The sequence below is a fragment of the Flavobacterium hydatis genome (genome assembly GCF_000737695.1).
GTDB lineage: Bacteria > Bacteroidota > Bacteroidia > Flavobacteriales > Flavobacteriaceae > Flavobacterium > Flavobacterium hydatis.
In genome coordinates this window covers 57672-115342 of sequence record NZ_JPRM01000036.1, presented here as the reverse complement: position 1 = coordinate 115342, position 57671 = coordinate 57672, and the positions used below count along the sequence as shown (strand labels likewise).

General features: G+C 33.0%; 11 protein-coding genes (2 of these 11 cut by a window edge). 1 reads left to right on the top strand and 10 read right to left on the bottom strand.

The features are described 5' to 3' along the window. From IW20_RS19305 to IW20_RS19265, 9 genes are all read right to left on the bottom strand, one after another. Nucleotides 1-1097, bottom strand: the 5' portion of a protein-coding gene (locus IW20_RS19305; protein ID WP_035626242.1) for an NAD(P)/FAD-dependent oxidoreductase. Its footprint begins 214 nt before the window's first position; only the first 1097 of its 1311 coding nucleotides appear in the window; its start codon is at nucleotides 1095-1097; its stop codon lies off the left edge, out of view. Between the two features lie 52 nt (nucleotides 1098-1149). Further along, entirely contained in the window at nucleotides 1150-2955 is a 1806-nt protein-coding gene (locus IW20_RS19300) for a cytochrome P450 (RefSeq protein ID WP_081912521.1), read from the bottom strand. Nucleotides 2956-2977: 22 nt separating this feature from the next. Beyond that, nucleotides 2978-3313: a hypothetical protein gene (locus IW20_RS19295; protein ID WP_123869419.1), complete on the bottom strand. Its 336-nt coding sequence runs from the start codon at nucleotides 3311-3313 to the stop codon at nucleotides 2978-2980. Nucleotides 3314-3343: 30 nt separating this feature from the next. Next, nucleotides 3344-11098, bottom strand: a complete 7755-nt coding sequence (locus tag IW20_RS25565; protein WP_081912520.1) for an SDR family NAD(P)-dependent oxidoreductase — start codon at nucleotides 11096-11098, stop codon at nucleotides 3344-3346. A 1-nt stretch (nucleotide 11099) separates the two neighbouring features. Continuing rightward, nucleotides 11100-22037: an SDR family NAD(P)-dependent oxidoreductase gene (locus IW20_RS19285; RefSeq protein WP_035626236.1), complete on the bottom strand. Its 10938-nt coding sequence runs from the start codon at nucleotides 22035-22037 to the stop codon at nucleotides 11100-11102. Between the two features lie 5 nt (nucleotides 22038-22042). After that, nucleotides 22043-38329 carry an SDR family NAD(P)-dependent oxidoreductase gene (locus IW20_RS26065; RefSeq protein WP_035626235.1) on the bottom strand — a complete coding sequence of 5429 codons (16287 nt, stop codon included), beginning with the start codon at nucleotides 38327-38329 and terminating at the stop codon, nucleotides 22043-22045. Between the two features lie 34 nt (nucleotides 38330-38363). After that, nucleotides 38364-52022, bottom strand: coding sequence for an SDR family NAD(P)-dependent oxidoreductase (locus tag IW20_RS26060; protein WP_035626232.1), 13659 nt, complete (start codon nucleotides 52020-52022; stop codon nucleotides 38364-38366). Between the two features lie 384 nt (nucleotides 52023-52406). Then, the gene (locus IW20_RS19270) at nucleotides 52407-54410 is read right to left on the bottom strand and encodes a tetratricopeptide repeat-containing sensor histidine kinase (protein WP_123869417.1); all 2004 of its coding nucleotides are present in this window, start codon (nucleotides 54408-54410) and stop codon (nucleotides 52407-52409) included. Nucleotides 54411-54518: 108 nt separating this feature from the next. Next, the gene (locus IW20_RS19265) at nucleotides 54519-54758 is read right to left on the bottom strand and encodes a hypothetical protein (protein ID WP_035626227.1); all 240 of its coding nucleotides are present in this window, start codon (nucleotides 54756-54758) and stop codon (nucleotides 54519-54521) included. A 153-nt stretch (nucleotides 54759-54911) separates the two neighbouring features. Here IW20_RS19265 and IW20_RS19260 point away from each other — a divergent pair, with 153 nt between their 5' ends. After that, nucleotides 54912-55544, top strand: coding sequence for a response regulator (locus tag IW20_RS19260; RefSeq protein ID WP_240478516.1), 633 nt, complete (start codon nucleotides 54912-54914; stop codon nucleotides 55542-55544). A gap of 1397 nt (nucleotides 55545-56941) precedes the next feature. Here the strand turns inward: IW20_RS19260 and IW20_RS19250 are convergent. Continuing rightward, nucleotides 56942-57671, bottom strand: the 3' portion of a protein-coding gene (locus tag IW20_RS19250; RefSeq protein ID WP_123869415.1) for a hypothetical protein. The gene runs 197 nt beyond the window's last position; the window shows 730 of its 927 coding nt (coding positions 198-927); the start codon falls outside the window, past its right edge; the stop codon is at nucleotides 56942-56944.

Here is a 57671-nt window from a genome sequence, read left to right as displayed (position 1 = left end):
GCTGAGGCATTCCAACATTCATCTAAAACTTTAACTATTCTTTTAAAATATATCTCAGACATATTTGCTGGATCATGTTTCTTTATTAGTTCTTCTAAAATTTCTACTTGCAAACATGCTGAGGTTATACCTTGTCCGTGTGCCGGATTCAGATTGCAAAACACATCGCCTATCGGAAGAAATCCTTTAGGGAAATCAGATAATTTTTCAAAATATCTTCTCAAGCAATAAGGAACTTTATAGGTTACAAAATCACTTTCTTTTTTGCATGCAGACAATACTTTATAAAATCTTTCGTCTGGTAATTGCTTAAGGAATTCCAGTAAATCTTCATCAGTCGGAGGGTCTGCTTTATGCCAGCCAGCTACACAAACCAGGTTTTGATTATTCTCTATAGGTTGTATCACTACTCCTATTTTTTCGGGAGATGTTGGCGAATACATTAGCATTTTTCCGTCCTGAAGTCCTCCTTCGAGTCTGCTGTATATGGCTGTTTTGTATGTAATATTAACTAAGGTTCTCTCCTCTTCTACTTTAGGGTAATTATGATTTTCTAACCATTTAGGCGTTAAGGAACCTCTTCCGGTTGCATCAATTACCAAGTCTGATTTTATTTCATATTCTTCGGTATTTTCTCCCTTAACTTTTACTCCTTTAATTGTCCCATTTTCTTCAATAAGATCAATATATTTGGTTTTATCTAGTATTTGAACATTAGGTATTTTTTCTACTCTTTTTCTAAGTGTATAATCAATTATTTTTCTGCTGGACAGTAATGTATTTATACCCGTAATCTTATTTTGTTTTACACCTCCATAAGAATACCAGTATGCACCATTTCCTAAATCTAACTCTACCGCTCCACCTTCTTTTAGCTCTCCTGTAATTCCTTTAAAATAATGTTCTAAGGTATTTAAGCCTCTAAGCAACAACACATGAAACTGTCCTGCATGAGATTGTCCTTGTCGTACTTGTGGTTTATCTTCTAGTTTGTCTTTTTCGATTATGATTACTTTTTCATACTTTTTACTGAGTACTTTTGAAACCAATAATCCAGAAATTCCACCTCCTAATATAATTGCCGTTTTGTTATTCATTTTATTATTTTTAAAAATTTTAAGGCTCTAGTTTATAATTCAAATGGTTTATTTATACTACCAAAACTGGCGCATTTATACGTTCTATTTTTATATTGAATTTACTTGGTCCCAGAGTTGTATTAAAGTGATCTTCTACCTTATTTTCTTTGTCTGATTTGCTTATTTCATAATTTTTTAAAATCATACACAAAATGGTTTTCATTTCTACCATTGCCAACGATTTTCCTGGACATATTCTTTTTCCAAGTCCAAAAGGAATAAGGTTACTTTGATTGGTATGGAATGTAATGCTCTTACTTTCTACCCAACGTTCCGGATCAAATGCTTCTCTTTTTAAAAATGGGCAACTTTCCTGATCTCTGTAGTGAGATAATAAAAACACGTCTGTATCTTTTTGTATTTCATACTCTCCAATAACACAGTCTTCATTTGTAGTTAAGGCTATAACAGGAATTACTGGTTTTAACCTCATCACCTCATAAATAACTGCATTTACATATTCTAGCTGATTAGAATCATCCATTATTTGTAAAAACTTTTCGTCTCCTAAAACAAGTGATATTTCTTCTCTCATTTTTTTCTGAACTTCTGGGTAATCTGTAATATAATGAAGCACCCATAATATAGTATTTGCAGTAGTATCTTCTCCTGCTACGAGCGTACCAAATATGCTCGGATAAATCTCTTCATCTGTTAAGTATAGTCCCTGATCATCTGTTGCTTGTAATAAAGCCTCGATATAGTTTGTAGGGTTTTCTTTTAATTCAGGATTTAATCTTATCCTTTCTTTTGCTTCATTTATATATTTCCAAATACCTTGTTTTATTTCTTTTAGATCATTATCTAACTTATGATCTTTAGGTAGTTTAAAAAATTTCCAATATTGAACAGGAACTACAATTCTAAATTGAATCATGTTCATTACTCTTTTGTAATTGTTCTGAATCTTATTTTCTTCATTTCCAACAGTTCCTATTTTCTGCCCAAATGCTAAATAAGATATGATATCAAATGAGTAATTAAAAATGTCTTTGTGTACATCTATCTCTGACGTTTTTTCTAATGTTCTCTCCCAGTGATTATAAAGATCTTCTGTAGTTTCTTTTATCGATGGATAAAAAGACCGGAGTACTTTATTTGATAATGCTTGGGTTACATATTTTCTGCTTCTTTTCCACTCATCTCCTTCTGTCGAGAAAAGGTTATGAACATCCATCTCTTCTAATACTGGTCTGATATTTTTGAATCGTCTGTATTTATAAGGTCGCTGATTTAAAATTTCCTTGATATAAGACACTTCCGAAATTACTACTCCGTCTTCTCCATTAACATTAATCTTATAAAAAGATCCATATTTCTTTGCCCATTCTTCGTATTGTAAATGCACTTTTGTCATTTTAGAAAGAAAGCTTAGCGAATTTCCAAAAACAGGTATTGCTTTTGGGCCTGGCAAATCTTTTAATGTTTTTATACGCACTTGTCTTTGTGCAGGAGCATTTTCCATTTCTCTTTTATGCTCTAAAAGTTCATTTTTATCGATAAAAATATCCCCGTTGACTATTTCATAATAGAACGTTTTTAGACCGCCTTTTGAATTACATTTATTTTCTCCTGATATACAATTGAACTTCCATTGATGTGCAGGACATACAATATTTAGCTCTTCATCAATTTCTCCGAAACTTAGCAGTTCTTTTTCGTGTGGACATAATCCTTGAAATATCTTAATCTCATCGTTATGATTAACTACTACAAGTTCTACGTTTTCTTTATTGACACCAATCATTTTATTATCCTTTATTTCACTAATATTTATTAGTCTAATCGGATAAAATTGTTTTTCAGTTTCCATCATATTCTGTAATTTTATAAATCAATTAATAGTTTACTTTCTTTCCTTTTTCGTTTAACATCTTTATTGCAGATTTCCATGAAGGGCTTTTATCTGTTTCATAAGAAACATAGGCGCCGTATACTGCTATTTTGCCTATATCCTTCATAACATTTCTATGTTCTCCGTTGTTTCTAAATTCTAACATATGTTCTTGGTCTCTCCATAATGTCATTGTATAAACAATTCTAAAGAGTTTTAAACTTCTATATTTTATGCACTTTACTTCTTTCATCTGTTTTTTTAATCGGCTTTCTACAGAGAATAATGACATTGATTTTAATAGTGATGTGCTTTTTATTTTTGTAATAGATACTATCATTGTTGCGTATTTTTTTTATGTTATTTTATGTTATCTGGTTAAGGATACTTGTTCTGTTTTTTCTTTATAAAATGTTATTTCTTTAACCCATTTAGAGCAATATGGTTCTCGTATTATAGAAAAGTGATCCCCCTCTACATTAATTACTTCTACCTGTTCAAAATATTGACTCCAGCCTAAATCGTATAATTCATTTGTAATTACTTTATCTTTTACTTTGGCCAGCGTAATAGGAACTTGATGCTGAATATCCATTTCGTAACTGCAACTCATAGATACATCAAAAACATCCCATAGTTTGTCGAACATATTCTGATTTACAGTCACTCCATTTGTTGTGATGAAATTGTATAGTAATTCTTTTCTGTCTGTATTTTTTTCTTGTAGAATACTGTGCACTTTACTCTTTAATGTTTCTATTTCTACTTTATCAAATATTTCCGGGAATAGATTCAGGAACAAAACCGTTTTATCCATCTCGTTGCTGGATAATGTATTAGGAAAACAATCTAGCATGAATATTTGTTTAACTTCTATATCTAATGCTTGTAATTGTTTTACCATTTCATAACTAATTAATCCGCCAAAACTATGAGTTACAAGATGTATCTCAGAATTTGGTGGGGTTATCTTAGTAATCTCTGCTACATTATGAGCAGCCATTTTCTCTATACTGTCTAATGGTTTTTTGTTATCAAAAATTCCTTGCATGGTAATTCCATAACAGTTTCCGTATGTAGAGAACTGTTCTGCCAATTCATAATATCCATAGGCAATTCCTGGTACGCCTGGTATGATAAAAATATTAGTCTTTTCGGGCGCTATCTTATGAAATTGTATCAAATAAGAAGATCCTTCGATGGTACTTTGTAATTTGCTAACATCGAGCTGACTTAAACTATGCTCATTACTTTTTGTATCGAAAAAATTGTTTTTATTATCCGAATCTTTTTCTGAAAATTCTTCCTTAACCTCTTGATGTTTATTATGAACTTCTGAATTATATTCTTCTAATAAATGCTCGGCTAAACTTTCTATGGTTGTGTTATTATAGAATACGGATGGCAATAATGAAATTTCATAATAGGCATTCAACTCCGAATTTAATTCTGTCAGTAAAATTGAATCTACTCCATACGCTGCTAAGTCTTTGTCTCTATCTATTTTAGCTTTATCTAACTTTAATAAATCAGCAATTAATAGGTGTAACTTATCCTGAAGCTTTTCTTTAATATTTTCTCCATTCTGTTCTACCACATTCTCGACCTTTTTCTTTTCGGTAAATCGGTTTGTTATGATGTTGTTGATTTTTTTTGAATCTCCATAAGCCACTAATAGGTTTTGTGAAGCTGTAGCTAAAATGGTTTCAAATAGCTCTAATCCTAATTCCGTTGGCATTGGTTTCATTCCCCATTGCGCATCCAGATATGCTATTTGCTCCTCTTGCAATCTCATCCCTCCGTCTTGCCAAAATCCCCATCCAATACTATAGGTTTTACCTTTTCTATTGCCTCGTAATCGTTCTTCTTCTCTATATAAAGCATAATTATTAAGATACGCATTGGCGGCAGTATAATCAGACTGCCCTATATTACCTAGTTCGCTAACAATAGAAGAGAAAAGCATCATAAAATCTAACGGCTCATTTTGGCATACTTCGTCTAAGTTTTTTAATCCTTCCGTTTTTGGAGTGAAAACATTTTTTATTTCTTCCTCTGTTTTTACCTGAATTAAACTATCTCTTGTAATTCCGGCTGCGTGAATGATTCCGTTTATATTACCATACTCTTTTTTAATTTTAGAAACTGTACTTTGTACTTTTTGCTTATTTGCTATATCACAAATCATGTATGCTGCATTAGGCAAACTCTCTATAAAATCTGTTTGACTTTTATTTAGTTTTTTACGCCCTAAAAGAATGACTTTAGCTTTTTTACTTGTAATATATGTTGCAAAAATGCGCCCTAAGCTTCCCATTCCGCCAGTAATCACATAGCGTCCATTTCTCTTAATAGTTGTTTTTTCTTTAGAATTTGAGAGTGTAACTAATTCTAGTTGTTTGCAATTTCTGTTTCCTTTGGCGTATTTAATTTCCTGATCTGTTGTTTCCAGTTCGTTTCCAACTATTTTATAAATGGCATCACTATTCGATTTGGTAAACTCCATATCTACTCCTATCATTTTTGTTATGATTTTTGAGTTTTCTAATGATGCTGTTTTTAATAAAGCACTCAAAAACTCTATTTCTAACTGCTTACTAACAGGGTATACAAGGATTACTTCAACATTTTCTTTACTCGCTATTACTTGCTTAATTATTGCTATTGTCTTTTCGAAATAAACTTCGGGAGACGCAGCTTCAATCATCTCTATATCGGCATTCAGAAATTCATTAAAATGTGGTACCTTTTCTGGTACTGCTTCGCAAATTATAATTTTACGTTTTACCTCAAGATTTCTTTTACTGCTTATCGGAGTTTCTTTCCAAACAGATTTATAAAGTTGTGTATCTTCAGTAAGCGTTGTTTGAGGTGCTATTTTTCTTTCTGGTAGAAATAATACATTCTGAAATGCGATTAATACTTCCCCATTCTCATTACAAATATCTACGTCATAATTAATGACTTCGTCTGATTTGTTATTCTTACTTTTTCGTACATACGACCATATATTTTCTTCTAATGGTTGGTATATATCTATTTGCTCTACGCTAAAAGGAAATAGCAAGCCTGTTACTTCTTTCTCCAGATTAATTCCTATACAAGTTTGTAAAGCGCTATCCATTATTCCCGGAGTGAGAACATATCCTTCTCCTTTTGGAAGTTCAATCTTAGAAATCGCCTCAGAAGAACTAAACCACAAATGTTGTACTCCTCGAAAAGAGGCTCCTAGTTCTAATCCTATTTCTTGGTATTTTTTATAAAAAGCATCTCTGGAAATATTCTTACTAAGAGATTTTTTAATCTTCTCTATATCATGTTTTATAGGTGCTGAGGTTTCGGCTGAGGTTAACTCTCCTTGCCCGTGAATTTGTTTTTCCTGACCTGAAACTCCTACTGTTTCTATATTACTGTAAATAACATACTGAAGGCTTTCTTCTTGTTTTATAATTTCAGTTTCAATTTGTACTGTCTTACCACGATGCCATATTGGCTGTAGCCATAACACATTTTTTAATTGTGTAATGTTTTTATTTATACTCTTTTCTCCAGCAGTTTTGGCTAGCTCTAAATAGGCTACTCCTGGCAATATTTTTTCATTCCTAAAAATATGATCTCTAAAAAAATGTTCTTCTCCTAAATACGTACTGCTGAATTTTTGATTTCCTCCATCAACATTTATCCTTTGATGTAGCAACGGATGTAGCTTTTGTATTCCTGAATTCGATTCGATTATCGTATTAGCTTTCAGCCAATATCTATCTTTTTCAAAAGCATACGTTGGCAAACTTATTCTTTGAGGTCTCTCTTGATTATTGCTATATAATTTATTCCAATCGACACTTACTCCCATTGCCCATAAATTTGCTAAAGACTGGTATTCATTATGTTCTGTTGCATATTTTATATAGGCTTCTCCTGCTCCATTTGATAAAAAAGTTTTGAATTGCTCTTTTTCTTTCGCAGAAGCTGTATTGGAGTTTACTAAGCCTTTATTATTCTTTAGCTTAATTAAAAAATCTGCTACAGAATCTGTTATAAATACGCTACGAAACTCCATGGGCTGACGTCCTACTTGCCATGTATAAGCTACATCAGAAATAGAAATTGCAGGTTTTTGTTCCAGATAATCAATCAGGTTTATTATTTGGCGTTCTAGTGCTTTCTCACTTTTTGCCGATATTGGTATAACAAACTCTTTACTAGAAATATTTTTTTGATGCTTGTTTTCATACTCCTCTACAACTAGGTGCGCATTTGTTCCGCTAAATCCAAAACTACTTACGGCCGCTCTCCTTGGTGTCGCTTCAGAATGTGCCCAATCTTGTATTTTATCTGTTATATAAAAAGGACTGTTTTCTAAGTTTATTAAACTATTTTTCTCTTCATAATTTAAGGTTGGAGGTATTATTTTATTCTGTAATGCCAATATTACTTTCTGTACTCCTGCTACTCCTGCTGCATAAACGGTATGCCCAATATTCGTTTTTACACTTCCTAATCCGCAATAATTAGTGTTGTTGGTTTGCTTTCTAAAAGCACGTGTTAATCCTTCAAATTCTATAGGATCACCAAGACCTGTTCCTGTACCATGTGCCTCTACATAAGTTATGCTATCCGGGTGAATATCATATTTTTGATATACTTCATTTTCTAATTCTTCCTGAGATTTCATACTTGGTGCCAAAATCCCATTAGTAGTTCCGTCCTGATTGGTTTCTACTCCTTTGATAATACCATGTATATAATCGCCATCTCTTTTTGCGTCTTCTAACCTTTTGAGTACCAAAACGCCTACTCCTTCTCCCGGTACAAATCCGTTAGCACGATGATCAAAGGCATAACATTGACCGTCTTTACTTAGCATACCTGCCTTGCTTGACAATTTGTAAAATCTAGGTGTTGTATTAATAAATACTCCACCGCTTAATGCTATATCAACTTCTTTATGATACAAACTTTTACACGCCATCTCGATTGCGACCAAAGATGATGAACATGCTGTATCTATAGCGATTGCTGGTCCTTTTAGGTTAAGAAAATATGATATTCTTGAAGCTAGGATTGCGCTGCTGTTTCCCCAATAAATTGCTGCATTCTCCAGATTAGTCGTTTGCACATAATCTCCTTGTCCTGCGCCAACATATATTCCGCATTTTGCCCCATTTAGCTTATCGGTTACAATAGCGGCATCTTCAAAAGCTTTCCAGCAATGTTCTAAAAACAAACGTTGTTGCGGATCCATTCCCTCGGCTTCTTTGCCTGATATTCTAAAAAATAAGGGATCAAATTTATCTATGTCTCTTAAAAAACTTCCCCACTTGCTATACGTTTTATTAGCTACTTCTTGATCTGCAGAGAAGTGTTCGTCGATATTCCATCTATCATTTGGCACTTCTTCTATAAGACTTTCTCCATCTTTTATTTTTGTCCAAAAATCATTTAAATCCTTTGCACTACCATATTGCCCACTCATACCAACTATAGCAATGTCTAATGCTTTAGTTTTTTGATTGGATTGTTTAATTTCTTTAGAACTTCTTGATGGAATTTCTATCTGTGCTGTTCTTGCCGAATTAGCTCTAACAATTACTTTCCCTATATTATCTCTATCCTCCAGTATTTTATAGGCTTTTTTATAATCTTCAAAAGGAACTTCTGTACTGATTACCGATTTTAAAACTCCCTTTTCTATATACTGTTTACATTCTGCCCATAAACCTTCGATATATTCTCGGTCTTCGCCGATAAGTTTTCTTAAATCAACAGCTATAAAGGTTTGATTGTTTGAAAATTTGCTCAGATCAATATGATTTGCCGATTTTAAAGCCGTCATTGACAACTCGATATATTGCCCTCTTTTTCCTAAACAGTTGATTCCTTTCTGAATGTTTTCGCCCGAAAGGGTATTTACAACAACTGTAACTCCTTGCCCATTTGTTATGCTATTTACTTCTTCTTCAAAATCTTGTTCTCTATAGTTAATCGCATGTTCAACGCCAATTTCTCTTAAATAATCTACTTTAAGGGTACTTCCTGCTGTAGCAATAACTTTTAATTCTAAATGCTTGGCTAGCTGTATCGCAATATGCCCAATACCACCTGTGGCAGTTTGAACTAAAATATAATCTCCTTTTTTAACATGCACTCTCCTAAATGCTTCCACCATTGTCATAGCTACTGTAGGAATTGCACAAGCTTCTTCAAAAGATTGATTTTCGGGTATAGGTAACAACTGTAATTCGTTAGCCACACAATGTGTACTATGCAAGCCGTAGCTACCATCTGTCATTACTATTACTCTGTCTCCAATACTAAAATTGGTTACTTTATTTCCTGTTGCTATAATAGTTCCCGAAGCCTCAAAACCTGGAGAAAAAGGATAAGGTGGCATTGTAGGATATAATCCTTTTACGCAAAGTAAATCTCCAAAATTGAGCGAGAAATGAGAAATCTCAACCAGAACCTCATCTTGTTGTATTGCGGGTAAATCAAAATTTACAATTTTAATATCATCAATCGTGGCAGGTTTTTCCAGCCATAATCGTTGTGCTTTACCTTTTTCTTTGCTTACTAAAAATGATGCTTCTTCTCTTTTTTCTATTTCTATTTTTTGACTCAGAACTTCATTTTCTGTCTTATTGTCTCTCTTATTTTCTGCTTTGATTTCGCTTTCTGATGCTGTTGGCTGTATTGTAAAAGCCGAACTATGTTCTTCTGCTAAGTATTTAGAAAATTCTTTTATGGTAGGATAATCAAATAATATCGTAGTTGGGATCGCATTTGTTAGCGTCTCATTTATTTCCTTTATTAATTCTAAACCTATAATTGAATCTACTCCATAATCAGACATTGGTGTGATCTCGTCAAACTCCGAAACCTCCATTTTTAGCACTAAGGCTAATTTATTTTTTATAAAATTTTCTACTTCCTTAATGTCTACAACTTGTGATGTTCCCACAGCTTGTTTAGAAACTATTTCTGTTTTATCAGATTTAGTTTCTCTTAAACTTGGCTCAGCTTTAGCATCTTCGGCAGCCAAAATAATTTCTCCATCACTTTGAGATATTATAATTTGCTGAAACAATTCTTCGTCTTCTGGGTAGCTCATTGTATTAACAAATCCTGTATCTGTTAATACTTTTTGCCATCCTTTTGTAGATAAACCCGGGCTTCCTTCTAGCCTAACTTCTGCATCTTCATATAACCACCAGCCATCGAGTAATCCAAATGTGAGGGTAGCATATATATCGTTTTGTGCTATTTCGTTTAAAACTAAGACACCGTTTCTCTTAAGTACTCCTTTTATATTTTGAAGACTTTTTCTAATGTTTTTTGTTGCATGTACTACATTGGCTCCAATTACCATATCAAAACTTCCCAGGGGTAGTTCCTGATTTTCTGGTGACTTTTCGATATTAAAAAGTTTCGTTTCTAAATAAGGTGCAATTGCCTTGAAATGCTTCTCTGCATGAAACAGAAAACTTTTAGACAAATCTGTATATACATAACTTATCTTGTTTTTGTAAGTACTTAATACCTGAAACAATAGGTTACTTGTTCCTCCTGTACCTGCGCCAACTTCCAGAATGGTAAACTTTTCTCCTTCGCCTAAGTTTTCGATATTATCTGCTACAATATTTTCTACTACCTGGCATAATATATCATTGAAATAATCTGCTTGTTCATTGCCTTTATAAACTTCAGAAACCAACTCCATACTTCCATCTGGGAACATTACATCTGTAGCATTTACTTTTCCCTGAAATATAGATTGCAGCCCATCTAAACATACTTGTAGTAATGTAGCATGACCTGCCATTTCTGGCATGTCTGTAAAGATATTTTGCAACGTTACTTGTCTGTCAAAATCTCTCAATTCCTCCTGAGCTATTGCAGTAAGGGTTAATACTCCTTCGTTTTCATGAAGATAATCGTAGCTTTTTAAACTACGAATACATTCTTCTAGCAAACGGGTATGTTTGTCAACTACTTTTAATTCTGTCTTTAACTGATCTATTTCATTAGCTATGCCACTTCTAAAACCCATACTTGTCAAAATACTGAGTAAAGAGTTATGACATATTCTTTGCATTTCTATGGCATTATTTTTTATGGTAGTCATTTTAATTTAAGATTTGTTTTGGAGAAGTTAATTTTATCCTTTTAAGTTCTATTGTTGCTTCTTTAGGAGGTTGAACTTTTCTCTTTTTTAATTGAAAAATGTTCATTCTCTTAATTACAGCATCATTCAAAAATTTCATTACGAAAAGTTGACCATTTTTTTGTGCAAAAACTTTTTCTAACGATTGCATTCCTTCCTCTTCATTAATACTTCCTATGCCCATTTGTTGCATTCGTTGTTCGTAGCCTTTAGAAGAAACAATACCTGTATTTCCCCAATATCCCCAATGAATTACGTATGTTGGGATTCCTGATTTTTGCTGTACTTGTTTTGCCAAACTATCTTTATAGGTGCATCCTGCTGAGTAATTAGATTGACCCGCTGCTCTAAAGAAACTTTGAGCTGAAGAATAAAAACAAATAAAGTCTAGTTCTTCCTGACTAAAGGCTTCTATCAAATATTGACTTCCGATTGATTTTGGGTAGAATGATTTTGTAAAATCTTCTTCATTCATATTGGCAATTATCTTATCATTAAGCACAATAGCCGAGTGAAAAATTCCATTAATTTCTTCGGATGTAAGTTTGATTTGTGTATACGCCGATTGCATACTTAACCTATTGTCTGCATCGCATTGAATATAGGTTGGAGATACTCCAAGCTGTGCTATTTCTTCAATTGCCTCAGTAATAGTATCGTCTTGCTCTCTTCTTCCTAACCAATATACTTTGGCTTGGTACTCTTTTACTAAATAAGAAGTGGTTACTTTTCCTAAACCACCAGCTCCTCCTAAAATCACATATACTCCACCTTTTTTAATTTTAGAATATTGTTTTTCTATTTTATCTTCTACTGGTATGAGGATATTTTGATATAAATCGAGATTTCTAATTGCTAAGGATTCTCCCATTTTAGAATAAGGCGTATCAAGAATACGTTTCATATCATTAGGATGCGAAACATCTACACTTTTAAAACCCCAATTCATTTCTTCTTTTACCAAAGAGCCAACTAGTCCTAGAATACCTGATCCTTTTTCTGTAACAATATCAGATGAGGTTACCTTTTGTGTTTGTTTAGTTACAAATACTATATCTAGTTTATCTGCGCTTCTTTTTTGTAATGCCTTTATGTTCTTAAAAACATTCAATTCTATTTTATCAATTTGTTCAAGCACTTCGCTTTTATCATCAGCATCCCATATTCCTTGCAGGAAATAAATAGATTTAATGTCTTGAGGAACATCCGTTGCATCTTTATACCAATTTATGCTTCCGCCATTGGCTTGTATTTCTTTTTCTAATGTTAGTGTATATTCATTTTTAGCTCCTATAAAAGCATTCTTTTTATGAGAAGCTGTTGCTGATTTTTCAAAAGATGTTTTCTCCCATATCGATTCATAATAAATCCCGATAGACTCTGTATCTTTATTTTCTTGCGTTATTTTTGGTTCTGGACTTAATGGTATCGACACAAAATCTCTCATGCCTATCAATACATTCCCATCCTCATCCAGTATTTGCATGGAATATCTGTGTATTCTGCTTTTTTCTTTATGTTTTTGTACATAACACCAAGAAGCTTTCGTCAAATCTGTAGCGTAGATATCTACCGCCTGAAGACTGTATGGCAATTGTAAACCTCCTTGTTTGTTATTAAAATCTACACCTATGGTTGCTTGTAATGCTGCATCTAATACACCTGGATTTAAGATAACTCCATCCCACGCTGGTAAATGAATACTAACTAATGATTCATCTTCATTGAAATACATTTTTTTGATTCCTTGAAAACTATCTCCATATTCTAAACCTACCGTTTTAAAAGCTTCATAACATGCTGCGCCTTCTTTTTCGCCTTGCATGCGTTCTTTTAAAACCGAAATATCATATCGTGAAACTTGTTTTAAATCCTCTCTACCTAATTTTATCTCCGCATGTGTTATACTTTTCCCTTCTTCTTTACTCGATATTTGTACTACAATCTCGTTTTTATCTTTTGTTACAAGGGTGCTAACTTTTTTAATTTTGTTATCAACTTTTAGCGGTTTCAACCAAATAATATCTTTGAGTTGTAATACTTCTTGATGTGTTACTTCTTCTAAAGCTTTTCTAGCCAATTCTATATAGGCAACTCCTGGAAATAGTTTTTCAGAATTGACCAAATGATCTTTTAAGAACGTTTCGTTTCCTGAGAAATCACTTTGAAATTTAATTCCGTCCAGATCAGATACATTTTTATGAAGCATAGGGTGTAACTCAGCCACTCCATTTAATGTTACTGCATTTTCATTTGCTTTATCTTTTTTAGAGAACCAACAATATTTTTTCACAAAAGGGTATGTAGGCAAGCTTATCTTTTGTGGTAATTGCTTTTTGTTATAATATGCAGACCACTCTATATTTCTTCCCGAAGACCATAATTCTAATAGTCTCACCTCTCTATTTTTCCATAAATTTTTAATTTCTGCATCTAATACATCTTCCTTTATTAATGCGTCTTGAGCTGTAATCCCATAATAATAATCTAATGAAACCTCATCTAAATAGGCTTTTAATTGAGCCGTAGCTTCCTCTATAGTCGTAGCATAAAAAGCGAGTCGGTGAGACATTGCTTCTCTTCCTACCTGTAATGTATATGCAACTTCTTCTGGCAAAAGTTGTTCTTGATTTTTTATAAAATACAATAGCTTCTCTACATATTCTTTGAGTTGCTTTTCTGATTTTGCAGACATAACCCATATTGGTATTGGCTGGTCATACTTTTGTTGCTTCACTTGCATGTTATATTCTTCAATAATCAAATGAGCATTACTACCTCCTGCACCAAAACTGCTAATACCTGCTATTCTTGATTTTCCGTTAGTTTCCCATGGTTCTAATGTTTTTTGTACTCTAAATGGAGTACTATTAAAATTAATATTTGGGTTTTGTTTCTCTGCATGAATAGATGGTACTAGTTGTTTATTCTTCAATTGCAACAGTACTTTTGTTATTCCGGATATTCCCGCTGCAGATTCACAGTGTCCTATATTAGATTTTACAGAGCCTATCTTGCATATATAATCTTCGTCTTCTACCTGAAATGCTTTTTTTAGACTCGCAACTTCTATCGGATCTCCCAAACTTGTTCCTGTACCATGAGCCTCGATATATGAGATTTCACCTGCGTTGAGGCTTGCTCTTTCCATAGCTCTTTTAATTACCGAAGTTTGAGCCTTAGGATTCGGTACTGTATATCCATTTGTTTTCCCTCCATGATTTAAAGAAGCTCCTCTGATAACACCATAAATATGATCTCCATCGCGTTCTGCATCAGATAATTTCTTTAGCAAGACAGCTCCAACTCCTTCAGATGGTACATATCCGTCTCCTCCTTCTCCAAAACTTTTGCAACGTCCTGTGCTTGATGCAAATCCTGCTTTACTTAATAGCAAATATTTATTAGGATGAATACTTACGTTTACTCCACCAGCAATTGCTGCCTTGCAATCACCATTCATAATACTCTGGCATGCAAGCTCTACTGCAGTTATTGAGGATGAACACATCGTATCTAGCGCCATACTCGGCCCATGAAAATTAAAGAAATACGAAACTCTATTGGCTATACTACTCGGGTTACCCACAAGATGAATCTGATTGCCTTTTTGCTGTTCTTCTATACCATATAGCTGATATTCTTCATACATGACTCCCACAAAAACGCCTACATTACCAGTCATTTCATTTATTTGGGTCGATTGTCCTAATCGTTCTCTTGTATAACCTGCATCTTCTATAGTTTCCCAAGCCGTTTGTAAAAACAATCGTTCTTGAGGTTCCATAATTTCAGCTTCACGAGGAGATATATTAAAAAATAAAGGGTCAAACTTATTTACGTCTTCTATAAAACCTCCCCATTTACTATAACTATTACCTGATTTCCCTTTTTCTTCATCATAAAAACTTGTCAAATCCCATCGATCACTAGGTATTTCGGTAATACTATCTTTTCCTTGTTTTAGGTTTTCCCAAAATTCTTGTACATTATTTGCCCCAGGATATTTTCCTGCTAAACCTATAATTGCTATTTTATCTTCATTATCTACACTTTTGGCTACTGGAAATTCATCTTGATATTTTGGACTATCCTCTATTATAGATTCGTCTAAATCTTGATTTCTGTCTTCAATATCTCCACCAATAAATGTTTCCTTATCTTCTTCATGAGAAAATGAGTCTTCATTTTTTAGTAACAATTCTTGTATTGTTTCTTGCTGATTTTCTAGAAAATAACCTATTAACTCCTGAAGTGATTGGTACTCAAAAAACAAGGTTCTCGGAATATCATTAAAAACTACATCAAAGGTGTTTGTTAACTTCGTAATACTAATGGAATCTATTCCAAAATCTTCAAAATATTTATGGGCTTCAAATCGCTCTTTTGGCAACTTAAATTCTGCCGATAAAAGATCTATTAAATAAGAAGTAATAAATACTTTCAGTTCTTCTTGATTGTATTCTTTGGCTTTCTTCTCTTTAACTTCCTCTACAATCTCCTTATTACTAGATTTTTGTATTTTAATTCTTTCTAATAAACCGTATACTGGTATTATCTGACTGTGTGCACCAGATAATATAAAATCAAAACTATTTGTACCTACCTCATTAGGCATTGGCAACATACCTGTCTGATTTTTTATAAACTCTTTTTGTTCCTCAGGCATTTTCATTCCTCCATTTTCCCATAGCGGCCAATTGATACTTATGCTCTTACCAAATCTTGTTTTTTGCTCATATTTTGTTCTTCTATGAGTCATAAAATTGTCCATAAAAGCATTCGCAGCAGCGTAATCACTTTGCCCGTGATTTCCCTTTACTGCTGCTACGGCAGAAAAACTCACAAAAAAATCTAACTTTTCATTTTTAGTAACCTCATCTAAAAATAATATGCCATCCATTTTAGGTTTTAATACTGCTTCTGCCTCTTCTGCGCTTTTGTGAATTATCAAACTATCTTTAATAATTCCTGCACTATGCATGATTCCATCTATAGCGCCAAATTGTTGTTTTATTTTTTGAAATTGTAATGCTACAGCTTCTTTATCAGCAATATCACAAGCATTATATATCACATTAGGATAGGAGTTTACGATTTTATTGTAAGCATCGTTACTACTACTTCTGCCTGTAAGAATTACTTTTGTATCCTTAGTTTTCAGAATATGTTCCAAGAATATTTGTCCTAAACCACCCATTCCTCCAGTTATCCAATAAACTCCTCCCTCTTTAATTTTCACGTCCGAAGTTTGTTTTTGTGGTGTTAAAACTTCAAGATGTTTTTCTTCTCTTTGTCCGTTTATATATCTAACCTCCAGAGCTTCTAGTTTACTTTCTGATGCTACAATTTCAAGGATTTCTTCTATACTTTTTGTAACTACATTATCCAGAACAATTACTTTTCCTAATACTTTAGAATATTCTAATTGAGCAGATTGAAGCAATGCTGCCAAATGCCCGTACTGATTATAGCTATTATTTTCTATAACGATAGTAAGCTGTACTTCTTCCTTTGCTTCTATAATTTGTTTGAGTTTCTTAAAGATAACCTGAAACCCATATTTAGGATCTTCACTATCTTCTAGCAACCTAACATCTAGAATATTGTTCTTTATTTTTTCATTTATTGCACTTTCAAATCCTGCCAAATAAACCAGTTGCTTATTTTCTTTATGCTTACTTATTTGCGGAGCAACATTTTTCCATACATTATTAAAATATTGGATTCCTTCTTTTTTATCTTCTTGACTTTCATTTTTATCTGCAAGAATATTTTCTAATGGCAAGAGCGTAAATTCATCTAACTTTAAGATCGTTTCTCCTAAACTATTTACTAAAACCATATTGTATTTTCGGATTCCAGATGTACTAGATTTAGTTGCAAATAACTCAACTAAACACCAAGCTTTAAGAGGTAAATCTTTATAGATATTAAGTCTTTGTATGCTATACGGAACATAAACTGTATTTGTTTTTCCTTCTAACGAAAGTCCTATCGTACATTGAAATATGCTATCTAATATGCCCGGTTCCAGAACAAATTGATTCTGCTTATTGAATGTTAATTCAACAACTGCTTTATCCTGAGAATACTTAATATTTTCAATTCCTTGAAAGTTTTTTCCGTAATCAAATCCTAGATTACTAAAGTGCTCATATATTTCTTTTTTGCTTTTAATTTGAGGCAACTCTGCTATTATTCCATCTACATTTAATCGCTCTGAAGATGTGTTATTAACTGATTGTTTTCTCAATTTACCTGAGCTATGTATGATTTTTTTCTCGTTATGATTTGAAAATATTTGATACTGATATTCTGAACTTGAAATTTCTGAAATCACTGTTTTAAGCTCAATTCCTTTTTCTTTATTTCTTAAAGGTTCTTGCCATGTAATATCATATAACTCATTAATCATAGCATTCGCACTGATTTTTCCAGCTTCTAGCGCCATTTCTATATATGCCGCTCCGGGAAATAAACCAGAACCATTTACTATATGATCTTTTATAAAATACTCCTCTCCACTAAAATTACTTTCAAATTTCTGCTCCTTAATTGTGGAGATATTTTGATGAATTAACGGATGTATTTTTGACGCTTTTTCTGTCTGTATTTCTATTTCTTCAATCCAATATCGATCTCTCTCAAATGGATATGATGGTATTTTAATTTTCTTTACTTTTTGGTTGTACAATAACTCCCAATCAATTCTTACTCCTTGTGTCCACAATTCAGCTACAGTTTCTAACTCTGTGTTCTTAATAGCACTTTCTATAAATGCTTTTCCAGAAACACCTTTCATTGTAGTATTCTCCTGAACTCTTATATTATTTGTATAATAATTTAAGGTTCTGGATTTCTCACTCTCGGGATTTAAGAAGTTTTTCAGCTTCAATATTAATTCATCATTATTCTGTACAACACAGGCAAAGCGTTCTTCCATTGCTGTACGACCAACCTGAAATGTATATGCTAAAGAGTTTAAAGAAACATTTGGGTTGTGCTGAACAAACAATACTACTTTTTCACAATATCTCTCGAGACTATTTTTGTCTTTTGCAGATATTGCTAAGATTACTTTATCATTCTTTTCTACTTCTTTTTCTGAAGCAGCAGGAATATATTCTTCAATAATAGCATGCGCATTAGTACCACTAAATCCAAAACTGCTAATAGCCGCTCTTCTTTTTCCTCCTGTATAATCATCCCAAGATTTAAGGGTTGTATTTACATAAAAAGGGCTGTTATCAAAATCGATAAATTCATTATTCTTTTGATAATTCAAAGAAGACGGAATTTGTTTGTGTTGCATTGACAAAATCACTTTTTGCAATCCTGCTAATCCTGCTGCATGTAGTGTATGCCCAATATTGGTTTTTACACTCCCAATACCACAGTAATTCTTTTTTTGTGTTTTAGATCTAAAAGCTTTTGTAAGTGCCTCAACCTCTATAGGATCTCCTAATTTAGTTCCTGTTCCATGTGCTTCTACATAACTTATCGTTTCTGGATTTATACTAAAAGTTTCATACACTTGTTTCTCTAAAGCTTCTTGTGATGGTGCACTTGGTGCTAAAATTCCATTGGTTGCTCCATCTTGATTCGTTAAGATTCCCTTTATCACTGCATGAATAATATCTCCATCTCTTAGTGCATCGTTTAATCGTTTAACTACCACTACGCCTACACCTTCTCCCGGTACAAATCCGTTTGCTCTATGATCGAATGTAAAACACTGCCCGTTCTCACTTAACATAGAAGCTTTACTTGCCATTTTATGAAATAATGGTGTGGCGGCGAGACTTACTCCTCCACAAATTCCCATATCGATATTGCCCGTTTGTAGGTTTCTGCAAGCTGCCTCTAATGCTACTAATGATGATGAACACGCAGAATCTATTGCTAAGGCAGGCCCTCTTAAGTTTAGATAATACGAAATTCTAGCTGCAAGAATTGAATTATCCATACCCCAAAAAACAGACACATGTTTGTTTTTTGGATTCTGAATATAATCGCTATTTCCTACTCCCGCATAAACTCCTACTTGCTTACCATCTAAATGGTCTTGGGTTAAATTTGCATCTTCTAATGCGTGCCAACAATGTTCTAAAAACAAGCGTTGTTGTGGATCCATATTTTCAGCTTCTATGCCCGATATTTTAAAAAATCCTGCATCAAACTTGTCTATATTATCCATAAAACCACTCCATTTACTATAGGTTTTATCTTCTTCGCTTTTAATGGGGCTGTAATGAAGTGTGCTATCCCATCTTTCTATTGGAGTTTCTCTTATCAGGTTTTCTCCTCCTTTTAGAGCTTCCCAATATTCCTCTAGATTTGATGTTCCTGCATAAGCCCCACTCATACCAACAATGGCTATATCGTCTGAGTTTTTCTGTGCTTCTTGCGCTTCTTGCGCTGAATTTTTTATAGGCGCTTCGTCTTTAAGGATAGGTGTATTTACATTATTATCTTTTATAATCTTACGTTTCCAACCCTCCTTATTTTCGACAATATATTGTACTAAAGATCGAATACTAGGATAATTAAATAAATCCGTTGGTTGGATATCGATATCTAGTTCTCTATTTATGTACTCGCTAAGTTGGCTACTCAAAATAGAATCATATCCCATTGCAGAGAATGGTTCATCGAGATCAAACTCTCCCTGAGGAAGCTTGATTAAAGACGCTGCTATTTTTTGTACTTTATCTAATACAATATTCTGATGTTCTTCGTTATCTGCGGTCTCTAACTCAAATTGGTTCATTAAGGTTTTCTCTTCGGTGATTTTTTTTACCAAAGAGCCCTTTTTCATTCTAGAGGTTAAGCTTTTTGCAATTGGTTTTTTAGAAAACTTAACGGCATATATTTCTTTTAGTTCGCCTTCAAGAATTTTCTCTAAGGCGATCATTCCTTCTTTTGCTTCGATGCTACCTACCCCCATTTGATCCATTCGGTCTGCATATTTGGAGTTTGAAGCCACACCAATATTCCCCCAATATCCCCAATTAATTGTATATGTAGGGATCTTATAGTTTTGCTCAACTACTTTTGCTAAAGTATTTTTATAGGTACAACCAGCTGCATAATTGGCTTGTCCGGGACCATTAAAAAAGCCTTGAATAGAGGAATAAAAACACATAAAATCCAAGAACTCATTCTTGCATACCTGAACCAAATTTTGAACTGCTATAGATTTTGGCGCAAAGGCTTTATTAAAATCAGAAAAACTCATTGCATAAAACGGTTTATCTTCTAGCACTAAAGCTGAATGAATAACCCCATTTATAGCTTCTCCACCAGATTTTATTTGCTTAAAAGCCGCTCTTATATCTTCTAGTTTATTTGCATCGCATTGTATATAAACAGGCTTTCTTTCGTATCCTGAAAACTCTTCTATACTAGCTTCTACTATTTTGTCTGACGGTCTTCTTCCTAACCAATATACTTTGGCATTATATTTATTAATCAGGTATTCTGTAGTGATTTTACCTAAACCGCCAGCTCCGCCAAGAATTACATAAATTCCATTTTTTCTAATTCTATGAGAATAAGATACTGCAGGTAATGTAGCTAAGGCACTTAATAGTTTTTTATAGAAATTTCCGTTTCTATAAGCCACTAACGTTTCGCTAGTTTGTACTATTTTAATCGCTAGTTTTTCAAAATCTATGGGTTCATTTTCATTGATATCAACTACTCTAAAATTCCAAGTAGGCATTTCTGCAGCTACTGTCCCAACTAAACCAAAGATTCCAGCTCCTTTTTCCTGAACCGTATCTGTAGAGAAAACCTGTTGTGTTTGGTTTACAATAATGTGAATCTGAAAATTATTATTTTTAAATTCTAATAGCTTTTTTAAACATATAAAAACAAATTCTTCTTCTTTTCCATAAGATCCATTTTCGCTATCGTTAGACACAAAAGAACGGTTTGGGAATATAAATACGTGATCAAAAGATTCATCGATATCATCAATAGATGAAGTATAAACTACTTCTGCATCTTGTTTTGTTAATGCCTTTTTAAAGTCAAAAATCAAATCATTATTATCTCCCAGACATAAAATTTTCTTTTCCTGAAAAGGATTTTTTTCTTGATTTATTTCTTTAATCTCTTCCCATTTTTCTTCAAAATATTGTAATTCTAAAACACTATCGTCCAAGAGTAATTTCACTCCTTCAAATACAAAAAGTATTTCACCCTCAGCACTAAGTAAATTAACGGTATAAAAATCTTCTTTGTCTTCTTCTTTAATTACTTGGCACCAATGCGTATTCTTAATATCGCCATATATATGCATTGCTTCAATACTTTCTATTGTCGAAGTATTATCTTTTTGTCCATTTAAAGTCTGGAAAGCACTTTCTAATATATTTAATGGCAACACATATTGCTCTTCTTCCTCTTTAGGAATAACCCTAGACCATACCTGATTTTGCATTTGAAATAAGGAATGGATACTCTGTAATTCAGTTGTATATTCTAATGAATTCTTTGCTAACTGCTTATAGAATTCTTCTTTGTTTAACTCTGTATCTTCGCTTATTAAATTCTCTAATTCAATCTTTTCAGGTGTATTTTTAAATGCATTTAATAAATCCCCTTGCGCATATATTATTTTATTTAAAACATCATTCTCCTGATAGAACTCAAAAGAGAATCCTTCTTTTTGTTCCTTAAATTCTATATGAAGTACTAGCGGTTCATTTTCTATTACAATAGGCTGATTCCATTTAAAGTTTCGTATTACATTAATTTCTCCATTATTTACTTTACTCCCTGCTACTCTTATCATTTCTATATAAGCCGATAATGGTAATGTTTTCTTTCCGTTTACTTTTAAATATTGAAAGAATGACTCTTTTCCTGTATATATAATCTTGAATTTCATGCTATTTAATTTTGAAATAATGGATGTATTACTTTTGATACCTTTTCTATTTTCTCTAATTTCTCAGAGATTTCTGGTAACCAATACCTCTTTTTTACAAATGGATATGTTGGTAAACTTATTCGCTTAGGTTGTGTATCATTGTCATACAACTTATCCCAAGCAATGTATTCTCCCTGAATCCATAATTTCGCCAGTTTGTTTAGATCCTTATTCTCCAAAGCTTTTTCATACAGAATATCTGTATTGTCAGTTTTATTTAACTCGTAGCTTTTTAAGGTTTGCTGATGCCCTAAAAATTGATCTTGCATATAGTTATAAAGTTCCTTTTTGAGTTCTTTTATAGAAGTAACTTCTATGCTTAATCTAGTTTCCATGGCAACTCTTCCTACTTGTAATGTATAGGCTAAATCAGCCAACGAAATCGTCTCTTCTTCGTCTAGAAACTTAATAAGTTCTTCTGCTTTCTGTTTTAATCGTTCCGTATTTTTAGCCGATAAAACAATAAGCACCGACTCTGTTTCACGCGTATCTCTATTGTCAGTTCTTTGGTATTCTTCGAGTATAACATGTGCGTTACTTCCTCCTGCTCCAAAACTGCTTAAACCTGCTCTTCTTTTTTCTGAATCTGCAATTACCCAATCTGTTAATTCTTGCTGAATCTCAAATGGGCTTTCGCCAAATTGAATATTCTTATTAAGGATGTTACTATGAATGGAAGGTGCGATTTGTTTGTACTTAAATTGAAGTAAAATTTTTGTCAATCCCGAAATTCCAGCTGCCGACTCGCAATGCCCAATATTCGATTTTACAGATCCTATTTTGCAACTAGCATTATGGTCAAGGTTTAAGGCTTGAGCTAAACCCGCTATTTCTATCGGATCTCCTAAACTTGTTCCTGTACCATGCGCTTCTATATACTGCAACGAGGAGGATTCTATTCCTGCTTTTTCAATCGCTTTTTGAATAACTTTGGCTTGTGCATTAGGATTAGGCACATGAAATCCATTGGATCTTCCGCCATGATTAATATCTGTAGATCGGATAACGCCATAAATTTGATCGTTATCTTTTATCGCTTCCGATAGTGGTTTTAAGAGTACTGCTCCAACACCTTCGCCCGGAACATATCCATCTGCTCCTTCACCAAAAGCAGCACATTTTCCTTGACTCGATACAAAACCTGCACTACTTAGTGAGAGATATTTGTACGGATGCAAATTAAGATTAACCCCTCCGGCAATTGCGGTTGTACATTCGCCTTTTCGGATACTCTCGCAAGCTAAATGTATAGCGGTGATAGAAGAAGAACACATCGTATCGATAGCCATACTTGGTCCTTCAAAATTCATTACATAAGAAACCCTATTAGCAATACTGCTATGAATTCCTTTTGGTGTTGTAAACTGTCCTTCGTGCATAGCATCTATACCAAACATGGCATACTCACTGTACATTACTCCAACAAAAACTCCTACTTTTTGATTAAGGTCTTCTGGAGTATATCCTGCATTTTCGACAGTATTCCAAGCTGTTTGCAAAAACAAACGTTCTTGCGGATCCATTAACTCCGCTTCTTTGGGTGATATATTAAAAAATATAGGATCAAATTTGTCTACATCTTCTACAAAACCACCCCACTTACTATAGGTTTTTCCTTCTTTGCCTTTTTCTTTATCAAAGAATAATTCGGTATTCCATCTGTTTTTTGGAATTTCTGTAATGCTATCTTTTCCTTGTTTTAGGTTTTTCCAAAATTCTTCTATTGTATTAGCGCCTGGATATTTTCCTGCCACACCAATAATTGCAATTGGTTCTTCAGTAAGTCTGTAATTAGTTTCTTTTTGCTCTTTTATTTCTTTATTAGCATAAAAAATTTCGCTTTTATCTTCTACAATTACTTGATTTTCTTTCTGATTCCCTGTGATTTTCAGCATCGAATCAGAGTAATTTTTCATAAAGTATATGGCTAAATCATCTAAAGTTGGATTCTCAAAAAACAATGTATTTGAGATGTCTTCAAAATCTTCATTTAATTTATTCGTAAGTTTTACGATACGAATAGAATCCATTCCATAAGTTTCAAATGGTGTTGTTAAACCTATTCTTTCTGGTTCTATTTGTAACTCTTCGCCTATCAGGTTTCTAAAATATCCTATACAAGCATCTTTTGTAATGCCCGAAGTATTTGCAACTGTTGCTATCTTTTTGTGCTCTTTCTTTTCTAAAAGTTTAGACGCTTTTTCATATACAACCATTACTTGCGAAGGTGCTTCTTTTAATATATAAGACAATGCTTTAAGTCCCTCGGCTGTAGGCAATGGCAGCATTGCCCAATAATGCTTTAAATATTTCTGGCTTTCTTCATTTATTTGTAGTCCACCATCTTGCCATAATCCCCAATTTACCGTAATAGATTTTCCTGAGCGTTTGCCTTCTTTTACCAACTGGTTTCTGTATAAGGCATAGGTATCCATATAAGCATTCGCAGAAGCATAGTCTGCTAATCCTATATCTCCCATAATGGCAGAAATAGATGACACATACATCATAAAATCTAGCGGTACTTGTTGCGTAACTTCGTCTAGAATTCTGGTTGCGTCAATTTTTGGTGATAATACTTTATGTATTTCTTCTGAGGTCTTTTTTATTATCTGGCTGGCTGTTCCTATTCCTGCACTATGAATAATTCCATTAATTTGTCCTTCTTCTCTCAGGATTTCATTAATTACCGTAGCCATAGCTGTTCTATCGGTAACATCACAACGAACGTATTTTGCATCGTTTAATGCATTGATATTACTTTTCTTTTCTGGAGATAATTCGCTTCTTCCTATTAAAAAGAGTTTCGTGTTTTTGAATTGATTTAAGTAGTTTGCAAAAATCATCCCTAGTCCTCCAGCTCCTCCTGTTATGATATAAACTCCATTAGGTTTAATATCAATTCCATTTTGATTGGATGTCTGGTTATAGATTCCTATTTCTCTAACTTCTCGATTGTTATTGATATACTGAACTTCTGCATCTTGAGTGTTTTTTTCTTCGCTTATAATCTTGCAAAGAAGGTCTATATTCTCTACCGAAATTTGATCTACAGCTATAGTTTTTCCTGAGATTATTGGATTTTCTTTGTTTACCGATTTCAATATTCCAGAAACAAAACTATAAGCCAAGGTTTCTTGTTCTTCAAATAGTATTAAGAAATGTGTTTCCTTTTTATTGACTAAATTCTGTTTTACACGATTTAGAATAGTATTAAAGAATTCTTCTTCGTTCTGACTTTGTATGCTTGTTACCTCAATTTCTAACTCATCTGTTAATCGTTCCGCTATTTCTGATGTTGAACCAGCCAAAATAACTTCATAATTTCTGTTAGAATTAATTACTACATTCTCTGTGATTTGTTTAGATGTCCAATCATAAGAATATAATTGTGTATATGCGTCTACTTTATTTGATGTCGCTTTTTCTTGGTTTGCAAAAGGTAGCGTTACAAAATCTATAAAACTCATTATCACTTCGCCACTAGCATCTATTAATTTTACATCATAGTGTATTGGCGCATTCTTTTCTTCACTTTGTTCTCTTATAGTTACATAAGACCAAAACTCTGATGGTAATTCTTTGTAAATATTTACCTCTTTAACACTAAATGGGATTGATAATGGTAATTGTTTTGTATCTCCTTTAAGATGAATTCCTAAACAAGTTTGTAAGGCACTATCCATTGCCTGAACAGTCCAGTAGTTATCTGAAAGGTCTTGATTAATATTAATTTTTGCTAAGGCTTCGTTTCTGGAATATCGGATATATTCTATTCCTTGAAAACTTGTCCCGTAATGAAATCCGAGTTCTTTAAATAGTTTATAATATTCTTCTTTATGCAGCACATCCGCTAATCGATTACTAATTAATTCTATATCAACTTTCTCTATTTTCTCTATAAATACAGGACTGATTTTGCCTTGGCTGAAAATGATATTTTCTTGTTCCTGATCTTTAACAGTAAAAGTGATTTCTTTGTTTAATGTTTGTAATTCTGTAACCACAGATCTGGAATGTCCATTAACTTGCAACGGCGACATCCAGAATACATCTCTTAATTGAGCTATTTTTTGGTCTATATATAATCCCCCAGAAACTCTCGCCATCTCTAGATAAGCTACGCCTGGTAAGATTTTCTCTGTATGCAGAATATGTTCTGACAGAAATTGTTCAGTACCGGAATATTTACTTATAAATCGAGAACTATCTAATTTATTAAGTTGTTGATGTACTAGCGGATGTTCATTTTTTATTGCCAGAACCTCAACCGTATCTTTTGGCTTAAACCAACAATAATCTTTGGCAAATGGATAATTAGGAAGACTAATAATATTAAGCATTTTATCATATAATTGATCCCAATTAATGCGTTCTCCCTGAGTCCATAAAGTGGCTAAAGTTGTTTGGTCTTTTTGTATCAAAGCTTCCTCAACTGCGTCGCTTATTTTTTTGTAAGCCACCAATTTATTTGTCTCTATTTCGCCTATTATTCCTGTTGTAGAATCTTCTAGATATTGCTTTAGTTTTACAATTAATTGTGCTGTATTTGTAACTATAAAAGCTACTCTACTTTCCATGGCTTCTCTACCTATTTGCAATGTATAGGCGATATCATTAATCGTTACACTATCAATATTCTCTTCTAGAAATTTGCTTATTTTTTGAGCATGTTCTTTTAATCGTACTGCATCTTTAGCCGATATAGGAATGATAACTGGGTCTTGAGAATCAGTAAAATCCTGAGAATCATTTTTATATTCTTCAATTACAAGATGTACATTAGTACCTCCTGCTCCAAAACTGCTTATTCCGGCTAGTCTTGGTCTGCCATCTGATGTAATCCAATCTTCTAATTCTTGTTGTACATGAAAAGGGCTATTCTCAAAGTCGATATTGGTATTTAATTTCTTAGAATGTAATGACGGAACAAGTTGTTTATTCCTGAGTTGCAAAAGCACCTTGGTCACTCCAGATATACCTGCTGCTGCCTCACTATGCCCAATATTCGATTTTACCGAACCGATCTTACATGATTGATTTGCTGTACCTGTAAATGCTTTTTTGAGTCCAGCAATCTCTATAGGATCTCCTAATTTTGTTCCTGTACCATGAGCTTCAATATAACTATAGGCTTGGGGCGAAACTCCGGCTCTCTCCATTGCTTGCGAGATTACCGCTGCCTGAGCATTAGGATTAGGTACGGTATATCCGTTTACTTTTCCGCCGTGGTTTATAGCTCCACCTTTGATGACTCCATAAATTTGATCTCCGTCTTGTTTGGCTTTTGCCAATGATTTTAACATGATTGCGCCAACTCCTTCTGAAGGAACATAACCATCTCCTCCTTCTCCAAAAGTTTCACATTTGCCTTTTTCTGAAACCAGATGTAAATCACTTAACATTAAATATTTGCCAGGATGTATACTTAAATTAACACCTCCTGCTATAGCTGCTTCACAGTTGCCTAAATGTATGTTTTCGCAAGCCATCTGGATTGCAATTAACGATGAAGAACACATCGTTGCTACTGCCATACTTGGCCCATGAAGATCTAAAAAATAAGAAACTCTATTGGCTATACTACTCGCATTTCCGGTTGGAGCAATAAAATTGCCTTTGAGTCTTTCTTCTATTCCGAACAATTGATATTCTTCATACATAACTCCAACAAAAACACCCACATTACCGCCTGTATCTGTAGCCGATTTTTTTCCTATATTTTGTAATTTCTTCTTGGTATACCCTGCATCTTCAATTGCATGCCAAGCTGTTTGCAAAAACAAACGTTCTTGTGGATCCATCATTGAAGCTTCGCGTGGCGAAATATTAAAAAACAAGGGGTCGAACTTATCTATATCATTAATAAAACCTCCCCATTTGCTATAACTGCTTCCTTTTTTTCCTTTCTGTTCGCTATAAAACTCCTGAACATTCCATCGTTGTTCTGGTATCTCTGTAATACTATCTTTACCTGCTTTAAGATTCTCCCAGAACTCCGCAATATTATTTGCTCCAGGATACATTCCACTCAATCCAATTATGGCAATATCATCGTTTTTTATTTCTTCCTTTTTTACAACCGGAACTAATTTTGGTTGCATAAAGCGCTTATATTCCTTTGCTTCAATTACAGAAAACGCTTCATTTCTGATTACTTTATCAGTTGGAACTTCATAAGTGTTTTTTGTAGTTTTAAATGCTTGTAAAGTATCTGAATGTTCTTTTACAAAATAAGATACAAGCTGATCTATTGTTTGATATTCAAACAGTAAGGATACCGAAACATTATCAAAAATATCGCCCAATCTATTGGTTAGTTTTACCACTAACATAGAGTCGATTCCATATTCTTCAAAAGGCAATTCAGTTTGAATATGCTCTTCTTTTAATTTTAATTCTTTCTTAAATATTTCGACTATTTTCTCATAAGCAATTGCTTTTAAGTCTTCTGTCGGTTTCTCTGAAACATTATTTTTATCTACAACAACTACACTATTAGCTTTGGTTCCAAAGGTTTTGTCTAGTTTGTTTTTAGAACCATAAACAATAATAGTTTGTTCATTTGCTAGTTGCAGTACTTTATCTAATGCTTTTACTCCTTCTGCTTCTGGTAAAGGAAACATACCCCATTGTTTTGATAAAAATTCTATACTCTCAGCATTTGCTTGCATTCCGCCAGTTTCCCATAATCCCCAATTTGCAGAAATTGTAGTTCCTTTGCGTTTACCGTCTTTAACTAAACGATTACGTTTTTTTGCAAAATGGTCCATATAGGCATTCGCAGCAGCATAATCTGATAATCCTATATCGCCCAATACCGAAGAAATGGAAGAGCAGTACATCATAAAATCTATTGTTTCATTTTGTAGTGCCTTGTCTAAATTTTTTACTCCTGCAATTTTTGGCGGCAATACCTTATAGATTTCTGTTTCTGTTTTCTCTATAATCGTACTAGCTAGACCTATACCTGCACAATGAATAATCCCATCTATTTTTCTGTAATCTGATAAAATAGTTTCTATTAAATTTTCTACTTCATCATACTTAGTAACATCACATGCGTAATATTGAGCATTTGGTAAACTTTCTGTATACTTCTGGATGGTATCATTTTTAGTTCTTCTTCCTGTAAGTATAAGTTGCGTTCCCTGAGTTTTGGCAATATGTTCTGCAAAAACACTTCCGATTCCTCCTGCACCTCCAGTAATTAAATAAACGCCTCCTTCTTTAATCTTAAGGTCAGAAATCTGATTTTGAGATACTGAAGTAGCCTTCTTTACTTCTCTGGTTTTGCTCAGATAACGTACTTCTGCTTGTTCATCAAGATTTTCATTTTTCAAGATTTGCACTAATTCATTTCCTGCCTTAACATTCATAGATGTTACAGAAATAAGTTTAGTCTTAACTCTTGGATTTTCTTTTGAAGCCGATTTCAATAGTCCTATAATAAATCCATATTTATCATAATCTTCCTCATTTATAAGCACCGAAAAATGTCCTCTTAGCTTTTGTGACATTCTATTTTTAAGAAGCTCTAGTATTTTCAGAAAATAAGATTCTTCTGTTTCTTCATTTACATTAAATACTGTTCCTTCAAATGCCTGACTAAATTGTTGCACCAAATTTTGACTAGCCCCAACTAAAATCACATCATTGTAATCTGTAGTATGTGCATACGTTTTTTCTGGTTCAGTTGTTTCCCATTGGTAATCATAAATTTCTGTCGCTAAGGATTCTTTTCTTGAGTTCTGATTTAGAAATCCTCCATCGTATGGTAAAATGACAAAATCTTTAAAACTTACCACAACCTCTCCTTTGTCGTTTAGTAAATCCATGTCGCATTGCGGTATAGTTGCTTTTGGGTTAGCATTTGGACTAAACCTTGCATACGACCATACAGGAAATGTAATCTCTTTATAAACTGTTACTTTCCCCACACTAAACGGGATAGACAATGGCATTTTATCCTTATCTTTTAACAGTAACCATGCTAAACATGCCTGAAGCGTACTATCTAATACGCCAGGATCTAAGGTCATATCCCTATGCTGAGGTAATTCAATTTTAGCTAATGCTTCTGTATCATTATAATATAACTCTTGTATCCCTTGAAACCTTTCTCCATATCCAAACCCGAGGGCGCTAAACATTTTATAACATTCTGTTCCTGTCGCTGTCTGATTAGTACGAGATTTAATAGTTACCAAATCATAAGGCTTAGGTGTTTCCTGAGCAATTGTAGTTACAATTCCCTGACCATGAATGTATTCTTGTTCATTTTCTTTAGAATATACCTGATATTTAATTTGCTCACCAGAAGGTTCCAGCCTAATAACAACTTTTTTGGGTTGTTCTAGTACTTTAATCGGATGCAACCATGTTACGTCCTTAAATTGTGTTACTTTTTTATGCGTACTTCTTTCTACAGCTTCTCTTGCCATTTCCAGATAGGCTACACCTGCAATTACTTTTTCGTTTTGAACAAGATGATCTTCTAAAAACCATTCTGTTCCTGTAAAAACACTAGCAAATTTCTGAGCTTCAAAATCTGATTCATTTGTATGAACTAATTCATGTAGTTTAGCAATTGATCCGTGTTTTACAACTGTATCTATTGTTTGTACCCAATACTTTTCCTTAGCAAAAGGATATGTAGGCAAACTTATTTTTTGCAAAGGACTAGTACTAGAATTTAGTAATTCCCATTTTATTTCGACTCCTTTTGTCCATAGTTGTGCTATAGATGCTAATTCTTTTTCCTGAATAGCTTCTTTAATATATGCAGCCCCAGCTTTACCTTTTAGGAGAAAATCATTGTTTTCATCTTTGATATTAGCAGTAAAAATGTCTTCTGCTAAACGCACATCATTTTTAATAAAGTCCTCTAATTGTTGTACCAACTCTCCTTTAGAACTTGTCACTATTGCCAATCGTTCTGGCATAGCTTCTCTACCAATCTGTAAAGTATACGCTATGTTTTGTAAAGCATCTGGAGTTTTCTCTGCGTAACTTAATAATCGACTTGCATAAGCTTTTAAGCGATTTTTGTTTTTAGCCGACAATACTATTATAACCGGTTCTTTATTAAAATCATTAGCTATCTCTGTTTTCGGATACTCTTGTATAAGGATATGCGCATTGCTTCCTCCTGCACCAAAACTACTAATGCCTGCAGTTAACAATTTTTCGTCTTGATATCTCCAAGGTTCTAATTCTTGCTGAACTAAAAAAGCTGTTTGATCAAACTGTATATTAGGGTTTAATATAGACGAATGAATGGATGGAACTAACTGTTTGTATTTAAGTTGTAACAATACTTTAGTAATTCCAGAAATACCTGCTGCCGATTCACAATGTCCGATATTAGATTTTACAGAACCTATACGGCATTTATTTGCAGCTGTTCTTTCTAATGCATTTTTTAGCCCTACAATTTCTATAGGATCTCCTAAACTTGTTCCTGTACCATGTGCTTCGATATAAGAAATAGACTCTGGTTTAAGATTCGCTTTTTTAATAGCATCTCTAATTACTGCTGTTTGTGCCTTAGGATTCGGAACCGTATATCCTGTAGTTCTTCCTCCATGATTTAATGCTGTTCCTTTAATTACTCCATAAATATGATCTCCATCTTTCTCGGCTTGCTCAAGAGATTTTAACAAAACAGCTCCAACTCCTTCTCCTGGAACATATCCATCTCCGCCTTGCCCGAAACTCTCACATTTTCCTTTACTACTGGCAAAACCACCATCGCTAAGCATCAAATATTTATTAGGATGTACACTTAGGTTTACTCCTCCGGCAATGGCCATATTGATTTCTCCTTCTTGTATGGCTTTGCATGCTAAATGAATAGCTGTACTTGACGAAGAACACATCGTATCCAGAGACAAACTAGGTCCGTGAATATCAAAAACGTACGAAACTCTATTGGCTATACTACTCGAACTTCCTCTAAGTGTTGTTGGGTTTCCTTTTAGTGATTCTTCTACTCCATATAGTTGATACTCTTGGTACATAACTCCAACATATACACCTACTTTACCGTCTTGTTCGCCTGTATAAGGATTCCTTTTTAAAGTTTCGTTGGTATATCCTGCATCTTCGACTGCTTCCCAAGCTATTTGCAAAAACAAACGCTCTTGCGGATCTATTTTCTCCGCCTCTAAAGGTGTTATATTAAAGAACAATGGATCAAACTTATCCATATCATTTACAAAACCTCCCCACTTGCTATAACTACGCCCAGACTTTCCTTTTTCTGTATCAAAAAAGCCATCAATATTCCATCTATCTTTAGGAATCTCTGTTATGCAATCTTTTCCTATTTTAAGATTTTCCCAGAACTCTTCTATAGAATCTGCTTGCGGATATCTACCGCTTAATCCTACGATAGCCACATCGGTATTTTTTCTTGTATAGTCTTGTTTCGTTTCTGAAAGTTCTGCAAACTTATGAGGCACAGCTTTTTTAAAAGTCGACTTTATTTCTGGCGAAATAATAATCTGCTCTTTTATAGCAATAGGTGTTTTTTTGCTGTTGCCAATTGCATTTAACTCATTAGAATATTCCTCGACAAAAAACATAACCAATTCTTCTATGGTTAAGAATTCAAAAAACAAGGTCTTCGGAATGTTAGGAAAAGTTTCTTCTAAACGACTTGTAAGACTCGTCATCATTATAGAATCTAATCCGTATTTCTCAAAAGTATCTACGAGTTTAAATTTACTTCTAGGAAAACGTAGTTCTTCGGCTAAAATCCCCACAAGATATTCGTAGGTAACTTCTTTTAAATTTTCTTCCGTTAACTCTTCTGTTACATTTTCATTTTTTTCATCAATACTACTTTCTGGAGCTTCATTTAAATCCAATAAAAATATTTCGGGTAAAGATGCTTTTCCATAATGTAACACTACTGATTCTGCAGTGCTGCCCAGTAATTTTTCTAACCAATATATTCCTTCCTTTTGTGGTAAAGGAACTATGTTTAGTTTCTTTTCGAGCGATTTCTTACGTTCATCATTCATTTGCATTCCGCTACTATCCCATAGTGGCCATGCTATAGTTATTGTTTTACCAAAAGCTCTTTGTTGTGATACTTCTTTATTTCTGAATTTTGCAAAATCTCTTAAATACTCATTTGCAGCTGCATAATCTGCTTGTCCTGAATTTCCTAAAACAGCAGATAATGACGAAAATACCATCATAAAATCTAGCGAAATATGCTGTGTAGCTTCATGAAGGTTACGTATTCCTTTCGTTTTTACTTCTAAAACTTGTAATGCTTCACCACTATTTTTTTGCTGAATAAAATTGTCGTTAATAATGCCTGCCGCATGAATGATTCCGTTGAGTTTACCGTACTGATTTTGTATCTCATCAATTAATTGTTGAGTGGCTAGCTTATTCGTAATATCACAACGGTAATATATCAGATTCCTAAATGATTTTACATATTCCTGATTGTTTGAATCTAAAATAGACCTCCCGCAAACAATGATTTTAATATCATTATATGTGTCAAAAAGGTGTTCTACCAGCATTTTTCCAACTCCGCCCATACCACCTGTAATGATATAAACTCCTGCTTGAATGAACTTTATATTTTCATTTGATGCCGTTAATGGATGTATTATTGGAACGATAGTTTTTACTTCTCTCTTTAAATCCTGATATCTAACGGTTGTTTCCTTTTCATTTAATTCATCTGTAATAATTTTCGATAATTGTTCTGCATTGCTATTTTTATCTAAATCAATGCCTACACATTTCCATAAAATTTTAGGATTTTCAATTGTTGCGGTTCTTAATAATCCTGATAAAAACTGTACTTGATGTTCGTTCTTATAATCGTAAATAATTACAAAACGCACTGGATTTCTAGAAATTATCGCTTGCTTAACTTTATCAAAAACTGCAGAAAATAATGTCCTTTCTTCAATATCTGTAATTCTTGTTATAGTGCCTTGTAATTCGATCTTAGGAAAATTGCCTACAACTATAAACTCATTAGATACGGCAGAAAAATCAACTATATTATTTGCATTCGTTTTAGGCTGCCATATCGATTCATACAAATAAGTTTGTGCCGTATTAGGTTTAATTCCTAAAACGGGCATCATTTTATATCTTGATAGCGCAATAAGAACTTTTCCTGACGCACTTAATAATTCAATTTCAAAACCTTTCTTTTTTTCCTTATCGGAATAATAAGCATGACAATATTTAACTTCCTCTTCTAAATCATACAACGAAATCTTTTCTATAGAATAAGGTAAGGCTAGCTCATCAGAATTTTGCATCCATAATAAGGCACATGTCTGAAGTGCATTATCTAATATTTCAACTGGAAGTTTAAATTTACTTTTATCAAAAACCGAAATACCTGTAAATACTTCCTCTTTTAGAACATCCGCAGAATTTATTAATCGTAAACTATCTCCATAATTAATTCCTTTTGTTCCAAAAATTTGATAACATTCGTCACTTGTATATGACGCAATACTTTGCTCTTTTATAGAGGATATATCTCTATAAATAGGTTCGATTACTTCCTTATTTTCTGTTATACTTGCTTGAAAATGAATTGTAACTTCATTATCTTTTATACTCTTTATTTCGACAAAAGTGCCCTCTGAATTCGCATAAATTTCAGTTTCTATTAGGACTGACTCTTTATGTATCTCTATTGGTTGCAACCATTTTATGTCTGAGAAACTGTCTAATAAATCTAATCCACTTCGTTGTGCTGCTTCTCTTGCCATCTCTACATACGCAACTCCCGGAAGTATTTTTTTTCCTTGTACTATATGATCTGATAAGATAGATTCTTTACCTGTTAAACAAGATGAAAATTTTTGCGATTCAAAATCTGAAATATTTTCATGTACTAATGGATGTAACGTTTTTATATTAGATAATGCTATTTCTGTTTTAGGAGTTATCCAATAGGATTCTTTAGCAAAAATATAGCTAGGTAAATGAATCTTTTTAGGCTGATATACATTGTACAAACTCAACCAATTTATAGTATTTCCTTGTTCCCAGTATTTTGCTATTGCAGCATATTTCTTCTTATCAATTGCTTGCTGAATTTTGGACTCATTAACTTCCTCATCTTTTTTATAAAGACCAGCAGTTTCCTCTTGAACAAATTGTTGTAATTGAGCTATTAATTCTTCTTTATGGCTTACAATAAAAGCTTTACGACACTCCATTACTTTTCTTCCTACCTGCAATGTATAAGCAATATCGTGAAGGTTTACTTTCTTTTCATTTTTTATAAAATGAACAAGTTGCGCTGCTTTACCCTTTAATCTTTCATCATTTAATGCCGATAAAACTATTATTACAGGTTCATCACTTGCTCCTGAGATACTATTTTTTTGCAAATATTCTTCTAGAACAACAAATGCATTGGTACCACTAATTCCAAAACTACTTACCGAAGCTCGTTTAGGTGTTGTGCTATCCCAAGAAGTTAATTTTTCCTGAATAATAAAAGGACTATCTTTTAATTGAATATATTGGTTGAGGTTCTCATAATTAATAGATGGCGGTAATTGATTGTTTTTCATGGCCAACAATACTTTGATTACACCTGCCATTCCAGCTGCTCTAAGAGTATGTCCTACATTTGTTTTTACACTACCAATCCCGCAATAATTTACTTTGGATGTATGTTCTCTAAAAGATGATTTAAGAGCCTGTAACTCTATAGGATCGCCCAATTTTGTTCCTGTTCCGTGAGCTTCTACATAAGTAATTGTCTCTGGATTAATTTTATATCTATTAAAAACTTCTTTCTGAATGTCTTGCTGAGATAATACACTTGGAGCAGTAATTCCGTTGGTTGCCCCATCTTGGTTGGTAAGGATTCCTTGTATAACGGCATAAATAGGATCACCATCTTTTATGGCATCCTCTAAACGTTTCATAATAAGTACTCCTACACCTTCGCCAGGAACAAATCCATTTGCTCTCTCATCAAAAGTATAACACTGCCCATCGGGAGATAACATTCCTGCCATACTGCTCAGTTTGTAAAACTCGGGCGTTACAGATAATGAAATTCCTCCGGTTATAATAAGATCAGTTTCTTTTGTCAATAAACTTTTACAGCCCATATCCATTGCTACCAACGAACTTGAACATGCTGTGTCTATGGCTACTGCAGCTCCTTTTAGATTAAGGAAATATGAAATACGAGCTGCTAATATAGAACCCGAAATACCCCAAAATGCCGAAGCTTCGTTTGCTTCTTCTAAATAGGTTTTGTAATAATCTCCATCTGTTGCGCCAACATATACTCCACACTTAGAATCTTGTAAAATGTTAGGATCAATTGCTGCATCTTCTAATGCTTTCCAACAATGTTGCAGAAATATACGCTGTTGCGGATCCATGTTTTCTGCTTCTCTACCTGATATCTTAAAAAACTCTGGGTCGAACTTATCTATGTCTCTTAAAAAACTTCCCCATTTGCTATATGTTTTCTGTCTGGCTTTTGGATTTTCATCAAAATGTAATCCAATATCCCATCTATCATCTGGAACTTCCTCCACAAGACTTTTTCCTTTTTTTAGGGCTTCCCAAAACTCCTCAAGATCATTTGCTTTCCCAAATTGCCCGCTCATTCCTATAATAGCAATTTTATCATTTTCTTGCTTATTATCATTTTTTGAGAAGCTTGGTTCCTCTACCTCTTTTTCAGTAATTGATTCAATTATTTCTGTTGCAGTTTCCTTTTTTACATCAAGTAATTCTGGGCATATATCTAATATATGCTGTGCCAACAACGGAATGGTTGGATAATTAAATATAGCCGTAACATCTAGAGTTATCTCTAGGGTTTTATTAATATTTTTGATAAGTGTAAGCCCTAAAATCGAATCAAAACCATAATCTGAAAATGGTTTTTCTTTCTTAAAAGCTGTCAACGGAAGTTTGATAGTACCTGCAGCAATAGCAATTAATTTCTGCTGAAAATCATTCAAATCTATTGCAGTATCTAAAACCTTTGGTTCAAGCTCTTTTACTATTTTTTCTCTTACAATCTTGGTAAATTCTTCTGGTTGTTGTGTATCAATTAATACTCTGCCATTACTTCTGGCTATTATTATTTGTTGCGGAATATCTTCTTGTTTAGGATATATATCACAATCGGTAAATCCAACTTCAGACAATACTTGTTCCCATTTATCGAATGTTAATGCCGGACTACCTGAAATTCTTAATTCTTTATCTTCATGATTCCACCAATCAGAAAGCAAACCAAATGTTAATGTCGTAAACATTTCCAGTCCACTCAACTCATTAATAATCAGAACCCCGTCTTTCTTAAGAATTGGTTTTATATTTTTAAGGGTTTCTGCAATATTTGCAGTAGCATGAACAACATTGGCTCCTATCACAATATCATAGGTACCTATTGCTATATCCTGCTTTAATGCAGATTGGGTAATATCAAATCTTTTGGTTTCAAAATAAGGTATAATGTCTTCGAATTTTTCTTCCGCTTCAATTAAAAAACCTTGAGAAACATCTGTAAACGTATATTTTACCTTATTACCATATTTTTTTAACTTTTCCAGAATGCGCACAGTTGTTCCTCCTGTTCCTCCGCCTACTTCTAAGATGTTTATTTTTTTGTTATTTCCTTCGTAGTTCTTAATTGTATTTTCTACAATTGATGCTACTATCGAGTTGAAATAATTAGATCTGTAATCTCCATTATAAATAGCGCTTACCAATCTAGAATTTCCTTCTGGAAACAATACATCGGTAGCCTTAGTCTTTCCATTCAAAATTTCTTCAAACGATCGAATCGTTTGGTTTAATAATGCATAGTAATTATGATGACTATTTGCCTCTCTTCTTGCTTTTGCTAACTGATTTTGTAGAGAAAAAAGAGTTATTTTTTCTTCAATGCCTTTTGGTATAACTACGCTTTGATTCGCAATTTGGATATAAGACATTCTCTCGAGTTCTTTAATAATCGTTTGAAACAAAGAATCATATTGAGGAATTATGTTTAGTTCTTTTCGCCATTCTTCAATTGTATTTGCGCGCAAGGATTCAATCCCCATTCGCATTAATATTTGTAATATGGCTAGAGCGCAATCTTCTTTAAAATCATTTTCGGCAACTATATCTTTTTTATATAAAGTTAAAGTTGGAATTTGAGGAGTCAAAAGTGTGCTTTCTTGCACCAAAGTCACTTTTTTATTTTTATTAATCTTAATCATAATTATTTGTTTCGATTAGTGTGATCTTAGGCTTTTATATAAATTTTGCAGCAATTACTTGTTGGTATTCTTGTGCAATTACTTCTTCTAAAATTGCCATTCCTTCTTCTGCTTCTATGCTGCCAATGCCTAATTGTTCCATCTTATTTCTATATCCATCTGAAGCTACTACGCCTACAGATCCCCAATATCCCCAGTTAATGATATGTACCGGGATATTATATTTTTGTTGAACCGTATATGCAAAACTGTCTTTATACATACATGCTGCAGCATAATTTGCTTGTCCCAAAGCATTTACCTGAGATTGCATCGAGGAATAAAAACATATAAAGTCTAATGGTTCTTTGGCAAATACATCTATCAAATAGTGACTCGCCGTTGCTTTAGATTCAAAAACTTCAACAAAAGTACTTTCGTCCATTTGGTGAATTAAACTATCCCTAAGTACCAATGCTGAGTGAAATACTCCATTAATATTTTGATGGGTTTGCTTAATTTTATGATAGGCAGCTTTTACTTCATTTTCCAGAATTGCATTACATTGAATATAATCTGGTCTTGGCCCCCATTGTGCTATTTCTTCTTGTGCACTTATGATTGTTTCGTTTTCTGGGCTGCGTCCTAACCAAATTATCTGAGCTTGGTATTTTTTAACCAAATATGCCGAGGTAACTTTCCCGATACCACCTGCACCTCCTAGAATTACATATACGCCTCCTTTTTTAAATTTGGTCGTAATGGTTTGTGTTTCTAAAGGGTATAGATTTCTTATATAGGTATTTTGATTACGATACGCTATTATTTCGCCATTAGAATCATACGGTATTCTTAATAACTGTGTGATATCCTCTGATGTTATTTTATTTGATGCATCTACATCGATGATACGAACATTCCAGTTGGTTTGCTCTTTGGCCAATGAACTCATTAATCCCAAAATCCCACTACCATGGCACTGTACTTTATCACTAGCCAATACTTTTTGTGTACGATCTGATAAAACTGTAATGTTTAATTCTTTATGTATATAAGCAGACGATAATAGTTTTTTGAGTTGTTTAAAAACTTCTAATTCATTTCTCTCCCAAAATGTTTCTGATGCTGTAAAAGTGTTTTCATCTGGCGCATCATGCACAATGTACAAATCTGTAATTCCTTCTGGTATTGCAAACGAATCAACTGAATTAAAAATGGTTACATCTTTATCAATTAAATAGGCTCCCAATTGATTTGCCATCTTGCTTTCTTCATTTTGGTAAGAAATAATTAAAGCATTTCCGCTATGGGTCTCTTCTTGTTTAGATAGTGTTTCTCTTTTCCATTCAGATACATACATCAAATCTTCTATCGAACACGGTTCTTGTTCTACAATGGGTGGTGTCTTTATATCTAAAGCGACAAAACCTTCAAATTGAACTAAGATTTCACCATCTTCATCTATTAAATCTACATCGTATGTTGGGAGTGCTTCTCCATTTTTCGGTTCTATTTTTTTGGCATACGACCAAAATTGTTGTGGTAGTTCTTTATAAATTCTCACTTCTCTAACGCGAAATGGAAGTTTGGTAGCATTCTTTTTATCAAACCCAAAACTAAGTCCCATCACTGTTTGTACTGCACTATCTAATAAAAACGGCGAAAGCATATATTTCTCTTTCGTTTCTGTCAAGCAGATTTCCGTTAGGACTTCATTATCTGAATACATAATTTCCTGAATACCTTGAAAATGTTTTCCGTAAGTAATTCCTTTAACATTCAGTAGTTTATAATAATCTTCCTTACTTAAACTTTTAGGCAGTCGCAAGGCTATATTATCTATAGCTACTGATTTTATTGCTGGGAGTGAATCGTATTGAATAATACCATTACTGTAAATAGATGTTGAATCTGATTTCTTTCTGAAATTATAACTCAACCCGCTTTCAGTTTCTTCTAATGCCACAACAACCTCAACTGGTTCATTGTCATTTTCTTGAATAGGTGCTCTAAAAACAACATCTGTAATCTTGGTCACAGCCTGTTTCTTATATTGAGTTCCTACTTCTCGAATCCATTCTATTTGAGCCGCTCCTGGTAAAACATTTATTCCATTTACTTTATGTGATGCAAAAATGGGTTCCATTCCAGAAAAAACACTTTCGTAAGTGGTATCATTTACAATCGTTTGTACCAATGGATGATTCTTTTCAGAAGTTTTTGCTATTGTTTCTTTTACCTTTTTTGTAGAAACAAACCAATAGCTATCTTTCTTAAAAGGATAGGTAGGCAAATGATTTTTTTGAGGTGTTTTATCTCCGTATAAAAGTTTCCAATCTATTTCTACACCCTGACTCCATAATTTAGCAATTGTATTTGCCTCTTTATCTGTAATCAGATTGTTTATAATATCCTGAAACGCTCTTTTATCAGAACTCAAAATAGTATCTTCATTATTACCAATGTACATATCGGTTGATGCATGATTAGTCTCAACAAATTCATTTAATCGATTGATACATTCTTTTCGATTATTTACAACAAATGCCAATCGATATTCCTGTACTTCTCTTCCAGACTGTAGCGTATATAATACATTCTGAAAAGCAGTATCACTAATTGATAAATACGCACTCATCGATTTTGTAAGACGTTTTAAACCATCAGTATCTTTGGCTGATAGCACAAAAACAGGTATGGCTTCTGGAAAATGATTTGTTACCTCAGCTTCTATATATTCTTCGATGATTATATGAGCATTTGCTCCGCCAAAACCAAAACTACTTACACCTGCAATTTTATGTTGTCCTTTTGTTACGTTCCAATCTGTTGTGTCTTTTTGGAGATAAAAAGGGGTATTCTCTAACTTCAAATATTTATTTGGCTGATGTAGCAATGGATTCCCAGGAATCTTATTATTTTTCATTGCCATCAAAACCTTGATTGCTCCTGCTACTCCGGCAGCAGCTTCTAGATGCCCAATATTTGTTTTGATACTACCAATAGCACAATGAACCTCTTGTCCATAAGAGGATTCAGAATCTTTATATAAAGTTTCAAAAGCTAACTTTAAACCTTCTGTTTCAATCGGGTCACCTAATGGCGTTCCTGTTCCGTGAGCTTCGATATAACTTACTAATCTAGGATCTATCCCTGCGGTTTTATATGCTTTGATTAGTAGATTTTGTTGGGCTTTTGGATTTGGAGAAGTCAATGTATTGGCTTTCCCTCCATGATTTTCTGCACTTCCTTTTAAAATTCCGTAAATAGGATTTTTATCTTCAATGGCTTGATCTAAATCTTTTAATATTAAAATTCCAACGCCTTCTCCTCTTACATAACCATTTGCATCTTGATCAAATGTTTTGCAACGACCATCTTTACTTAGCATTCCTGCTTGGCTAAATGAAAGCGTTAACTCAGGTGATAATATAGCATTTACACCTCCTGCAATTGCCATTGTACCATGACCATTTCTTATATGTTCTGCAGCTCTATGTATTGCTATCAGAGAACTAGAACATGCTGTATCGATAGGCTCACTTGGGCCATGCAAATCGAAAATATAGGATATTCTGTTTACTAAAACGGAATGGGCAGATCCTGTCGCAAATTGCGCCATCCCTATTTGGTTCGTTTGTTCTTTTAATAAAGTCGAATAATCTGAACTTGATACTCCGATAAAAACTCCAGTATCTGTTCCTTTAATTGTATTAATTGAAATTGCAGCATCTTCTAAAGCATGATATACTTCCTGCAATACTAATCGTTGCTGAGGATCCATCAATTCTGCCTCGACAGGCGAAATATTAAAAAACAAAGGATCAAACTCATCTATTCCGTCCAGAAAACCGCCCCATTTACATAAAGTCGTATTTTCTTCTTGTTGTGGATCTCCGTAATACTTCTTCCAATCCCATCTACTCTCAGGAACTTCTGTAATTAAGTCTTCTTTATTTTTTAAGTGTTCCCATAGCTGATCTACATTTTCCGCACCTGGAAAACGTCCGCTCATACCTACTATGGCTACTTCTTTTCTACGTTCAGCTTTATTCGAATTGATATCAAAACTTACTTTTGTCGCCTCATCTTGAACTGTAGAAATCGCTATGTTCTCACTTTCATGATTAAGTGACAGATCTTCTTTTACCGAAAGGGTATAAGTCGATTCTAAATGTGCTGTTAATTCATCTAAAGTTGGGTAATTAAAAAACAATGTTGGAGTTACATCTAATCCAAAAAATCCATTGATTTCATTACAAAACTGTGTATATAAAATAGAATCAAAACCGTAATCTCCCAGTTCTATATGAGAAATTATTTTTTCCGGATTCATTTTAACCAATGTTGCTGCTAATTCTGTTAATTTTACTAGCAACGTTTTGGTCGAAATTCTATTCGAATTGATACTGTTTTCTGCCTTCGTTGGAACTTTTTCTGATGAAACTTTATATATAACGGAAGCCTGAACACAATCTGAGTCCAAAATTTGTTTCAATGCTTTTATACCTTCTTCATTAGGCATAGCTTGCATTCCCCACTTTTTTTGCAAAAATGCTTCTGTATCTGCATTAATCTGCATTCCACCATTTTTCCACAAAGGCCAATTGATGCTTTTAGTAATCCCGTAGCGATTTCCTTTGCTACGTTGATTTTCTCTATATCTTGCATAATCATCAAGAAAAGCATTTGCTGCAGCATAATCTATCTGTCCTATATTGCCATAAATTGCCGCTACAGAAGAGAATAAAACCATGAAATCTAAAGAATCATGCTTCGTTTCTTTATCAATATTCTTGATACCTTCTATCTTTACTTTTAAAACTTTTGTAGCATCCGTTATCGTTTTATTTTTCGCATAACCATCAGCCGTAATCCCAGCGAGATAAATTATACCATTAATTGTAACAAACTGCTCTCTAATTTCTTTAAAAGTTCTGGCTACAGAAGATGCATCTGTGCTATCACATTGATAATAATATGCACCTTGAGGTAATTTTTTGTTGGGCTGTTCACTTCTGCCTAACAATATCACTTTAGTATCAAAAGTTTCAAGAATATATTCAGAAACAGTACGTCCTATTTCACCTGTTCCTCCTACTAATACATATACTCCAGAAGTTTTAATTAAACTATCTTGCTGTTTATGAATAATAAGTTCTGCATTGCTTTTTTCTAGTCTTTCTAGAGATGTATATTTTACCTCAACTGCTTTATTAAATTGTTCTTTATGTAATATTTCAAGTATCTCATCGATATTATGAATTGAAAAATCTTCAATAGCAATTACTTTCCCTTCTAAATTAGGATGTTCTAATGTTAGCGTTTTCAGCATTCCCGAAAGGAAACCAAACTGTTCATATTCTTCGTTTGATCCTAAAACAATTAATTGCGTTCTTACTTTTGTATGAAGTCTTTGTTTTACATCTTCAAAAATTTGAATATAGGTCGAAATCTCATTTTCAATAGTTATAGATTGAATCTCTGCCTCATAAGAATTTCTAATTGCATCCTCCAAAATTGGATTACCTCCAATCATATATACAATTGTATGGCTATAAACTGATTCCTGATTTTTGTGATAGGCTACTTTTTGCCATGTAACTTCCTGAATATCTAGTGCATTACCAGACTCTTTTTTTCTTTTATCTTTTATAGGAAGAAATACACATTGCTGAAATTGAACTAAGACATTACCTTGCTCGTCTAAAATATCTATATCATATTCCTGAACTTTATCGGTTACTTGGTTTGATTTGCTTTTGCGAGCATACGACCAAAATGTTTCTGGCAATTGCTCAACAAATCGGTAGCATGTTTTCATACTAAACGGAAGTGCCTGATCTAATACTCCCTCCATCATAATCCAACCCAATGCGTTTTGCAATGCACTATCCAAAGCACCTGGTTGCATCTTATACCCTTCTTGTAAAGGCAACTGTATTTTAGAAATAGAAAAATCTGAAGTTGAATACTGTTCTTGTACTCCACTAAAACTTGCTCCTAAATCAAAACCTTTTGTTTTAAGAAAAGCATAGAATTCTTCTCTTGAAGTCTTTTTTTGACTTAAACTCAACAACCTTCTTAAATCTATTTTTTCTGGTTGCAATGGCTCTTGCAAAATAGCAGTTCCTTTACCATGAATTAAAATACTTCCATTTTCTTTAGTATAAATCTCATAGTTATTATTTTTTGAGTCTGAATATATTCTGGTAAACACCTCTTTTTGAGTATTTACTAAAAGTGGTTGTTGCCAAAAAATATCTTTGAGTCCCCATATTCGTTGCAAAGTAGCTTGCTCTAAAGCAATACTAGCTTGCTCTATATAAGCAACTCCTGCCAGAACTTTGTTACCATCAATTACATGATCCTTATAAATCGTTTCTTGCCCTGAATACTTACTTACATACAAATGTCCGTCCGATGCTGAAACATTACGATGCACTAATGGATGCAATTGATTATGAACAGGTTCTAAAACCGATTCCGTTATTACACTTGATTTTACAGGTTCTATCCAGTACCTGTCTTTTTCGAAAGCATAAGTTGGTAATTGAACTTTTCGTATTTGTTCTTTATCATATACAAGTGCCCAATTTATATTTATTCCCGAAATCCATGTTTCTGCCAGAGTTCGGTAATTCTTTTTTAGTATAGCAGTATCTATTTCTTCCTGACTTATAGATGCTGTAATTTTTTTTCGTTTTTCAACTGTTCCTCTTAATACTTCATGATTAGATGCATCAAGAAATTTAGAAAGATGCTTTATGATTTCTTCTTTAGAGTTTCCTATAACAGCTAAGCGTTCCTGCATAGCATCTCTCCCTAATTGTAGCGTATAAGCAATTGCTCTTAAAGATTCTTTAGTTTCTTTAAGGTAATCTACCACCTGCTGTACCTGAGTTTTAAGACTATATTCTGTTTTAGCAGAAAGCAGTATCAATTGTTCCGTGCCATCATCTGTAATTTTACCAGCTTTTGATTCTGGATATTCTTCTAAAACCAAATGAGCATTGGTTCCGCTAAATCCAAAACTACTTACAACTGCTCGCCTAAGATTTTCGTTGTTAAGTTGCCAAGGTTTGAGCGTAGTATTAATATAAAATGGAGACTTCTCTAAAGATATCTCATCATTAAGTTGCTCAAAATGCAAGCTAGGTACAAGATACTTGTTCTTAAGCATGAGTATGGTCTTAATAACTCCCGAAACTCCTGCAGCCTCAGCAGCATGACCAATATTTGTTTTTACCGATCCTAATGCGCAACTATTATCTAATGCTGATTTTGTACCAAAACTCGTTTTTAATGCTTCAATTTCTATAGGATCTCCTAGCTTAGTTCCAGTACCATGAGTTTCTACATATTTTATGGTTGCTGGATCTATATTATATTGGTTATAAATGCGCTGTTGGAGCAAAGCTTGTGCTGCTCCATTAGGCGCTGTAATACCATTTGTTTTGCCATCTTGATTAATACCACTAGCTTTAATTACTGCATGTATTTGGTCTCCATCTTTTATAGCTGCATCTAGTCTTTTTAAGAACAGTACTCCCACCCCTTCAGAAGAAACAATACCATCGCCTTTATTATCAAACGTTTTACATTTTCCATCCTTAGATGCCATTCCTACTTGACTTGTCCAAATGTGCAATAACGGAGTACACATTAATTTTACGCCTCCTGCAAGAGCCATATCTGTTTCTCCAGATGCGACACTTTGATATGCTCTGTCAATAGCGACTAACGAAGATGAACATGCCGTATCTAGTGTTAAAGCTGGTCCTTTTAAATTCAATAAAAAAGCAATTCTTCCTGCCAATATCGCTTGAGAATTTCCCATAAAAGCAAAACCATCTTTATCAGATTGATTTTGAGCCAATAATTGTTGATAATCACCTGAGCTTGCCCCGACAAAAACACCTACATTTTGTTTATCAATTGCTTTTGATGTATAACCTGCGTCTTCTATTGTTCTCCAACATTCTTGTAAAAATATACGATGCTGAGGATCCATTACTTCTGCCTCGCGAGGTGATATTCCAAAAAACAAAGGATCAAACTTATCTTTGTCTTTTATAAATCCAGCCCACTTACTATAAGATTTTTTTTGCTGCTTTGGGTCTTTATCATACCAATCAATATCTTGCCATTGTTCTAAATCTATTTCAGTAATAGAGTCGACACCTTGCTTTAAATTTTCCCAAAATTCTACTGTATTTTCTGCTCCAGGAAAACGACATGACATTCCGATAATAGCCACATCAGATTCTATAGGTTTCTTAACATTTATAATATCTTCTTTCTGTACTTCTGTACTTATCTTTCTTTCTTGTGATACTAATAATTGCTTTTGATCAATTTTTCTAACTTCTAAGTTTTTAATTGTTATCAACTTACCATAATCCGAAGTTATTTCTATCGAAAAAAGAAATTTATCCTCGTCTGCTTCATGGCAAATCATGTGGCAATTATAGTCTACATTAGACTGTGCTGGTGCGTGTATATTGATAGCTTCTATACGATAAGGCAAATACATCACTCCATCAATTTTTCCTTGACGTTGTTGTATTGCTGCATATTGTATTGCAAATAATAGTGCTCCATCTAACCATTGAGATACGTAACTAATAGCCTGATTCTGCGGTCTTGTAACAGCAACAATCCCTTTGGCAAATTCTTCAGAAATCTCCAGAAATCTCCTAACTTGAAAATAACTATCAGATAAAATATCTTTAGTCCAATCTGTTAATGCGTCTAGGTCTAGCTTAATGCTGGATTCTTTAGGTGCATAAACCAAATCATCTATTAAAGTAATTTCTTCTACAATAGTTCCCCTAACATAAACCTTCTGTGATTCTTTGTTAATAATTATAAAGCGAATTGTTCCTTCGCCAACTTTTTTCAAATTCAGTACAACAGGAACGATTTCTCCCTTTTGGGCAATTAAAACTTCCGAGATACGGAATTGTTTTAGCGTTAAGCTTTTTTTGCCCAATTGCTCTCTAAAAAAACTATATATTAATTCAACATAAGCATCTGTTGGTAAGATGTATTCATTAAATACTTTGTGATCTCTTAAACATGGTGTATTTGCTGTGCTTAAGTGATATTCAATATTCGATTCATCATCCTTTTCGATATTACCAATGATAGTAATTGGCTTAAAAAAAGAATTAATCGTACTATTTACTTCTTCTTTTCTGTTGCTTTTAATTGTATGGTTCAAAACCAAATTGGCATACAACTCAGACAAAGTTGGATAACTGTAAAGCAAAGATGTTGGGCATTGTGTCCCAAATTCTTTGTTTATTTTCTTAACGAATTCTACACCCAAAATAGAATCTAAGCCTAATGATACAAAAGTATCTGTACTCGAAACTTCTTCTTTTTCTAAATATAAAAGCTCTGCCAAAATATTTTTTAGCTCACCTTCTTCAAATACATTTATAATTTCCTGCGCAACGCTTTCTACAAAAGGCTTTCTTGTTTCATTAGTTCCTGTTGATTCAAAACTTGATATTATATAATCACTTAATTCTACTATATTAGGATAGCTATAAATTTGTGATGTAGGCATAGAAAGCTGCCATTTTTTATTGATTTTCTTCACCAATTCTACTCCCAAAATAGAATCTAAACCTAATGATACAAAAGTTTGTGTGTCATCTACTTCGGATTCTTCCAGATACAATAACTCCGATACCAATGTTAGCAACTCCTTCTGAATATTAGTATGTTGAGCTTTATGATTATCCTGTACTGCGTAATTTTTATCGATTTCTTTACTTGATAAAATTGTTTCGTTCTCGTCAGCTATTAAAACCTGATTACGATTGTCTACTTTCTGTAAGTATCCTGCTAATTCTTTTAGAGTAGGATGGCTATATAATTGTGCGGTAGCAAAATCAATATTCCATTGTTTTCTGATTTTTTTAGTGAATTCAACTCCCAAAATAGAATCTAGCCCAAGCTCTACAAAAGTTTGTTCGAGTTCTAATTCTTCTGGAGTCAGATATAATAAATCACATAAAAGCTCATTTAATGTTTTTTCGTAATCCTCATTCAGTGTTTCAATCGATATTACTTTCGTTTCATTTTCAATAGTAATTTGCTTATCACCAAAAGTTTCAATTGGTTGAAGCTTAATTTTAGCAAAGCCTTCTTTTTTATTTTCAACAGGTGGCTGAGCTACTATCTTAAGTGCATTTGCCAACTCTTTTACTGAAGGATAACTATACAGCTTTGCAGTACTTAATGCAAGTCCCAAAGTTTTGTTTATCTTTTTTGTAAATTCAACACCCAAAATAGAATCTAAACCTAACTCTACAAACGTCTGATCTTCACTAATTTCTTCCTGTTCCAGATATAATAATTCTGCTAATATTTGAGATAATACTAATTCTAAATTTTCTCCCTGATAAGAAGATACTAACTGAACTTCTTTCTCAATAGTAGGTATTTGATTTACAGGTATAAGCTTAATTTTATCTGCTGTAAAAATCTTCTTTGATTCCATAGATATCACTACACTCTCTTGAGGAGCTATAATAGTTTCTTGTGTAAGCGCTGCTTGATGTATAATTGAAATGTTTTGGCTTTCTTTTCTTTCAATTTTTTTCCCTATCCAAAACCTTTTCTTTGCAAATGGATATGTTGGCAAGGCTATTTTTGAAATTTGAAACTTGTTATATAATTGTTCCCATTTTACAATTCCTCCTTTACTCCAGAACATAGCTAGTGCTTCAAAATTTTGTTCGATTATATACTGCTTCGATGTAGACTCCTCTTTATGAACCTCTTTGTATTGTTTTGTATTTTCTATATAATACAATGCCGAGTCTTTCTTTTCTTTCGAAAGGAAACTTTTTAACTTATTTACTAAGTCATTATAATCTTTATATGTAAATGCTAATCGCTCTGCAAATTCTTCTTTGGTTGTTTGCAATGAATATGCAAAAGATGCTAATTGGATTGTTTCTTGCTTTTGTATCCAGTTATACATTTCATGAGCATATCTTTCTAAGCTTTCTTGGTTTAAAGCTGATAATACAAACACATACATAGGCAGCTGAATGTATTCGTCCGAATCTAATTCAGGATTCTTATCGTATGCTTCGACTACTACATGCGCATTAGTTCCTCCTATCCCAAAACTACTAACACCTGCTCTAAGAGGCACGTTAGTAGATGATTTCCATACTTGTCCCTCCGTTTGAATTCTAAAAGGACTGTTTTCTAATTCTATATGTGGATTTAATGTTCCGAAATTTAATGTTGCGGGCAAATATTGTTTTTGCATTGACAACAGCACTTTTAACAATCCAGCAATTCCTGAAGCAGCTTCCAGATGTCCGATGTTAGTTTTAACAGACCCTAAACTGCACCATTTAGTTACTGATTCATTATGCTGTATTTGTTCAAAAGCATCTCTAAGCGCCTTAACTTCAATAGGATCTCCAAGTTTAGTTCCAGTACCATGTGCTTCGATATAGCTAACCGTTTCTATCGGAATATTAGCTTGCTTGTAAGCATTAGTAATCAGTTTTTGTTGTTGAAACGGATTAGGTACCGTAACTCCTCCCGAATAACCTCCATGATTAACTTCTGTGCCTTTTATAATTCCTAAGATTTCATCCCCATCTTCCAGCGCTTTATCTAAAGTTTTTAAAAGCATTACAACAGCGCCTTCTCCCCTTACATAGCCATTTGCATCAATATCAAAAGTGTGACATTTTCCATCTTTACTAAGCATACTTGCATTGCTGTAAGCTATACTTTTTGCCGGATGGCACATCAAATGGATTCCTCCTACAACTGCTTGATCACATTGTTTTTGTTTCAATGCTTTTACAGCCTCGGCTATGGCTACTAAAGATGAGGAACAAGCAGTATCAATACTCATGCTCGGTCCTTCAAAATCATAAAAATAAGAAATACGATTAGCCAGAAGAGCAATCGCATTACCGGTAACAGTTCCTTCTTGGGTTAAGTCATTTTCTGCCACTACTCGTTCATAGTCACTACCACTAACCCCAATAAACACTCCAGTATTACTCTTCTTATATTGACTTGGTTTTTGTTTTGCATTTTCAAACAACTCCCAAGTTAATTGCAAAAGCATTCGCTGTTGAGGATCCATTAATTGAGCTTCTCTAGGAGAAATTTCAAAAAATAAAGAATCAAAACTGTCTATGTCGTTTATATATCCGCCATAATTTATTCCTTCATATTTATTCTCGATTCCTTCAGGCCAAATCCATCTATCATCTGGTGTGGTTGTTATTGATGAAATACCATCTTTAAGATTTTTCCAAAATGACTCGGCAGTATCGGCGTTAGGCAATCTGCAACAAGTACTTATTATAGCTATATCCGAACTATAATTATCATTTTTTTCTTCTCTTTTTGAATCTTCTATTACAGATTTTCCTAAGCAGTAAGCAATAATTTCTTTAACAGAATACAATCCGAAAAATCGACTTGGATTTGTTTTTAATCCACATTCAAGATTAAGATATTCAGACAGTTCTGTATAAATAATCGATTCTACTCCTAATTTGCGTAAGTCTGTATTTAAATCGACTTCACTACCTTCATAAACCGAATTAAAAAAGCCTATGATAGTACCCGAAAGTTCTTCTGATGAGATATTTATATTGCCATCAACGATTTCTTCAAGAACTTTTTTAGGAGTTTCTATTACTTCATTTTTAACAGACGAATTCTTTTTATCATGCTGTAAAAGCTCTTTTTCTTTCTTTACTCCTTCTGCAACTTCACTGGTTATAATTACTTTTTGATTTAGCTTTTTTACCGTAAAAATCTTGGCAATAATTTGACCATCCTCTTCTCTATATAATGACGATGTTAATTGTATGGTTAAATCATCTACTAATATGGCTTGATCGAGTTGATATATTAATTTTTCATTCGGATTGGCATTTCCATAATAATGAATATCTCTCGCTATACAAATAGCATGAATTGCCCAATTTATTTTTTCTCCATCTATAAGAATATGCTCTTCAAAAAAATGACGCTCACATTTATCACTAATATTAGGGTAAGAGGCAAAATATAAAAGCCCTACGCCGTTAATATCGTCATAAGGTTCTACTTCATAAGTTCTGGTAAACAATGGTTCAGCCAGAATAGTAAACTCTGAATCGTAGAAATAATGCTTGTTTGAAGTTTCTTCTTCAGCTGTCGCCAAAGAGGATATGTGGTTCTTTACATTAAAGAAAGCTTTAACGTATTTAGGTATTATTTTTAATAAAGGTACTTTAGAATCGTCTTTTTGAACAGGTGTCCCTTTGACTAAATTTTGATTATCATCATTCTTTCTAGCAGAAAAAATAGAAATCATTGAGGTTTGTAAAGCACTACCTCTTGTTATATTTTTTACAGTTCCATTGCTTAAAAACATTTTGGTTTTAAACTGCTCTAAGCATGACTCGATTATCGTTTCATCGTTCTCAACAAAACATTTTAATCCTATATCGTTTTGGCAGCTCCATTGTATTCTTACAAAACTGGCATAAAGACGTTCGCCATTACTATCAAAGATTGCATCTGAAGGCGCTCCTAACCCCTTTGATATCATTTCCCAATGAATGTCTCCTAATTCTTTTAAAAGCCAATTCTCAGACATTCTCCCATATAACATCTGAGGGATATTTAGAGAGTAATCTCTTTTTAAACAGTAAGTATTCATTTTCGGATGCTTTTTGCCTTTTTACTATTGTAATAAACTCACGTTGCTTATTTAAAAACAACTATGAGCAGCTAAGTTTTTGATTTTATATATGGAGATTAAATTCCACATAATATGTTTTTTCATTTCAAAAACTAATTTTAGCTGTATACCACTTATAGCTTGATATTACATCAGCATCAAATTCATCAATCAGCTTCTTTAACAAAAAGAATAAATAGCCCTTATAACTGTATATTTAGCTATTATTTTTTATTTAAGAGACTTTAAAATAATTGATTTCATTTGCTTTAATTGTAACACAAACCATAATTGATTTTACGTAAAAATAGCAGTAACATTCACCTAAAAATTACGGACTTTATGCATAAAAATTACGGACTTTTACGCCCAGGGATTAAACGCAACTTCAATTTTTGATCCTTTTCCGATTTTCGATTCAATAGTAAATTGGCCTCCTATTGAACTCGCTCTTTCCTTTATATTACTTAAACCAATTCCATTTTTTTTATTTTTAACATCAAACCCTACTCCGTCATCGATAATACACAGTTTTAAAAGATTATTTTTCTTTTTTCTGAGTATTACATTACAGTATTTTGCATTTGCATGTTTATTAACATTCAAAATGGTTTCTTGGATTATACGATATATATTTATCTTATATATATTTTCAATAACTCCCCAATCGATGGTTTTATCACTTATATATTTAAACTGGGTACTACTTATATCTTTTTGATTTTCAATCAAATCCGACAACAACACATTAAAATCATTACCATCAAAAAAAGAACCGCGACTTAAGTCATGTGATATATTTCTAATCTCATACTCAATGTTTTGCAATTCATGTATATAAATTTTCCGTTTTTCAATTATTTCTGGTTCTATTTTAGAATTAAAAAAGCCTAAATTCATTCGAACTCCATAAATTTTATTCAATATACCATCATGCAATTCTTTGGCTATTTTAGCTTTCTCTCTCTCTTTTGCGATATCTATTTTTTTATGTTGCTCAATTAATAGCATATAAACCTCATCATTGGCTGCTTGTTGTCTTTTTAAAAACTGAACCTCCTTGCTTTTATGCCTCAAAAACCTCACTATGATAGTTACTACCAGTAATGCAATCAATCCTAATGAAATAATTAAAATATAAAAATTGCTTTTGGCCAAAACCTTATTTTTATCTTCAATTTTTGAAGTTTCATATTCAATTCTGGCATATTTATTATGAGAATTTTTTTGAACCGTATTAATGCTGTCACTTACTTTAATATATTCATTTGCATAAAATAAACTATTCTTTTTATCTAGTTCAGACAACAATTTTAATGAAACCAAATTTTCATTACTACTCTTAATTTTAATCGCTAATTGATTTGCTTCTTTTAAATTTTGAATTGATTTTATAGTATCTTTTTGACTTAAAAAGTATTCTCCAATGTGTATCTTTTTATACAAAATATCCAATTCGATCCCTATACTATCGACAATTTTTAAGGACTCAAAAAACATTGATTCAACATTTTTATAGTCTTTATTTTTCATCTTAGAATAGGCTAAATTGCTCAAAACATTGGCATACAATCTTGGCCATTTTTTTTTCAAATCTTCAGAAAGTAAGCCTTGTAATTCTTTTATAGACTTCGGAAATTCCCCTTTTAGATCATATAAATTACAAATATTAATCGTAGAGGTTACATTGTAGTTATTTATTTCATCTTTGTCATTATTATGAATTTTCATTTTTTCTAATTCACCCAATGCTAATTTATGGTACAGCAATGCCTCATCATAATTAACTAATTTCTCTAAACAATTACCCATTAAAGTATTACACGAATAAACCAAAGAGTAATCATTAGATTTTTTTAAATAACGTAATGCTTTAGAAACTTCAGCTTCACATTCTATATAATTACCATCATAAAATAAAACATAAGCTTTATTAAATAACATTCTGCCAACATTATCATAGTCATGAATTTTTGTATATACTTTTTGAGCCTGTAGATAATAAAAATATGCACTATCTTTTTTGGAATTTTCATAGCAATCACCCACATAATAAAATGCCTTTGCCATTCTAATACTATCATTAGAGTCCTTTGCCAATTGCAAAGATTTCAAACTAATCTTTAAAGATTTCTTGCAATTATTGATGTAATAATATTCCGAAGCAATCTTTAAATATAAATCTCTGACAATCGAATCGTCTTTTCTAAATTTTAGAATATTAACTATTGAATCCAGGTATATCTCTTTTTTACTCCCAGATAAACCATCAATGTGACTTTTGTCGAATAAGACAGGTGTATTTTCTTTACATGAAAAAAGAAAAAACATTAAAAACAAACAAATATTTTTTGTGCTAATAATCAAAATGTAATTTTATTTTACCAAACCAAATATACTTCATTGAAAGAAAGAAGACTATGTAATTACCAATAATTCACATAGCCTTCCTTAAATAATTACGGAATCAAAAAACTACCTTCTTGGTGGTTTTGGATTACTAGGATCACCTTCGCGAGGATCCTCTTTGACGATAAAAAACACAGCGGTTGAATCAATTATTCTTTTTTTTAACTCATCTTTTGACCCCGCTTGTAATGGAGTTTTAAAATTTTCATTCTTAACTTCTGAAGTCTCATAAACATCATCATTTGAACATGAATAAGTCAACACAGAAAGCAAAACAAGCCCAGTAATATATAATTTACTTTTCATAAAAAATTAATTTAGATTAATAATCATTTCAAGCAAAAAAACATCTTCTACGTGTCTGAATTGTACGGTATATCCGTAATATTTGAGTAATTTTGATACAAATTAAACAAAATGGATACGAGCCTTACTATTTTGATAGTTGATGATCATCCCATGACAGTTGATAGCTATATTAACCTGTTATCTGGTAATGATTTTCAAAAAAAAGAGCCAAATTTTATAAAGAGTTATAACTGTGAAGATGCTTACAACAAAATAAATTTTCAATTAAAACAAAACCTAAATATTGATTTTGCATTATTAGATATTAGCCTTCCACCTTATAAAGAATTCAACATTGATAGTGGCATTGATTTGGCTTTACTCGTTAGAGAAAATTTCATAGATTGTAAAATCGTACTCCTTACAATGCATAGCGAACCCTTAACTGTAGACAAAGTTATTAAAGGCATAAAACCTGAGGGATTCATATCAAAAAGTGATATTGACTTTGAGTCATTCCCTAGCATTTGTAAAAAAATCATTGAAGGAGAAACATTTCAAAGCAATACTATAATAAAATCTCAACGAAAATTATTCAAGAAAAATATAAATTGGGATAATCATGATAATCAAATTTTAATCTTAATTTCTCAAGGAGTTAAAACTATTAATCTTCCTGACTACATTCCTCTTTCTATGAGTGCCATCGAAAAAAGAAAAGCAAACATAAAAGATCAACTTTTAAAAGGAAAAGGAAGTGATAAAGATTTAATTGAGAAAGCTAAAAAGTTAGGCTTGCTATAATTTAAATAATTAGCAATTGAATTTAAACAACTCCTTTTTTAAGAAGTAATTAATCCGGAGTATAGACTTGTGCAAAGAGCATTATACTCCGTATGGAATAAACATATTTAAAATAAGGACGTAGAAGCAGTTTTTAGCCCAACTATTTCAATTTAGCGCTCATTACACATATATCATAATTATGAGTAATAGCAACAATACAAGAGGTGTTTTAAACGAACTATTAGAAACAGCTGTCATTAGCGATATTTATTCGTCTTAGCAATGCGAAAATTGATCAACGCTAAATGTTGTGGAGAAACATGCAAAAAAATACTCATTAATTTTTTTTTAACGCAAAGAACACAAAGATTCTCGCAGAGTTTACTACCATTTAAGTTGTGTTTATACCATTTTAGTACACAAAGCTTTGTGAACTTTGTGTTTTTACTACGCTTAGCATATTTAAAAACTTTGTGTTCTCTGCGTTTAATTTCCTGCTACAAACCACAATCTTATCACCCTGACGCAGGAAGGGTCTCCACGAGTGACTCGACAAAGATTATGGGATTTCTCGAGAACATTGCTTCATCAGTTCTCTATCGCTCGTGTCTTCGTTCCTCAAAACTCAAGATTTTAATGAATTAGATTATCCAAAACTTTGCGTTCTCCGTGGTATTTTTTTTTCTCACACAAGTTTTAGAATTGATTCAGGAAAATTATATTCCGCACAACCAAAAAGAACAGAAACAAGAAAAGCTATAAAAACAAAAAACCCGAAACTTTCGTTTCGGGTTTTAAATACTGGCGGAGAAAGAGGTTCCGATGCCTTTATTTTAATCCCAGTAAATACAAGTGTTTCAATATATTATTTAAGCTAGGGTCACCTATAGGGTCACTTAACTTTCAGCGTATTAAATCATTACAATGTAAAGATAATGAATATCTGTTTAAACTTGTAATTTTGGGCACTGGTTTTATTTTTCATATAGTATATTTATATGAAAAATTCAGTTGTATTAGTCCTTCCCTTATTTGGAGTCGATTGTATTTCTATCGAACATTTGATACCTGCTTCGACTTTTTTCGAAAGTATAAAATGAAGTTTTTCGTAACGTAATGGCGCTTTGCTAAGTTGTGAGCTTTGGAAATTCGTATATTCGAAGGAGATGATTTCTAGCGAAAAAAAAGCTTCTAGCTTGCTGACAAAAAAGTTTTTCCAAACTTCCAACAAACCCTCGAAAGAGATTTTTTTGTCGAAAAAGAACCGACATATACCCCTTTTTTAAAGTTGTTCAAAACTTTATAGTGCTTTACATACGATCGGGTATAATAGGCAGTGCTATTTTAAATGTTCAGGAATTTTAATTAATTCTCTAAATGATTTTATGTTAGAAAATTTATAAAAACTTATTTGATTAATAATTTATTAACATCTGCGTATACTGTGAGGTCATAACTTCAATATTATTGATATATAAACTAGCTTTTGCAAGTATCTCATATTTTGCACTTCCATTAGTTGGCATAAGATTTAGCGCATAATACGGAATTTGAAATGTTCTAGAACTAAGATCGACAAATTTATTGGTTATAGGAAGTACACCAGTACCAGTAACAACTAATCCCGTAATATCCCTGTAAAAAGTTTCATTTGGATGAGCATATAAAGTTCTTCCGTTAGGAGTATAAAATCGAACTAAAAGTTCTGCATTATTACCTTGAGCGTTACTCATAAATCCAGGGATGGTGATAACCATTCCAGCAAAAGTGCCAGCAGGAGTTCTAACAGCAACATTATGATAAATCAAAGGTTCATTTAAGGAAATTTCTTGTTTAGATCCAGAAGGAACAGTGAATTGCATCTTTACACTTGATTTATTTAAAAAATTTGTGGCAGTATCATTAAAAAATTTTGCGTCAGCTGGACGATTATCTAATGCAGCTTCAGTTGCTAAAGCACGAATACGTTCAATCATTTGTGTTTCCATCCCATTTGTTGGCAATGAAGAAGGACTAAATAAACTCGACCAAAAGTCAGTTCCAAAATATTCTTGCAAAAGAGCAATCATTTGATTCGCTGCTTTTTGAGAAACTAATACTTTCCCAGCACCAACTTGAACAGTTGTATTTGGACCAGCATCTGTT

Excerpts from the sequence above, each read along its gene's own strand:
- IW20_RS19300 (WP_081912521.1), bottom strand. The coding sequence starts at position 2,955 with ATGATGGAAACTGAAAAACAATTTTATCCGATTAGACTAATAAATATT.
- IW20_RS19295 (WP_123869419.1), bottom strand. The coding sequence starts at position 3,313 with ATGATAGTATCTATTACAAAAATAAAAAGCACATCACTATTAAAATCA.
- IW20_RS25565 (WP_081912520.1), bottom strand. The coding sequence starts at position 11,098 with ATGACTACCATAAAAAATAATGCCATAGAAATGCAAAGAATATGTCAT.
- IW20_RS19285 (WP_035626236.1), bottom strand. The coding sequence starts at position 22,037 with ATGAAATTCAAGATTATATATACAGGAAAAGAGTCATTCTTTCAATAT.
- IW20_RS26065 (WP_035626235.1), bottom strand. The coding sequence starts at position 38,329 with ATGATTAAGATTAATAAAAATAAAAAAGTGACTTTGGTGCAAGAAAGC.
- IW20_RS26060 (WP_035626232.1), bottom strand. The coding sequence starts at position 52,022 with ATGAATACTTACTGTTTAAAAAGAGATTACTCTCTAAATATCCCTCAG.
- IW20_RS19265 (WP_035626227.1), bottom strand. The coding sequence starts at position 54,758 with ATGAAAAGTAAATTATATATTACTGGGCTTGTTTTGCTTTCTGTGTTG.
- IW20_RS19260 (WP_240478516.1), top strand. The coding sequence starts at position 54,912 with ATGACAGTTGATAGCTATATTAACCTGTTATCTGGTAATGATTTTCAA.